Annotated in this window: 49 protein-coding genes, 3 tRNA genes and 2 pseudogenes (2 of these 54 cut by a window edge); 15 read left to right on the top strand and 39 right to left on the bottom strand. The window is 64.0% G+C overall.

Annotated features, from left to right (window positions below):
* Positions 1 to 187: the 5' portion of a DUF2264 domain-containing protein gene (locus JS541_RS06295; RefSeq protein ID WP_214373608.1), read on the bottom strand. It extends 1,676 nt beyond the left edge of the window; 187 of the gene's 1,863 nt are visible here — the first part of the coding sequence; the start codon lies at positions 185 to 187; the stop codon falls past the left edge of the window.
* A 270-nt stretch (positions 188 to 457) separates the two neighbouring features.
* Here JS541_RS06295 and JS541_RS06290 point away from each other — a divergent pair, with 270 nt between their 5' ends.
* Positions 458 to 1,810 (top strand): substrate-binding domain-containing protein, encoded by a 1,353-nt coding sequence (locus JS541_RS06290; RefSeq protein ID WP_214373607.1) that lies wholly within the window; start codon positions 458 to 460, stop codon positions 1,808 to 1,810.
* A gap of 156 nt (positions 1,811 to 1,966) precedes the next feature.
* Here JS541_RS06290 and JS541_RS06285 read toward each other — a convergent pair whose 3' ends face one another.
* From JS541_RS06285 to JS541_RS06275, 3 genes are all read right to left on the bottom strand, one after another.
* A complete protein-coding gene (locus tag JS541_RS06285; RefSeq protein WP_214373606.1) occupies positions 1,967 to 3,469 on the bottom strand; it encodes a Maf family protein in 1,503 nt (500 codons plus the stop codon).
* Positions 3,470 to 3,707: 238 nt separating this feature from the next.
* Complete coding sequence (gene thrB / locus JS541_RS06280) at positions 3,708 to 4,706, bottom strand: homoserine kinase (RefSeq protein WP_214373605.1); 999 nt, start codon at positions 4,704 to 4,706, stop codon at positions 3,708 to 3,710.
* A 30-nt stretch (positions 4,707 to 4,736) separates the two neighbouring features.
* On the bottom strand, positions 4,737 to 6,050 hold the full coding sequence (locus tag JS541_RS06275; protein ID WP_214373604.1) for a homoserine dehydrogenase: 1,314 nt from the start codon (positions 6,048 to 6,050) through the stop codon (positions 4,737 to 4,739).
* A gap of 395 nt (positions 6,051 to 6,445) precedes the next feature.
* Between JS541_RS06275 and nagE the strand changes: the two genes are divergently transcribed.
* A complete protein-coding gene (gene nagE, locus JS541_RS06270; protein WP_214373603.1) occupies positions 6,446 to 7,939 on the top strand; it encodes an N-acetylglucosamine-specific PTS transporter subunit IIBC in 1,494 nt (497 codons plus the stop codon).
* A gap of 131 nt (positions 7,940 to 8,070) precedes the next feature.
* Here the strand turns inward: nagE and JS541_RS06265 are convergent, their stop codons facing one another.
* The 5 genes from JS541_RS06265 to JS541_RS06245 all read right to left on the bottom strand — a co-directional run bounded on the left by JS541_RS06265 (position 8,071) and on the right by JS541_RS06245 (position 14,607).
* Positions 8,071 to 9,687, bottom strand: a complete 1,617-nt coding sequence (locus JS541_RS06265; RefSeq protein WP_214373602.1) for a diaminopimelate decarboxylase — start codon at positions 9,685 to 9,687, stop codon at positions 8,071 to 8,073.
* A gap of 5 nt (positions 9,688 to 9,692) precedes the next feature.
* Positions 9,693 to 11,501, bottom strand: a complete 1,809-nt coding sequence (gene argS, locus JS541_RS06260) for an arginine--tRNA ligase (RefSeq protein ID WP_214373601.1) — start codon at positions 11,499 to 11,501, stop codon at positions 9,693 to 9,695.
* On the bottom strand, positions 11,498 to 12,931 hold the full coding sequence (locus JS541_RS06255) for an amino acid permease (protein ID WP_214373600.1): 1,434 nt from the start codon (positions 12,929 to 12,931) through the stop codon (positions 11,498 to 11,500). Before JS541_RS06255 ends, argS begins: the two co-directional genes overlap by 4 nt.
* Before the next feature lie 420 nt (positions 12,932 to 13,351).
* Positions 13,352 to 13,741: a Rid family detoxifying hydrolase gene (locus tag JS541_RS06250; RefSeq protein WP_214373599.1), complete on the bottom strand. Its 390-nt coding sequence runs from the start codon at positions 13,739 to 13,741 to the stop codon at positions 13,352 to 13,354.
* 239 nt (positions 13,742 to 13,980) lie between these two features.
* On the bottom strand, positions 13,981 to 14,607 hold the full coding sequence (locus JS541_RS06245; protein ID WP_214373598.1) for a CYTH domain-containing protein: 627 nt from the start codon (positions 14,605 to 14,607) through the stop codon (positions 13,981 to 13,983).
* 104 nt (positions 14,608 to 14,711) lie between these two features.
* Here JS541_RS06245 and JS541_RS06240 point away from each other — a divergent pair.
* Positions 14,712 to 14,787, top strand: a tRNA-Arg gene (locus JS541_RS06240).
* A 687-nt stretch (positions 14,788 to 15,474) separates the two neighbouring features.
* A complete protein-coding gene (locus JS541_RS06235) occupies positions 15,475 to 16,386 on the top strand; it encodes a glycerophosphodiester phosphodiesterase family protein (RefSeq protein WP_214373597.1) in 912 nt (303 codons plus the stop codon).
* Positions 16,387 to 16,509: 123 nt separating this feature from the next.
* Here the strand turns inward: JS541_RS06235 and JS541_RS06230 are convergent, their stop codons facing one another.
* From JS541_RS06230 to JS541_RS06220, 3 genes and pseudogenes are all read right to left on the bottom strand, one after another.
* Positions 16,510 to 17,481, bottom strand: a complete 972-nt coding sequence (locus tag JS541_RS06230; RefSeq protein ID WP_214373596.1) for a tetratricopeptide repeat protein — start codon at positions 17,479 to 17,481, stop codon at positions 16,510 to 16,512.
* A 346-nt stretch (positions 17,482 to 17,827) separates the two neighbouring features.
* Positions 17,828 to 18,853, bottom strand: a complete 1,026-nt coding sequence (locus JS541_RS06225) for a hypothetical protein (protein ID WP_214373595.1) — start codon at positions 18,851 to 18,853, stop codon at positions 17,828 to 17,830.
* A gap of 245 nt (positions 18,854 to 19,098) precedes the next feature.
* A pseudogene (locus JS541_RS06220) lies at positions 19,099 to 20,244 on the bottom strand (hypothetical protein); the annotation flags it as partial.
* 239 nt (positions 20,245 to 20,483) lie between these two features.
* Between JS541_RS06220 and JS541_RS06215 the strand changes: the two are divergent.
* Positions 20,484 to 21,488 (top strand): FKBP-type peptidyl-prolyl cis-trans isomerase, encoded by a 1,005-nt coding sequence (locus tag JS541_RS06215; protein ID WP_214373594.1) that lies wholly within the window; start codon positions 20,484 to 20,486, stop codon positions 21,486 to 21,488.
* 59 nt (positions 21,489 to 21,547) lie between these two features.
* Here JS541_RS06215 and nucS read toward each other — a convergent pair whose 3' ends face one another.
* From nucS to metA, 10 genes are all read right to left on the bottom strand, one after another.
* Positions 21,548 to 22,321 carry an endonuclease NucS gene (gene nucS / locus JS541_RS06210; protein WP_214373593.1) on the bottom strand — a complete coding sequence of 258 codons (774 nt, stop codon included), beginning with the start codon at positions 22,319 to 22,321 and terminating at the stop codon, positions 21,548 to 21,550.
* A 196-nt stretch (positions 22,322 to 22,517) separates the two neighbouring features.
* A complete protein-coding gene (locus tag JS541_RS06205; protein WP_214373592.1) occupies positions 22,518 to 22,826 on the bottom strand; it encodes a F0F1 ATP synthase subunit epsilon in 309 nt (102 codons plus the stop codon).
* Positions 22,826 to 24,313, bottom strand: coding sequence for a F0F1 ATP synthase subunit beta (atpD, locus tag JS541_RS06200; RefSeq protein ID WP_214373591.1), 1,488 nt, complete (start codon positions 24,311 to 24,313; stop codon positions 22,826 to 22,828). The genes JS541_RS06205 and atpD overlap by 1 nt, the downstream gene beginning before the upstream one ends.
* Before the next feature lie 4 nt (positions 24,314 to 24,317).
* Positions 24,318 to 25,244 carry a F0F1 ATP synthase subunit gamma gene (locus JS541_RS06195; RefSeq protein WP_152358857.1) on the bottom strand — a complete coding sequence of 309 codons (927 nt, stop codon included), beginning with the start codon at positions 25,242 to 25,244 and terminating at the stop codon, positions 24,318 to 24,320.
* Positions 25,245 to 25,247: 3 nt separating this feature from the next.
* Entirely contained in the window at positions 25,248 to 26,927 is a 1,680-nt protein-coding gene (gene atpA / locus JS541_RS06190; RefSeq protein ID WP_152358858.1) for a F0F1 ATP synthase subunit alpha, read from the bottom strand.
* Positions 26,928 to 27,027: 100 nt separating this feature from the next.
* On the bottom strand, positions 27,028 to 27,855 hold the full coding sequence (locus JS541_RS06185) for a F0F1 ATP synthase subunit delta (RefSeq protein ID WP_214373590.1): 828 nt from the start codon (positions 27,853 to 27,855) through the stop codon (positions 27,028 to 27,030).
* A 58-nt stretch (positions 27,856 to 27,913) separates the two neighbouring features.
* Positions 27,914 to 28,435 carry a F0F1 ATP synthase subunit B gene (locus JS541_RS06180; RefSeq protein WP_163146883.1) on the bottom strand — a complete coding sequence of 174 codons (522 nt, stop codon included), beginning with the start codon at positions 28,433 to 28,435 and terminating at the stop codon, positions 27,914 to 27,916.
* A gap of 59 nt (positions 28,436 to 28,494) precedes the next feature.
* Positions 28,495 to 28,725: an ATP synthase F0 subunit C gene (gene atpE / locus JS541_RS06175; RefSeq protein WP_033493409.1), complete on the bottom strand. Its 231-nt coding sequence runs from the start codon at positions 28,723 to 28,725 to the stop codon at positions 28,495 to 28,497.
* A 138-nt stretch (positions 28,726 to 28,863) separates the two neighbouring features.
* A complete protein-coding gene (gene atpB / locus JS541_RS06170) occupies positions 28,864 to 29,676 on the bottom strand; it encodes a F0F1 ATP synthase subunit A (protein ID WP_214373589.1) in 813 nt (270 codons plus the stop codon).
* Between the two features lie 507 nt (positions 29,677 to 30,183).
* Positions 30,184 to 31,218, bottom strand: coding sequence for a homoserine O-succinyltransferase (gene metA / locus JS541_RS06165; protein WP_214373588.1), 1,035 nt, complete (start codon positions 31,216 to 31,218; stop codon positions 30,184 to 30,186).
* A 169-nt stretch (positions 31,219 to 31,387) separates the two neighbouring features.
* On the opposite strand from metA, the gene JS541_RS06160 reads away from it, so the two are divergent.
* Positions 31,388 to 31,464: transfer RNA gene (locus JS541_RS06160), tRNA-Met, on the top strand.
* A gap of 623 nt (positions 31,465 to 32,087) precedes the next feature.
* Here the strand turns inward: JS541_RS06160 and JS541_RS06155 are convergent.
* The 6 genes from JS541_RS06155 to JS541_RS06130 all read right to left on the bottom strand — a co-directional run bounded on the left by JS541_RS06155 (position 32,088) and on the right by JS541_RS06130 (position 36,501).
* Positions 32,088 to 32,624, bottom strand: a complete 537-nt coding sequence (locus JS541_RS06155; protein WP_214373641.1) for a GtrA family protein — start codon at positions 32,622 to 32,624, stop codon at positions 32,088 to 32,090.
* Positions 32,625 to 32,740: 116 nt separating this feature from the next.
* Positions 32,741 to 33,301 carry a hypothetical protein gene (locus JS541_RS06150; protein ID WP_214373587.1) on the bottom strand — a complete coding sequence of 187 codons (561 nt, stop codon included), beginning with the start codon at positions 33,299 to 33,301 and terminating at the stop codon, positions 32,741 to 32,743.
* Entirely contained in the window at positions 33,298 to 34,056 is a 759-nt protein-coding gene (locus JS541_RS06145) for a hypothetical protein (RefSeq protein ID WP_214373586.1), read from the bottom strand. Before JS541_RS06145 ends, JS541_RS06150 begins: the two co-directional genes overlap by 4 nt.
* Positions 34,053 to 34,619: a hypothetical protein gene (locus JS541_RS06140; protein WP_214373585.1), complete on the bottom strand. Its 567-nt coding sequence runs from the start codon at positions 34,617 to 34,619 to the stop codon at positions 34,053 to 34,055. Before JS541_RS06140 ends, JS541_RS06145 begins: the two co-directional genes overlap by 4 nt.
* Positions 34,620 to 34,653: 34 nt before the next feature.
* Entirely contained in the window at positions 34,654 to 35,070 is a 417-nt protein-coding gene (locus JS541_RS06135; protein ID WP_214373584.1) for a hypothetical protein, read from the bottom strand.
* A gap of 81 nt (positions 35,071 to 35,151) precedes the next feature.
* Positions 35,152 to 36,501 (bottom strand): SPFH domain-containing protein, encoded by a 1,350-nt coding sequence (locus JS541_RS06130; protein ID WP_214373583.1) that lies wholly within the window; start codon positions 36,499 to 36,501, stop codon positions 35,152 to 35,154.
* A gap of 387 nt (positions 36,502 to 36,888) precedes the next feature.
* Between JS541_RS06130 and JS541_RS06125 the strand changes: the two genes are divergently transcribed.
* A tRNA-Lys gene (locus tag JS541_RS06125) sits at positions 36,889 to 36,961 on the top strand.
* A gap of 130 nt (positions 36,962 to 37,091) precedes the next feature.
* Here JS541_RS06125 and msrA read toward each other — a convergent pair.
* On the bottom strand, positions 37,092 to 38,039 hold the full coding sequence (msrA, locus tag JS541_RS06120) for a peptide-methionine (S)-S-oxide reductase MsrA (RefSeq protein ID WP_214373582.1): 948 nt from the start codon (positions 38,037 to 38,039) through the stop codon (positions 37,092 to 37,094).
* A gap of 329 nt (positions 38,040 to 38,368) precedes the next feature.
* Here msrA and JS541_RS06115 point away from each other — a divergent pair, with 329 nt between their 5' ends.
* From JS541_RS06115 to nrdF, 4 genes are all read left to right on the top strand, one after another.
* Positions 38,369 to 38,668: a glutaredoxin family protein gene (locus JS541_RS06115; protein ID WP_214373581.1), complete on the top strand. Its 300-nt coding sequence runs from the start codon at positions 38,369 to 38,371 to the stop codon at positions 38,666 to 38,668.
* Between the two features lie 229 nt (positions 38,669 to 38,897).
* The gene (nrdI, locus tag JS541_RS06110; RefSeq protein WP_214373580.1) at positions 38,898 to 39,380 is read left to right on the top strand and encodes a class Ib ribonucleoside-diphosphate reductase assembly flavoprotein NrdI; all 483 of its coding nucleotides are present in this window, start codon (positions 38,898 to 38,900) and stop codon (positions 39,378 to 39,380) included.
* 284 nt (positions 39,381 to 39,664) lie between these two features.
* On the top strand, positions 39,665 to 41,806 hold the full coding sequence (nrdE, locus tag JS541_RS06105; protein ID WP_214373579.1) for a class 1b ribonucleoside-diphosphate reductase subunit alpha: 2,142 nt from the start codon (positions 39,665 to 39,667) through the stop codon (positions 41,804 to 41,806).
* Positions 41,807 to 41,944: 138 nt separating this feature from the next.
* Complete coding sequence (nrdF, locus tag JS541_RS06100) at positions 41,945 to 42,937, top strand: class 1b ribonucleoside-diphosphate reductase subunit beta (protein ID WP_214373578.1); 993 nt, start codon at positions 41,945 to 41,947, stop codon at positions 42,935 to 42,937.
* A 114-nt stretch (positions 42,938 to 43,051) separates the two neighbouring features.
* Here the strand turns inward: nrdF and JS541_RS06095 are convergent, their stop codons facing one another.
* The 7 genes and pseudogenes from JS541_RS06095 to JS541_RS06065 all read right to left on the bottom strand — a co-directional run bounded on the left by JS541_RS06095 (position 43,052) and on the right by JS541_RS06065 (position 49,409).
* Complete coding sequence (locus tag JS541_RS06095; protein WP_214373577.1) at positions 43,052 to 43,711, bottom strand: hypothetical protein; 660 nt, start codon at positions 43,709 to 43,711, stop codon at positions 43,052 to 43,054.
* Between the two features lie 57 nt (positions 43,712 to 43,768).
* Positions 43,769 to 44,467: a hypothetical protein gene (locus JS541_RS06090; protein WP_214373576.1), complete on the bottom strand. Its 699-nt coding sequence runs from the start codon at positions 44,465 to 44,467 to the stop codon at positions 43,769 to 43,771.
* Positions 44,468 to 44,499: 32 nt separating this feature from the next.
* A pseudogene (locus JS541_RS06085) lies at positions 44,500 to 45,717 on the bottom strand (ATP-binding cassette domain-containing protein); the annotation flags it as partial.
* A gap of 15 nt (positions 45,718 to 45,732) precedes the next feature.
* A complete protein-coding gene (locus tag JS541_RS14995) occupies positions 45,733 to 46,281 on the bottom strand; it encodes an ATP-binding cassette domain-containing protein (protein WP_214373574.1) in 549 nt (182 codons plus the stop codon).
* The gene (locus tag JS541_RS06075; protein WP_214373573.1) at positions 46,278 to 47,078 is read right to left on the bottom strand and encodes an energy-coupling factor transporter transmembrane component T; all 801 of its coding nucleotides are present in this window, start codon (positions 47,076 to 47,078) and stop codon (positions 46,278 to 46,280) included. The genes JS541_RS14995 and JS541_RS06075 overlap by 4 nt, the downstream gene beginning before the upstream one ends.
* Positions 47,078 to 47,722 (bottom strand): MptD family putative ECF transporter S component, encoded by a 645-nt coding sequence (locus JS541_RS06070; RefSeq protein ID WP_214373572.1) that lies wholly within the window; start codon positions 47,720 to 47,722, stop codon positions 47,078 to 47,080. Before JS541_RS06070 ends, JS541_RS06075 begins: the two co-directional genes overlap by 1 nt.
* A gap of 271 nt (positions 47,723 to 47,993) precedes the next feature.
* Positions 47,994 to 49,409, bottom strand: coding sequence for a hypothetical protein (locus JS541_RS06065; protein WP_240539258.1), 1,416 nt, complete (start codon positions 49,407 to 49,409; stop codon positions 47,994 to 47,996).
* 139 nt (positions 49,410 to 49,548) lie between these two features.
* On the opposite strand from JS541_RS06065, the gene JS541_RS06060 reads away from it, so the two are divergent.
* From JS541_RS06060 to JS541_RS06045, 4 genes are all read left to right on the top strand, one after another.
* The gene (locus JS541_RS06060) at positions 49,549 to 52,161 is read left to right on the top strand and encodes a YhgE/Pip domain-containing protein (protein WP_214373571.1); all 2,613 of its coding nucleotides are present in this window, start codon (positions 49,549 to 49,551) and stop codon (positions 52,159 to 52,161) included.
* Entirely contained in the window at positions 52,158 to 54,356 is a 2,199-nt protein-coding gene (locus JS541_RS06055; protein WP_214373570.1) for a YhgE/Pip family protein, read from the top strand. The genes JS541_RS06060 and JS541_RS06055 overlap by 4 nt, the downstream gene beginning before the upstream one ends.
* A 55-nt stretch (positions 54,357 to 54,411) precedes the next feature.
* Complete coding sequence (locus tag JS541_RS06050) at positions 54,412 to 54,999, top strand: TetR family transcriptional regulator (RefSeq protein ID WP_214373569.1); 588 nt, start codon at positions 54,412 to 54,414, stop codon at positions 54,997 to 54,999.
* A gap of 288 nt (positions 55,000 to 55,287) precedes the next feature.
* Positions 55,288 to 55,656: an endonuclease domain-containing protein gene (locus tag JS541_RS06045; RefSeq protein WP_214373568.1), complete on the top strand. Its 369-nt coding sequence runs from the start codon at positions 55,288 to 55,290 to the stop codon at positions 55,654 to 55,656.
* A gap of 194 nt (positions 55,657 to 55,850) precedes the next feature.
* Here the strand turns inward: JS541_RS06045 and JS541_RS06040 are convergent, their stop codons facing one another.
* The 3 genes from JS541_RS06040 to JS541_RS06030 form a co-directional block, all read right to left on the bottom strand.
* On the bottom strand, positions 55,851 to 56,408 hold the full coding sequence (locus JS541_RS06040) for an FMN-binding protein (protein ID WP_214373567.1): 558 nt from the start codon (positions 56,406 to 56,408) through the stop codon (positions 55,851 to 55,853).
* Positions 56,409 to 56,572: 164 nt separating this feature from the next.
* On the bottom strand, positions 56,573 to 57,370 hold the full coding sequence (locus JS541_RS06035; RefSeq protein ID WP_214373639.1) for an ABC transporter ATP-binding protein: 798 nt from the start codon (positions 57,368 to 57,370) through the stop codon (positions 56,573 to 56,575).
* Positions 57,371 to 57,502: 132 nt separating this feature from the next.
* A protein-coding gene (locus JS541_RS06030; protein ID WP_214373566.1) for an FtsX-like permease family protein crosses the window boundary here: on the bottom strand, positions 57,503 to 57,671 show its 3' end. The gene runs 1,226 nt beyond the window's last position; the window shows 169 of its 1,395 coding nt (coding positions 1,227-1,395); the start codon falls outside the window, past its right edge; its stop codon occupies positions 57,503 to 57,505.

The following is a 57,671-nucleotide window of genomic DNA, read 5'->3' as shown; positions in this document are numbered from 1 at the left end:
CTTCGGACGAGGTGCGGTCCTGGCTGTAGACGGCGCCGGAGTCGCTCATGCGGAAGCGGCCGTAGCGTCCGTTCTTGATCATCAGTTCCATGCCCGGGGTGAGCAGATCGATGAGGGCCTGTTCGCACTGGGCCTTGGTACGAAGCGGGTTGCGCGCGACCTGCGCATTGAATGGAGCGACCGCCATTGCTTTCTCCTTGAGAATCTCGCGCCGTGCGACCGAACCACCGTCACACAACGCACTCTATTTTGATCAATTTTGATTATACACTCACTTTTAATCAGTTTCAATCAGTTTTGATAGATCGTGTCGTGTATTTCGATCGACGGCACTGTGATCAATCGCAATCATCGCGTACAATATATAAGCAAAAATGATCAGCACCGCTCAACGGAACCGTTCGCATACCGTCATGCGACCCGCCAGTCAGCCGGTGCCACCTCGGAAAGCGGAACGATGTCACAGCCACAGTCCAAGGAAGCCACTGCCGACGCGCAGGCCGGAACCGGCACCGGCGCAGCCGATCCGGTCTCACATGAGGCCGCGACGGCCAAACGCAGCTATCTGCCGGCCGAACGGCGCGACATGATCCTGAGCCTGCTCACACGGCAGAACGTGGCGACCGTGCCGGAACTCGCCAAACTACTCAACACCACGGAGATCACCATCCGTCGCGATCTGGGCGAACTGGCCGACGCCGGCCTGCTGCGCCGCATCCGAGGCGGCGCAATGTCCGTCGGCGACGGCACCGATCCGGCCGCACGACATGGCAGGACCACCGCCGCGGCAGCCGGCAATTCCACGAGCGTCGCGACCGTCTCACCGGCACCGTTCCAGCAAGCACCGGCTGGAACAGCCGCCCCCACATCGACCGGCGCCACATCATCCGGCGACCGATCCGCATTCGGGCACGTCGCGACCGGCAACCATGCCGCAACACCGCCCGCCGCTGTCGCATACGGCAAGGGGCAGCCCGCGATCGGCGTCATGCTGCCGGAACCGAGCTTCTTCTGGCCAGGCGTCATCGGCCATATGCGGACGATCGCCGGAGAACTCGGACTGCGCCTGATCGTGCGCGAATCCTCCTACGACGAAGGCTCGCCGGACGACGAGATCATGGCCGGCATCGCTACGGACCCGGACATCTGCGGCCTGATCGTCGCTCCCAACTCGCATCCTCAGTCCAGCGAACGCGCGTGGCAATGGATCGAACATGCGCAAATCCCTACGGTAGTGATCGAACGTGATCAACCGCCGCTCGGCACCTGCTACGTCGACTCGGTGCGCACCAACCATCCCTACGGCGTGCGCAAGGCCGCCGTACACTTCCTGCAGCACGGCCATACACGCATCGGCGCGGCGTTCAGCGAGACGCCGACCTCGTCCATGATCCAGAAAAGCTGGCGAGAGCTGGTCGCCGGCAGCGAGGGACGCATCGACTGCCCGTTCATCTGCGACGGCATTCAGCCGTACGACGCGCACGGCGTGGACGAGATCGTGGACCGGATCATCGACACCGGCACGACCGCCATGCTGGTGCATTCGGATTATCTGGCGATCGCGATCGCGCAGGTGCTGGAACGCCGCGGCAAACGTGTGCCGGACGATGTGTCGCTGATCTCGATCGACGGGTTCGCCACGCCAAGTTCACGCCCGCTTACGGTGTTGCGATCCTCGGCACAGGATCTGGCCGAGGCGGCGATCGACACGCTGATCGCGCGCATCCAGCATCCCGACGCGGCCACGCGGCACATCTTCGTCGATCCCACGCTCATCGATCGTGGTTCCGTCGTGGACGCGGCTCGCTGAATCTCGGCCCCGTCAAACGCAACGTGGCGGTTTTCTTCCACTGGGCTTGCGCCGGTGAGAGAAAACCGCCACGCATGAGATGGACGATGGCCGGTGTGACGGGTCCGGGGCCCGTCAACGGTGCGAAACCGGCCGTACGTCGCTACTGGTCGACGCTCACTCCCCGTGATGCGCGGCGGCGATCGCGTCAAGCCGTGCGCGGAACCGCGGCCAGTCGGTCTTCATCGCGGTGAGCAACTTGCGGTTCGGCACCTCGTCGATCGGAATCCACTCGATCTCCATGCTTTCGTCGTCGTTCGCGCGCAGCTCCACCGTATGCCCCGGCTTCTCGAACGCGAACACGGTGGTGTACGCCCAGTTGCCGTGGTCCTCGCGCCACGAGCCGACCACCTCGATGTCTTCGGGCGTGATGTTCGCCTCCTCGTAGGACTCGCGCAGCGCGCCCTCGATCGGCGATTCGCCGTCCGCGGTCGCGCCGCCCGGAATGCCCCACGTGCCGCCTTCCGCGCTCCACACCGCGCGATGCTGCATCACGACGTGCGTCACGGCCCCGGTCACCGCATCCCGCCGCGCCAATAGCACGCCGGACGCCCCGTTCAGCCCCCAATGACGCCGCCCGCACATGCAGTCGACCCAGCCGTCGCCCGGCTGATGCACGTTCTCCGCCGGCGGCACCAGACTCGACGGATCGGACTTGCCGTTCGGGAACAGTTCGCCGCGCTCCACGTTCCACAGGTCGGTCCATTCGATGCCGAGTTGGCCGACCAGCTCGCGCAGCAGCGGCAGGCTGATGCCGATCACGCCGTGCGGATCGCCTTCGATGCTGTCGATGAACGCGCCGCCGAAGCCCTCGAGCGTGAACGAGCCGGCGACTTCGAGCGGTTCGCCGGTGGCCAGATACCGTTCGATGTCGTGGTCGGAGTAGTTGCAGAAGTGGATCTTCGCGTAGCTCACGCCGCGCACGACGCGGCCGGTCGCGAAGTCGATCAGGCAGTGACCGGTCCACAATTCGCCGGTATGCCCGCGCATCGCCTTGAGCCGTTCGCGCGCGACCTCGACGCTGTGCGGCTTGCCGTAGCATTCGCCGTCGAACAGGAACATCGAGTCACAGCCGACGATGAGCGGGCCGACCTGCGCGTGCGTGAGCCCCGGCTGCATGGCGACGATGTTGGAGATCGGTTCGGTCTGAGTCGGCACGTCGACGCCGGAGAAGTCGCGGGTCGTCGCGTTGATGTCGGCGTCGTGCGCGTTCGGCTGGTCGTTGGTGAGTTTGGCGATGAGGATGTCGCGCGGGGATTCGCCGCCAGTCGCAGTCGCGTCGGCAACAGTTCCTTCGTCAGCGGATTCGGACGGCTGGTCAGCAGCAGGCTCGGCGGTCTGCAGCGGGTATGCGATGACCCGTTCGCCGGTCGCCGCCGCGGCCGTGTCGGCGACGTTGCGGTACGCCTGATGGACGGCCTGCGCCTTGGCTTCGGCGAGGATCGCGACGCGCTTGTCGACGGTCAGATCGTCCACATCGCATCCGGCGGCCGCAGCGGCGCGTTCGAGTGCGGCCGGCTCGTCAACGTGCGAGACGCGGATGGTCGGGCAGATGCCGGCCGAATACAGCACGTCGCGGCGCGGCTTCGACTTCGATGCCAGAATCAGCGGAATGGACATGACGATCTCCTTCTTCGATCTCGGCTCCCTCGGCTGAGGGAGCTGTCGAGCGCAGTGAGACTGAGGGAGCGTCTGAACCACAACACATATAGCTTCCGACGGCCTTATCGTGTACGCTCCCTCAGTCAGCCTTCGGCTGCCAGCTCCCTCAGCCGAGGGAGCCAAGAACACAGATTGCCCGTTTTCTGACCAGTGGGTCTCAGTTCTCCCGACCGAGGGAGCCGAGACCGCGTTTGCGTTACTTGCGAATGATTTCGACGCCCTTGGTGTTGACGGCCGGGTGCAGCACGCGCCAATGGCCGTCCGCGAGACGGTCGCCGGCCACCTCGTCGATGGCCTCGGCCGCGTCGCCGTAGTGCAGCACGAGCACGCACGGGCCAGCGCCAGACACCATCGCCGCGTAGCCGCGAGCGCGCAGGTCCTCGATGAGCTGCCACGAGGGTGCCATGAGATCCTTGCGGTACGGCTGGTGCAGCTTGTCCTGCGTGGCCGCGAACAGCAGCGCGTTCGGGTCGGACGACTTGGCGAGCGCGGCCGGGTTCATCGCGGCGGCCAGCAGCGCCACGCGCGAGACGTTGAACACGCCGTCGCGGCGGGCGATCTGGTCAGGCAACGCCTGGCGCGCCTTTTCGGTGGACAGCTCGTAGTCCGGCACGAACACGGAGGTCTTGATGTTCGGATCGACCTTGTACTTGATCGTGTGGAAGCCGCCGTGCAGGGGTTCGCCGCCCGGGATCGGCACGGAGCCGACGCCTTCGGCCGTGTCGAAGTTCCACGACGCGGTCATGCCGCCGTAGACGGCCGGCGCGACGTTGTCGGGGTGGCCTTCGATCGCGGCGGCCAGTTCGAACACGGAGTCGCGGTTGAGGTCGTCGTCGTGCGCGAATGCGGCGGCCGCAGCGATGCCGGCGACGATTGCCTCGGCGGACGAGCCCATGCCGCGCGCCTGCGGGATGTTGTTGTGCGCCTCGAGGATGAATCCGATGCGTCCCAGGCCGAATGTCTGGCATGCGCGGCGGAAGGTCGAGACGACCAGATGCGTCTCGTCGCGCGGCAGCGTGTCCTCGCCCTCGCCGTAGATGAGCACCTGCGCGGCGCGGTTCGACGGGTCGGCGCACAGCGTGAACGTGAGCTCGTCGTGGTATTCCAGCGCGAGGCCGACCGCGTCGAATCCGGACCCCAGATTCGCGCTGGTGGCCGGCACGCTGACCTTGACCTGTTTACAGATCGGTTCCATTCCTATCCTTCCTTGGCTCCCCTGCGACCGTCAGTCCAGCACGCGCAGGATGGACGGCTCGCCGGCGACGCAGTCGAGCTTGCAGACGGCATCCACGGTGCGACGCAGCGTGACCTCGTCGGTCAGGTGTGTCACGATGCGCAGCTGCTGCAGCTCACCGTCGTAGCCCGGCTCCTTCATGGTGGGCTTCAGATCCTGGTTCACGCCGTTGATCGAGACGCCGTTGTCGGCGAATTCCTTGGCGATCGCGGCGAGCACGCCCGGCTTGTCGTGGATGAGGAAGCGCACGGCGAACGCGGCGCGGCTCGCCTCGATCGGGGCCTTGGGCAGGTTGTTGTACATCGGGATGGTCGGGCCGGTGCAGCCCTGCGCGATGTGGCGCGCCTCGGTGACCACGTCGCCGACGACGGCGGAGGCGGTCGGTGCGCCGCCCGCGCCGCGGCCGTAGAACATGAGGTCGTCGGCGGCTTCGGCCTTGACGAAGATCGCGTTGAACGAGCCGTGCACGGAGGCCAGCGGATGCGTTTCGGGGATGAGCGCCGGGTAGACGCGCGCGGAGACGCCGGCCTCGCCGTTCTCGACGACGGCGAGCAGCTTGATGACCTTGTGCTCGGCGGTCGCCGCGGCGATGTCGTCGGCAGTGATCTTGGTGATACCTTCGACCGAGACGTCGTCGATCGTCACGTTGGTGTGGAAGCCGAGCGTGGCCATGATGGCGGCCTTGTTCGCCGCGTCGTGGCCTTCGATGTCGCCGGTCGGATCGGCTTCGGCGTACCCCTTGGCCTGCGCTTCCTTGAGGACGTCGTCGAACTGGAGGCCCTTGGTGGTCATCTCGTCGAGGATGTAGTTGGTGGTGCCGTTGACGATGCCGAGCATGCTCGTCACCTTGTCGCCGGCCAGCGATTCGCGCAGCGGCAGCAGGAACGGGATCGCACCGCCCACGGCCGCCTCGAAGTAGATGTCAACGCCCTTGGCGGCGGCCGCGTTGTAGATCTCCGGGCCGTACTTGGCGAGCAGGGCCTTGTTCGCGGTCACGACGGACGCGCCGGACTCGATCGCGGCCATCACGAACGTGCGGGCCACGCCGGTGCCACCGATCAGTTCGATCACGATGTCCGCGTTCGTCGCGACCTTCATCGTGTCGGTCGTCAGCAGCGACTTGTCGATCCACGGATAGTTCACCTCGTCCGGATCAAGGCAGGCCACGCCGACCAGTTCGATCGGCCGGCCGATGCGCGCGGCCAGCTCGTCCTTCTGCTCGACCAGCAGACGCGCGGTCTGCGATCCAACGGTTCCCGCGCCCAGAAGTCCCACGCGGATCGGGGTTTCGTTCGGCTGTGCCACAGGCGTCCTTTCTCGAACACGTAACTCATGCCGCCGCAACGGACGGCGATCACAATTCCTCCACTATCCTACGGTTCGAATCCGACACGCCGGGACGAAAGTTTCTTAACAAACATGCAGTGACATGCCGTCAATCGTTGCCGTCAATCGCCAGTAGCGCTCAGCGATGACGGCAAACGTTGCTGCAAGTCACTTGCAGTAAAGAAACTTAACAAAATGTTCGACAACAGTGTCGCGGGTGCCGTAAACTATCCCGTAGAGCGATACAGCCGCCCGGATTACCGGGGTCCGCCAAGGATGGTGGAGCGCGATCGATGACGAAAGCCGGCGATCACAGAAAGCAGTACCCGTCGCTCACATGACCCTGCATCGTTGCAGAGGGAGGATGGAAAGAAATGAAGGACTATATCCAGCGCATGGGCCGTTCGCTCATGCTGCCCGTCGCCTGCTTGCCGGCGGCGGCGCTGTTTGTGGGCGTCGGCAACTGGATCGCCAGCTTTACCGGCGGCGACGTCGTCTCCACGTTCCTGACGACCGCCGGCGGCGCGGTGCTCAACAATCTGGGCATCCTGTTCGCGATCGGCCTTGCGTTCGGCATGTCGCGCGACCAGCACGGCGCGGCGGCCCTCGCCGGCCTCGTCGGCTTCCTCACGCCGATGACCCTGCTCGTGCCCGACGCGGCCTCGAAGTTCCTCGGCTACGCCGACGCCGCGGCCATGCAGGAGTCCGCGGTCAACACCTACAACGCGTTCTCCAAGATGAACAACGGCAACGTGTTCATCGGCATCCTCGCCGGTCTGATCGCGGCGGCGATGTACAACCGCTTCCATCAGGTCAAGCTGCCCGCGGCGCTGAGCTTCTTCAGCGGCAAGCGCCTCGTGCCGATCGTCACGGTCGCGCTCATGTCGGTCGTCTCGCTGATCCTGCTGTTCATCTGGCCGCTCGTCTTCGGCTGGCTCACCGCGTTCGGCGAGGCCATCATGTCGCTCGGCGCGGTCGGCGCGGGTATCTATGGCTTCGCAAATCGTCTGCTCATCCCGACCGGTCTGCACCACGCGCTCAACAACGTGTTCTGGTTCAACATCGCCGGCATCGACGACATCGCCCGCTTCTGGCAGGGTGCCGCATACCAGGGTGACCCGGTGTCCATCGCCGGCTACCATGCGGGCATGTACCAGGCTGGCTTCTTCCCGATCATGATGTTCGGCCTGCCGGCCGGCGCATTCGCGATCTACAAGAACGCCCGCCCGGAGCGCAAGAAGGCCATCGGTTCGCTCATGCTGGCCGCCGGCGTGGCCGCGTTCTTCACGGGCGTGACCGAACCGCTCGAGTTCTCGTTCATGTTCGTCGCGTTCCCGCTGTACGTCGTGCACGCGGTGCTCACCGGCATCTCCGTGGCGATCGCCGCCGCGATGGACTGGATGGCCGGCTTCAACTTCTCCGCCGGTTTCGTGGACTTCATCCTCAGCTGGCCGCTCGGCACGAAGCCGTACATGCTGATCGTGCAGGGCCTCGTGTTCGCGGTGGTCTACTACTTCGTGTTCGATTTCGCGATCAAGAAGTTCAACCTGATGACCCCGGGCCGCGAGCCTGACGACGAGGCCGCGGACGACGCGGTGGTCGGCGCCGCCTCCGGCGACAAGTACACGATGCTGGCCGAGCGCATCTACGCGGCGCTGGGTGGCAAGGCGAATGTCCAGGAGATCGACAACTGCGCGACCCGTCTGCGTCTGGTCGTCAAGGACACCGGCGCGGTCGATCAGGACGCCATCAAGAAGACCGGCGTTCCGGGCCAGCGCGTGATGGACAAGACGCACATTCAGGTGATCGTCGGCACGGACGTCGAGTTCGTCGCCGAGGAGATGAAGAAGATCGCCGCCAAGGCGTGACGACTCGCTTCCACGAGTAGTGTGAAGTAGCCAGTGGGGGCTTCCTCTCGATCGAGAGGAAGCCCCCACTTACGTGTACCGTCAATCGGCCTATCGATCTCCGGCCAGCCGGACCAGCCGACTTGGCCGACTCAGCCCAGATCGAGATCGAGCAGGTCGTCGATGGTCTGGCGGCGCAGCATCACGTGCGCGCCTTCCTCGCTCACGGCCACGACGGCCGGGATCAACGCCTGGTTGTAGTTGCTCGCCATCGTGCGGCCGTACGCGCCGGTCACCGGCACTGCAAGCACGTCGCCGCGCTTCAGGTCGGCCGGCAGACGATCCTCGTGGATGATGATGTCGCCGGACTCGCAGTGCATGCCGACCACGCGCACCAGCATCGATTCGTCCGAACCGCGACGGTTCGCGAGCCGCACCGTGTAGTCCGCGCCGTACAGGGCCGGGCGGATGTTGTCGCTCATGCCGCCGTCCACCGACACGTACACGCGCTCGCTGATCGGATTGCCGGCCTTGTCGGTCGGCTGCCGGCCTTCCGCGTCCGCACTGAGCAGCACATGCTTGATCGTGCCGACGCGATACAGCGTGACGCCGGCGGGCGCGACGATCCAACGGCCCGGCTCAAACGAGATCGCGGGCGCGGGCATGCCGAGCGCGCGGTTGATCGCCGTGACCGCATCGGCCAGACGGCCCAGCTCCACGTCGATGTCCATCGAATCCTCGCCGTCCGTGTACGCCACGGAATAGCCGCCGCCGAGGTCGACCTCGGGCAGCGTGTAGGCGTCGGTCGCGTAGAAGGTCTTGCGCAGGAGCATCATGCGCTTGGCGGCCTGGATGAACGCGTCCGCGTCGTGGATGTTCGAGCCGATGTGCGAGTGCACGCCGACGAGCTCGAGCACGTCCTCGTGGCGGCGGATCTCCTTGAGCACGGCGAGCGCCGGGCCGTTCGCCACGGCCGTCATCGCCTCGGCGAGCTTGCGGTCGGGTTCGGACAGCTCCTCGCCGCTCAGATCGTACGGGTACTTGACGTCGTAGCGCAGCTTGCGTTCCGGCTTGGCGGCGGGCTCGGTCGCGGCCGGTTCCGCACCGTCGTACCGCTCCCCCACACGCGCGTTCGTCGCGGCCGGGGTCACGTCGGTCAGGTCGTCGAGGATCGACAGCACGGACGTGTCCGCGCCGGCCGGCAGCAGCGGCACGCCGAACTTCTGGTCCTCGTGCGCGGTCGAGATGTACTCGTGGCCGCCGGCGTGGATGCCGGACGTGACGCGCAGCATCACGCGGGCACGTTTGCCGAGGCGATGCGCGATCTCAGCGATGCGGGCCGGTTCGTCGGGAGAGTCGATCACGATCTTTGCGAAGCCCTGTTCGATCGCCAGTTCGATCTCCGCGTCAGACTTGTTGTTGCCGTGCAGCACGAGCCGACGACCGGGCGCACCGGCGGCGAGCGCGATCCTCATCTCGCCCATCGTGCAGGTATCGACGTACATGCCGGCCGCGAGCACGAGGCGCACGATCTCCTTGGAGAGGAACGCCTTGCCGGCGAAGCTCACGTGCGTGGTCGAGTTGTTGAACGCGGTGGCGGCGGCCTTCACGAAATGCTTGGCGCGGACGGCGACCTCGTCGGTGTCGATCAGGTAGAGCGGTGAGCCGAACTCGTCGAGCAGCGACTCGGCGGTGCGGCCGTGGAACGTGATCGCGCCGCTCGCCGGGTCAATGGCCGTGGCGGCCGGCCAAATTGGGGTGATTGCCATATCGATCACATTTTCTCCGGAGCGGTGACGCCGAGCAGGTCGAGGCCTTCGGCGATCACGGTGCGCACGGCGTCGTTGAGCTTGAGTCGCGCGGCGGCACGGGCCGGTTCCGGGGCCTTGGCGATGCGCAGCGCCTCCGCCTCGTCGCCACGGGCCTCCGGATCGGTTAGCTCCATCGGCACGACGCGCTCCACGTTGTACCACTTGTGGTACGCGGCGGCCAGATCCTCGAGGTAGTGCGCCACGCGGTGCGGCGCACGCGCGTCACCCGCGAGCGTGAGCAGCGCCGGCCACTGGGCGAGCGCGGCGAGCACCTCGCCGTCCGCCTCGGTGTCGAGCAGGGCGAGGTCCGCGCCCTCGTAGGTGATGCCGGCGGCGGCCGCATTGCGGTCCACGTTGCAGGAACGGGCGTGCGCGTACTGCACGTAGTACACCGGGTTGTCGTTGGAGTGCGACGCGAGCAGGTTCAGGTCGATGTCGACCGGCGAGTTGTAGTCGGTGCGCGCGAGCGAATAACGCGACGCGTCCACGCCGATCGCCTCGGTCAGGTCGTCGATCGTGACGACGTTGCCGGCGCGCTTCGACATGCGCACGGCCTTGCCGTCCTTCAACACGTTGACGAGCTGGCCGATCAGGATCTGCATGTTCTCACCCGGCTGGTCGCCGAACGCGGCGCACATGGCCATCATGCGGCCGATGTAGCCGTGGTGGTCGGCACCGAGCATGTAGATCGCGATGTCGGCCGGATCGGTCGCGCGGTGGCGCTTGTTCCAGTAGTACGCGATGTCGGCCGCGAAATACGCGAACTCGCCGTTCGACTTGATGATCACGCGGTCCTTGTCGTCGCCGTGCTTGGTCGACTCGAACCAGGTCGCGCCGTCCTTCTCGTAGATGTCGCCGCGCTCGCGCAGCACCTCGATCGCGCGCTTGACCTCGCCGTCGGTGTACAGGCTGTTCTCGTGGAACCACACGTCGAAGTGGACGCGGAAGTCCTTCATCGACTTGCGGATCTCGTCGAACATCATCGGCACGGCGCGCTTGCGGAACTCCTCGCGCTGTTCGGAATCGCCTTCGCCGAGCGGGTTGCCGTCCTTGTCGAGGCCGCCGTCGACGCGCGGCAGGGCGAGCACGTCCACGCCGTCGGCCTCGGCCTCGGCGATCACGCGGTCGGCGATCTCGTTGATGTACGCGCCCTTGTAGCCGTCGATCGGGGTCTCCTCGCCGTGGGCGGCGGCGACGAGCGACTTGGCGAAGCGGTTGATCTGCTCGCCGTGGTCGTTGAAGTAGTATTCGCGCACGACCTTCGCGCCGTTCGCCTCGAGCACGCGGGCCATCGAGTCGCCGACGGCCGCCCAGCGGGTGCCGCCGATGTGGATCGGGCCGGTCGGATTCGCGGAGACGAACTCGAGGTTCAGGGTCTTGCCGGCGAGGTGCGCGTTCTTGCCGAACGTAGAGATGCCGTTGGCATCGGCCGGGGAGGCGAGCACCTGGTCGACCACCGCCGCGGCGGACGCGGAGTCGAGGGTGATGTTGATGAAGCCGGGGCCGGCCACCTCGACGGACTTGATGCCGTCGGCGGCGGTCAGGCCGGCCGCGAACAGCTCGGCCAGATCGTGGGGCTTCATGCCGGCCTTCTTGGCCAGCTGCATGGCCGCGTTCGAGGCCCAGTCGCCGTGCGCGCGATCCTTCGGGCGCATGACGGCGAGCTTGTCGACGGGCGGGATCAGATCATCGGTGAGGTTGCCGGCCTTGCCGGACGCAACCAGTTCATGGGCAATACGCGAAATCAGTTCGCTCAGGGCTTCAGGACTCATTCTTCCAAGGATACCGGCGAGTCTGACTTCCGGCGCGCGCGTTCGATCACCCAGTAGCCGCCGTAGCACAGCGCCACGAACGGCACCATGTAATACAGCGTCGAACGCTGCGTGTCGTCCAGCGCCACCAGCACCAGCGCCCCGAGGCACATCACGATCGCCAGCCACGGCAACACCGGGTATCCGGGCGCGCGATACCCGAGTTCGGCCACGTCATGCCCGCTGCGCACCCATTCGCGCCGGAACCGGATGTGGCACACCGCCACCGAGAACCACACCACGAGCGTCGCCAGGCCCGACACCGCCACCAGCACGAGGTACACGGTCGAGGCCGCCACCACGCTGGAGAGCAGCGCCAGGAGAGAACCGCACATCGAGAACAGCACCGCCCACACCGGCACGCCGCGGAAGTTCGTCTTGGCGAACCGCGCCGGGATCAGTCGTTCCTTGGCGAGCGACCACACCATGCGCGAACACACGTACAGTCCGGAGTTCGCGGCCGACAGCACAGCCGTCAGTACCACGAAGTTCATGATGTCGCCAGCGAACGGCATGCCGATCGACTGGAACACGAGCACGAACGGACTGGTGTCCACGCCCGCCTGCTGCCACGGGATGAGCGCGGCCATCACCGCGATCGAGCCGATGAAGAACATGGCGAGACGGAATACGGTGGTGTGCACGGCCTTCGGTATGGCCTTGCCCGGGTCGCGTATCTCGCCGGCCGCCACGCCCACGACTTCGGTGCCGGAGAACGCGAACACGACGGTGAGCAGCGTGGAGAAGACCGGCGCGATGCCGCGCGGGAACCAGCCGTCCGCGACGAAATTGCCGAACAGCGGCGCGCCGGCGTCGGCCGGGCGGCCCGAGATCGGGATCGCACCGAAGATCGCGAGCAGCCCGATCACGATGAACGCGACGATCGCGAACACCTTGATCGACGCGAACCAGAATTCGGCCTCGCCGTAGAGCCGCACCGACATGATGTTGAGCGCGAACACCGCCGCGATGAACACCGCCGACCACACCCACGCCGGGCTGCTCGGGAACCAGCGCTGCATGAGCAGCCCGGCCGCGGTGAACTCGCTGGCGAGCGCCACCGCCCAGTTGAGCCAGTACAGCACGGCGATCACGAACGCGGTGGCCGGGCCGATGAAACGTTTGGCGTACAGGTGGAAGCTGCCCGCGTACGGCATGGCGACCGACAGCTCGCCGAGGGAGACCATGACGCAGTAGACAAGCAGGGAGCCGATCGCGTAGGCGAGGATCGCGCCGAGCGGGCCGGCTTGGTTGATGGTGTAGCCGGAGCTGACGAACAGGCCGGTGCCGATCACGCCGCCGAGGGAGATCATGGTCAGGTGGCGCGATTCCATGCGCCGTTCGAGATCGGTGTCGGTAGCATGCGCATCGCTGGTGCCGCGGTCGGCCATATCGGCTCCTTCGGTTCGTGGTTCGGATCGGTGGTCCGTCGCGCGCGTCATCGCGCGGGCGACTTACGTATGATAGCCGCGATGGGAGAACAGCCACAGATCGTATGGCGGTCCGATCGGATATCGCCAATGCGCATCCCCACGCAATACGTAACCCTCCGCGATGTCAGGCCACCATCGGCATCGATTTGCGCAGTCCCCGCAGCATGTAACCCTCCGCGGGGGTAAGAGCGCCGTCGACATCGATTCGTGCCCATCCCCGCAACACGTAACCGCATACGCCATTGCGAATGAATACGGCCGTATTCATCGGCAGCAGACAGTCACGCGCGAAGCGGCACAACCGCCATCAACGAAAACGGTGCGTGGCCCATCCGTTCCCGGACAGGCCACGCACCGTTCGTCATGCGTACGTATGCGTCACAGCGCGGCGATCGCGTCGATCTCGACGAGCGCGCCCTTCGGGATGTCGTTGCCGCCGAACGCGACGCGGGCCGGCTTGACGGAGCCGATGAACACCTCGGCGTAGCGGGCGTCGACCTCCTTGAAGTCCTCGACGTTCTTCAGGTAGATGGTCGCGCGCACGACGTGCTCGATGCCGGTGCCGGCCGTGTCAAGAATGCACTTGATGTTCTTGAGCGCCTGCGCGGCCTGCTCGCCCGCCGTCTCGCCGGCCAGTTCGCCGGTGGCCGGGTCGATGCCCAGCTGGCCGGAGACGAACACGAAGCCGTTGGCCTTGACGGCCTGGCTGTACGCGCCCAGTGCGGCCGGGGCCTGCGAGGTCGCCACTTCTTCCATCTTTTCGCTCATAGTCGATACTCCTTTGCGGTTCGCTCGAACGTCACATCACCGATGTTTCACACGCGGTTTCACGGCCTTCCGTAGTCCACCGCACGCGGCATCATGCCCGCCATTGTATGCGCGCCGGCCATGCGCGAGACGAATCGTTCCGCGCCTTGGAACGTCACGCGCCACGTGTCCGTCAGTCATATGTCGCGCATTGCGCACGCATCGGCGATCCGGATCCAGCCGCACGACCGGCGCCCCGCTCAGTTCCGCCGGTTCTTGCCGAAGAACTGCATGAACTGCGGCCCGTCCTCCGCCAGCTCGCGCTCGAAATCATCCCGCCATTCGCGATATGGCCGGCCGGCGAGACCGTCGTTGCTGAACCGTTCCTGATCGGTGATCTCGGTAACGCAGAATTTCGGGATGATCAGATTCGTGACCGGGCTGCTGCGCTCCGCCTCCGCGACGATGAGCGGCGCGTTCGCCCCGCCGAACACGTCGATGCTCCAGCCGTCCTCGTCCAGCCAGACCGAATACCGGTTCTTGATGATCGGCGCGCCGCCGCGCAACGCCAGTTCGGCCGCGATGCGCGAATCGATCTCACGTTCGGCCTCGTAGCGCGTGCCGCCCACGGACGGCCCCTTGACCGTAACGTACGCCTCGCCGAACAGGTCACGGTATTCGCGCAGCACCTCGATCGGGTCGAGGTCGGGCGTCATGTCGAGCCGCATCGCGCGTGTCGTGAGCCGCACGCGCAGCGCGTAGTTGCCGTCGTGCACGTAGTAGCTTTGCACGATGAGAGCCGGCGCGTCCCCGTCGTCGAGCTCTGCCGGCATATGACGGCAGAAGAACCGACGCTCAAATTCGAAATCGTTCAGGTTATCGGCCATAAAACCAGTGTAGACGCGATTGCACGTGTCGCGGCGGTTTTTGGAAGCCTTGCACCGCATGATTCGCGTTCGGTCCGCCCAACGTGTAAAGTAGTGCGTTGCTTGGGTCCGTAGCTCAGTGGATAGAGCGTCTGTCTCCGGAACAGAAGGTCGAGGGTTCGATCCCCTTTGGGCCCACCAGAATGGCGGAATTCCAAGGTTTTCATAACCTTGATTCCGCCATCTTCTTTGTATCGGGTACATATCGGGTACATTGCTCCCCCTATCCTCGCAGGCTTGCGGGCCGCGATCCGATCCATTCATCATGGTCTTGTCATGGTCTTGCCGGCATGCGATCCATCGCTCTTCCCCCGGGCATACGGCCGGTTCAGAGGCCGGAAACGACCGTAAGCCCGGGAAGAGGCAAACAACAGTCACCCCCAACCCGGGCATGCGGCCGGTTCGCGGCGCAAAAACGACCGTAAGCCCGGGAACAAACCACCAACAATCCCACAGACCAGCCCACAGACCAACCCCCAACCCGGGCATGCGGCCGGTTCGCGGCGCAAAAACGACCGTAAGCCCGGGAACAAACCACCAACAACCCCACAGACCAACAACAACCGCCCCCCAACCCGGGCTTACGGCCAGTTCAGAAGCCCAAAACGACCGTAAGCCCGGGAACAAACCAACAACACCCCCAGCCCCCCAACCCGGGCATACGGCCGGTTCAGAGGCCCAAAACGACCGTAAGCCCGGGAAGAGTAACGCCCGCAAGGCGACGGCGCGCACCGGAACCGTGATTCGTTCTGCGGGATGATGCCGTTCCCACGCATTCGCGCACATAATGAAGGCATATGGTTGGTTCGACCTTGCAGGAGGTGCGCGATGGACGATTACAACAGCCTCATTCGTACGGATACGCGCACGACCACGTTCCGCCGCATGTTCCGCTGGGTGGCGCCGCTGCTGTGTTTGACGCTGGTGCTGACCGGGGTTGCGGCCGCGCGTCTGCGCCGCCGCGAACACGCCGATCAATGGGAGATCCGACCGGTCTCGATCGCGCACCGCGGGGACGATTCCGCGCCGGAAAACTCGCTGAATGCGATCGCGAACGCCGCCACGGACGGTGCCGATTACGCGGAGATCGATGTGCGGCTGACCGCCGACGGCACGCCGGTCGTCTTCCATGACGAACGCACCGGTCGACTTGCTGCGAACGGTCACGACCTGCGCGTCGCGAAGCTCGCCGACCGCGAACTCGAGCATATGACGATGCGCGATCGCGGCACGGACTATCACGTGCCGACGTTGGCACAGGCGATCGAGACCGCGCAGCGATCGTCCGATCACTTAAGCCTGCTGCTCGATCTGAAAACCGGACCGAAAGGCGCACCGAAGCTGACCCGCGCGGTGGCCGACGTGATCGAACGGCATGATTTCGCGGATCGCGTGATGCTGATGTCGGTGACCGACGAAGCGGTGCGACTGCTGCTGCGCAACCATCCGGACTGGACGATCGGCAAGTGCGTCAGCCCGAAGGGCGATCCGGCGATCATGTGGCCGAAAGGCGTGGATTTCGTGGTGATGCGCGGCAACCGGCTCACGCGCGAGGTCGTGGAGCGCGCGCGTCGCGACAACGTGCCGATCTACGCGGGAGTCGGCAGCGACTACCGCGAGGCGAACCGGTGCCTGATGATGGGCGCGGACGGCATTCTGGGCGACAACACGTACCGCGTGAACAAGGTGACCCGCTCGCACGCGGTCTACGTCGCCGCCGGTGACATGACCGGCGAGTGAAGCAACCGCATCATACGTGGCGTTTGACCACGGGAACAGCAAGTGGGCGTTGACATACCACGACAAGACCGGAATCCCGGTCGTTGCGGTATGTCAACGCCCACTTGTCAAGCCCACGGCGACTCAGAACATCAGCGTGGCGAGGCGACGACGGGCACGCTTAAGCCGCTCGTCGGTCGGCTCGGGGATCGCAAAGTATTCGAGCAGACGCTTGCGCACCGGCTCAAGATCGGCCTTGTGGCCGGCCGCAAGGAAGTCCAGCAAACGGTCGAACGCGTCCTGGATCTGACCGCCGATCATGTCCACGTCGGCGACAGCCAGCTGAGCGTCCACGTCGTCCGGATGCGCGGCCGCGGCGGCGCGTACCTCGCGCACGTCGGCGGCCGCGGAACGGGCCAGCAGCAGCGCTTTGGAACGTTCACGCGCGGCGAGCGCATCGGCCGGATTCGCCTCGAGCACCTTCGCGTATGCGGCGGCAGCGCCGGAGTAATCGCCCGATTGGGCCAGACGATGCGCCTCCTCATGTTCCGGCGGCACCTGTTCGGCCGCTTCCTCGGCGGCCTTCTTGTCGGCCTCGGGGTCGCCTGAATATGGCGCGGTGCCGGTCACGCCATGCTGCTGGGCGAGTTTGACGATCTGCGGGATGACCGCGTCGGTGACCTGCTGCAGTTCGTCGTCGGTGAGCACGCCGGGCTGTGCGACCATCATCGGCTGGCCGTTGATCAGCGCAAACAGCGCGGGCACGGCGGTGACGCGGAACGCTTGCGCGATCTGCGGGTTGTCGTTGACGTCGACGCGCGCGAGCTGGATCTGGCCTTCGAGCTTGTTGACCGCGTCGCCGAGCGCACGGGCCATGTCGAACAGGCGATCGTCCTTCGCGGACCATAGGAACAGCAGGATCGGGAACGTGGCGGAGGTCTGCACGGTCGCTTGGAACGTGGATTCGGTGACGTCGATCACGTACGCGCCGGCCGCGGGGGCGCCGCCAGGCTGACCCGGTTCGGCCTTGGTCTGGTGCTTGAGTTCGTTGAGATCGCCGCTTGCGGCAGCGTTGTTGCCCTGACCGACAAGCCAGGAATCATACTGATCTACCATGATGCCTCCGTTAGTGCGTATTGCAGTCCGCAATAACTATAGACACGTTCCCCGGATTGCGTGGCAATCGAATAACGCGTGCGGAGACAGCCGTCCGAGGCCGAAGGCGCTGAGCCGTCAAACGGATAGTCCAGTGGACTATCCGTAGGCGAAGTGAGCGGCTATGCCGCGAAGGTCGCGTGCAACGCGACATAAGCACGTCGAGCGCTGAGGTAAGGTCGTATACGCTCCGTTATTCGATTGCTAGACGACAGGCAACGCGTGCGGTCTCAAGGCGCACCGAGGGAAGGCGTGCTTCAGCACGTCGACCGAGGAGCAACGCAGAGGACGCTCCGTTGCCCGTCATCTAGAGGGCTTCGACTTTGACGACTTGCCTATCCGCTCCCACCGCGGTGATCTGCTTGCCGGAGTCCTTGGCCGGCACGTAGAGGGCGATGGTGTTAACATACGAGACCTTCATGGTGCTGGTGGCCGTGCCGTCGCCGAAGAGGGCGCGCTCGTCGTTGGAGGCGGGCTGCGATTCGCGGCCTTCGCCGGCTTGGCGGGTCCATTCGGAGTTGATCTGCGCGACGACGAGGTCGCCGCCGTCGACCGAACGCATGACGTAGATCGCACCGTCGACGGGGGTGAAGGTCTGCTGTTGGGTGCCGTTGTTGCGGGCCATGCCGTCGGCCACCTGCTTGGTGGTGGTGGCGAGGTTCTGGCGCAACTCGTCATCGGCCACGTTGGCCGCGTACTGGCTGTTCGAGCCGTTGGCGAGCACGTCGGCGTACTGTTTGACCGCATCCTGCGGGGTGGTCACGAGTCCGGAGTCGGTGGCGGTGCCCATCGACGCGCCGATCTTCGGCACGGCGAAGCTGGGTAGCGTGGTGCCTTGGAATAGTCGTGCCATGCCCCACAGCTTGTAGTTCGACTGCGCGGATTCCTGCACCATGACGAGCAGTCGCTTGGACTGCTGGTCCTCGGTGGTGGTGGTGATGCTGAACACGGTACGCGGCCAGCCGGAGTCGGTGGGGATGACGGTCTGCGCGATCTCGGACGGAATGGTCGCATACTTGTCGACGGCGCTGTTGGACGCCTTGGCGATGGCGATGCGGCTCGAGTAGATGTCGAGCGCGGGGCCGGTGACGCGCGCGTCGAGCCCGTCGGTACTCTTGGAGTCGCCCGCGGACTGGTAGGCGTCAAGGATGGCCTTACGGATGGCCTTCTCCTGCGCTTCGGTCAGGTCGGGCGTCGCCTTGACTCCGGCGGACGATTCGTCGGTCGTGCTACTGGCGGCCGGCTGCGGGATTTGGCCTTCGCATCCAGCAAGGGATATGGCCATGACTGCGGACAGCGTCGCCGCGGCGAACGTTCTCAGCATCTTGCTCATTGTCGATCCACCTCCTCGCCGTCGTCGGCATCATCATTCGTCTCGTCGTGCGCATCATCGTCGGCGTTGCCATCGTTCGCGACAGCGTTCGCATCGTCATCATCAGCCGGATCGTCACCGGTGCCATCGTTCGCGGTACTTGCTGCATCATCCTGCGCAACGCCAGCGTTCTCATTCGCATCGGAGCCCGTCTCGGCCGAGGCTCCGGCGGCAGTATCCGCACCGCCCACGTTCGCAGCGGCGCCCGACTCCTGCGCGAACCGTGCGAAGTATGCCTGCAGTTCCTCCGGCGTGATCACCGAGGTCGCGGCATCGTCGTCGGGTTGCGGAGTATCAGCCGTATCGTCGGTATCAACAGGAGCATCCGACTTGGTCGCGGCATCGTCGACCATGGCGTTCCCATCATCGGCCGACGCCGGCTCCACATCCGACTCATGCGGCTCGAGATCGGACTTGGCAGCATCCGCACCGTGGGTCTGCGCGACCTCCGCCACAAGATTGCGCGACGACGGATCAACGATCGTCGGCTGGGACACGACCGTTTCGGAAGTCTCAGCCGTCTCGGCCGACGCGGACTCGACAACCGGCGCGATCGAACCGGTCTCCCCCGACCGATGCGACGCATGACGACGACGCCCATGCCGCGAACGGCCGGACGACGGCGACTTCGGCTTGATCTTCGACCAGCTGCCGGCGATGGCCTCGCCGATGCTGACCTCCTCGGACTCGATCGCGGCGGCCGCACTGGCAACCACCCGCTTGCGACGCTTGTGCGGCGGCATGGCAAACAGCGACGCGGTCAGCACCGCCATCACGGCCAACAGACCGCCCGCGAAATACAACGGAACCGCGAAATCAGGCAACGTCTGACGCACCCAATGCAATGACACGGAAGCGCTGCCGGACTTCCCCAGATCGATCAGCGCCATCGTGGACGACGCACTGTCCACATCGGTTTTCATCGTCGCCGTGCCCTTGCCGCACTCGACCTGAGTCCACATGTCGGAGTCCTTGAACGCCACCTTGGCCGCATCCGACTGCCCCGACGCCTTGCCGGAGGACTTGGCCGACATAGCCTGCGTCGACAATCCGCTCCAGCTGCTCAAGCCGGTCACACGCACATACGGAGAACCCGACACCCAACCGTTGATGTCCTTGCCCGAGCCAAGCGCGATGCAGACCTCGTCACTCGCCGACGACGTGACCGTCAGCGTCGCCTGCCGGTCGACCAGAGGCAGCACGCCCGGATCGGTCACGACATACTGCGAGCCGCCCGTCGACGCCGTGGCCGTAATCTGCCGGCTCGGCTTCCAGATCGTGGCATTCAGCAGTCCAAGCGCAAAACAGGTAACGGCCAGCAACCCGAGAAACGGCGTGACCAGGCCGCGCATGATCCACACGCGACGGGCCTCGGCCTTGGCACGATCCCGCTCGGACGCGTCGGAAGCGCCGGCTTTGCCACCCGCACCCTTCAGCTTAGATTCATGGTTGTTCACAGTCATAGCCATCCCATTCTACAATCCCCCGCCTAATCCGCCCACAACGTATACGGAAACGCACACGACGGACGCACAGCGCAGACAGGCGGTGGGAACGCGCATGATCAAGGATTGACGCTAGTGTTGAATCCATGCTCAACAAGACCATTTCCCAGTACCTGCGCACCGCGCTCGCCGGCGCGTGCGCGTTCGGTCTGTGCCTGACGCTCGCCGCATGCGGCGGCTCGTCGAACTCAAACGACACGAACGCGGGCAAGTCCACCGATTCGTCGTCCAAGTCCACCGACTCGTCCTCGTCATCCGACGACAAGTCCGCACTGAAGAAACTCAACCAACTTTCCGGCATCACGGCGACCGGCGAACTCGGCAAAAAACCGACGATCGCGCTGGCGAAGACGCCGATGACCGTGGAGGACGGCGCGTACGCCATCCTGCAGAAGGGCGACGGCAAGGCTGTCGAGGCCGGCGACCGCGTGTGCGTGCAGGGCATCGCGATCAACGCCAAGGACGGCTCCGAACTGATGGACACGTGGACGAAGAACACGCCGGACTGCTCGTGGGATCTGACTAGCAGCCAACTCAACGAGGCGTACAAGGAACTGTTCATCGGCCAGCAGATCAACGGCACGGTGGCGATCGGCGTGAACGATTCCAACTCGTCGGGCACCTCGTACATCATGGCGCTCACGATCGTCTCGTCCGCGCCCGATCCGACCAAGGCGACCGGTGAGGAGGTCAAGGACGTGCCGTCCGACCTGCCGAAGGTGACGCGCGCCAAGGACGGCAAGCCGTCGATCGACATGAACGGCTACAAGGGTAGCGACAAGCTCGTCGTGCAGCCGCTGATCAAGGGCACCGGCGCGAAGGTCGAGGAGAGCGGTTCGGTGAAGGTGCAGTACACCGGCTGGCTGCTCAACGGCAAGCAGTTCGATTCCTCGTGGGACAAGGGTGCGGCGGTCGACTTCGCGCTCAGCAACGTGATCAAGGGTTGGACGCAGGGCCTGGCCGGCCAGACCGTCGGCTCTCAGGTACTGCTCGTGGTGCCGCCGGATCTCGGCTACGGCTCGAGCGCGACCGGCTCGATTCCGGCGAACTCGACGCTGGTGTTCGTGGTCGACATCCTCGCCACGTACTGATCGCGCGGAGCGACGCGAACAATTGACGGGTATCGGCTGTTAAATGCCGGTACCCGTTTTTAGAACAAACGCAGCGAATCGTCCTCGACGCCGCGCATCTCGTCGTAGTCGAGGATGAGGCATTCGAAACCACGGTCCTGCGCGAGGACGCGGGCCTGCGGAGTGATGGTCTGCGCGGCGAAGATGCCGCGCACCGGGGACAGCAGCGGGTCGCGGTTGAGCAGTTCGCAGTAGCGTGTGAGCTGTTCGACGCCGTCGATGCCGCCGTGGCGCTTGATCTCGATCGCCACATGCATGCCGTTTGCGTCGGTGGCCATGATGTCGACCGGTCCTATCGCGGTCGGATACTCGCGGCGCACGAGCTTCGCGCCCTCGCCGATGCGCGTGATCTGCTGCGCAAGGTAGCGCTGCAGATGGTCTTCCACGCCGTCCTTGATCAGTCCCGGATCCTCACCCAGATCGTATGATTCGTCGGAGTAGACGCGGTACAGCGCGACTTCGAGAATGTCGCTGGACTTGTCAGCGGAGACACGCAACGTCTTGATCGGCGTCAGTTCGGACGGGTCCTTGCCGACGACCGAATCGTCAGTAGTCGCTGCTGCGTCCGACACGGTCCCGGCAACGTCATCATCGTCGGTCGTGCTTCCCTGCGGCACGATCTCCTTGATCGTGCACGGCGCGGCCATCCAGTTGAGCGGTTTATACGAGCCCAGTTCGGAGAATATCAACAGACTGTTGTCGGCTTTGATCAGCAGCACGCGCTTGGCCGGCGGCAGCGAGGCCGTCAGACGGCCGGAGTATTCAGCGGAGCAGTCAGCAACAATAATTCGCACGTCGCAACACTGTAGCATGACGCGCGGGATGGCAACATCGGCCCGTTATGGTGCACGGCGCGATGGCCCTCGGACGAATGCCGCAACAACAGCGATGATTCCGCGGCAAAAACCGGAGGAGACAGTCCCACGTAAAGCAGAAGGCCTCCCGCACAGCGCAGTGTGCGGGAGGCCAAAAGCGCGAGCCGAGCGAAACTTACTCGGCGTCGGCGTTCGCACCGGAGGTGCGAACCACGTCGCGGCCACGTTCGACCGCAACGGTGAGCTTGTTCGAGTCGAAGGAGATGAATCCGTCAGCGACCTCGAACACGTGGCGCTCGCCGGCCGGGTCGACCACGGTGAGCGAACCGCCCTTGATGACGGTCAGCACCGGCTCGTGGTCGGCCAGAATGCCCATCTCGCCTTCGGAGGCGGGGATGGTCACCGACTTCGCCTCGCCGTGCCACACCGGGTGGTCAGCGGCGACGATATTCACCTGCATCAAGGTCTTTGAGGATCCAGCCATCACTCACCAAGCTCCTTCTGCATGTCGTGCCACTTCTTCTCGAGATCGTCGATGCCGCCGATGCCGGAGAACGCCTGCTCCGGAACATCGTCGTACACGCCATCGCAGATGCGCGTGAAGGCTTCGATGGTCTCGTCGGCCGGCACGTACGAGCCCGGGCGACCGGTGAACTTCTCGGCCACGTAGAAGTTCTGGCCGAGGAACTGCTCGATGCGGCGGGCGCGGTTGACGGTGGTCTTGTCCTCTTCCGAAAGCTCGTCGATACCGATCAGGGCGATGATGTCCTGCAGCTCCTTGTTACGCTGCAGAATCGCCTTGACGCGGTTGGCGCACTCGTAGTGGGCCTGGCCGACGTAACGCGGATCAAGGATTCGCGAGGTCGACGACAGCGGATCCACGGCCGGGTAGATGCCCTTCGAGGCGATGTCACGAGACAGCTCGGTGGTCGCGTCGAGGTGGGCGAAGGTCGTGGCCGGAGCCGGGTCGGTGTAATCATCGGCCGGCACGTAGATGGCCTGCAGCGAGGTGATCGAGTGGCCACGCGTCGAGGTGATGCGCTCCTGCAGAGCACCCATCTCGTCGGCCAGGTTCGGCTGGTAACCCACGGCGGAAGGCATACGGCCCAGCAGCGTGGACACCTCGGAACCGGCCTGCGTGAAGCGGAAGATGTTGTCGATGAACAGCAGCACGTCCTGGTTCTGCACGTCGCGGAAGTACTCGGCCATCGTCAGTGCGGTCAGCGGGACACGCAGACGGGTACCCGGCTGCTCATCCATCTGGCCGAAGACCAGTGCGGTCTTCTCGAGCACGCCGGCCTCGCCCATCTCGCCGATCAGATCGTTACCCTCACGGGTACGTTCGCCGACGCCGGCGAACACGGACACACCACCGTGGTTCTGCGCGACTCGCTGAATCATTTCCTGAATCAGCACGGTCTTGCCGACGCCAGCACCACCGAACAGACCGATCTTGCCGCCCTGCACGTACGGGGTGAGCAGATCGATGACCTTGATGCCGGTCTCGAACATCTGGGTCTTGGACTCCAGCTGGTCGAATGCCGGCGGCTTGCGGTGAATGGGCCAACGCTCGGTGACCTTGATGGTCTCGTCGGGCTTCTTGTTGAGCACGTGGCCGGTCACGTCGAACACGTGGCCGAGGGTCACGTCGCCGACCGGCACGGAGATCGGGCCACCGGTGTCGGTCACGACCGCGCCGCGAACCAGACCATCGGTCGGCTTGAGCGCGACGCAACGCACGGTCGAATCGCCGAGGTGCTGCTCGACCTCCATCGTGATCGTGTGCGCGGTCTCGCCTTCCTCGTGCTTGCCCTCAGCATGGAGCTGCACGGTCAGCGCATTGTAGATGTCAGGCAGGTGGCCCACCGGGAATTCGACGTCGATAACCGAACCCTGGATACGCGTGACGCGACCATTGATCGGCTCTGCGGCCGTCTCGGCAGGTGCTGTGGTCTGAAGATTCTCAGCCATGTTCCTACTCTTCCTTGTTGTTCAGCGCGTCGGCGCTGCCGATGATTTCGGTAAGTTCCTGGGTGATCGAAGCCTGACGCGAGGCGTTGAGCTTGCGGGTCAGGTCGTCGATCAGGTTACGGGCGTTCTCCGTGGCCGTATGCATGGCGTTCTGCCGGCTCGCGGTCTCGGATGCGGCCGCCTCCAGCAGGCACTCGTGGATACGCGACTGGATGTACTTCGGCAGCACCGCGTCGAGCACCTCTTCGAGGCTCGGCTCGAAGGAGTACAGCGGCGTGGCCTTGCTGGCATCGCTCGGCGCGTCCAGACCGGGGTCGGCCTGCTCGCGTTCGGGTTCGATGACCTCGACCGGAAGCATCCGCAGCACGCGCACCTTCTGAACCACCATGTTGATGAACTCGGTGTAGACGATGTAGAGCTCTGAGACTCCACCTTCGGCGGCCGGCTTCATGTAGGCGTTCATCAGTGCCGTGGAGATCGCCTCGGCGACTTCGACGCCAGGCTTGTCGGTATCGCCCTCCCACGTATCGACCACGTCGCGGTTGCGGTACTTGTAGTACGTCACACCGCGGCGACCGTATACGTACAGCTCCGGCTGCTTGCCGTCCGATTCGAGACGGTTGAGCAGATCCTCCGTCTCACGGATGATCGACGACGTGTACGCGCCGGCCATACCACGATCCGACGTGAGAGCAAGCACGGCAACCTTCGGGTTGTCCTCTTCCTTCTTCACGATCGGATGCGTGATATGCGAATGGGCCACCACAGCCTGTACGGCATCGAAAATCGCATCGGCATAGGGCTTCGCGTTCAGGGCAACGTCACGTGCCTTGGCAATGTGCGAAGACGCGATCATCTCCTGGGCGTTGAAGATCTTCTCCAACGAACCCGTGGAGGCGATCCTGCTCTTCAATGCGAGTTGCGATCCCATGAATTACTTCTTTTCTCCGGCCATCGGGTGCTTGTTCGGGTCGTGTTCCGGCTTCTCGGCCTTCGACACGATCTTCTCCTGCTCGATCGGGGTCGGGTTCTTGGAGACCTTCTTCTTCTCGACCAACGGCTTGCCGGCCTTGGTCACGTAGGTCTCGCGGAACTCGTCCACGGCCTTGTCGAGGGCCGCTTCGGTGTCGGGCGTGAAGTTCTCGGTGTCACGGATGGTGGTGAGGATGTCGGTGTTGTGGTCGAGCCAGTCGAGCAGCGCATGCTCGAACGGCAGCACGTCGCCCAGCGGCAGATCGTCCATCTTGCCGTGGGTGCCGGCCCACACGGACACGACTTCCTGTTCCATCGAGTACGGCGAGAACTGCGGCTGCTTGAGGAGCTCGGTCAGGTGCGCACCGCGGTTCAGCTGGGCCTTGGACGCGGCGTCCAGATCGGACGCGAACATCGCGAAGGATTCCAGCGAACGGTACTGCGCCAGCGAGATCTTCAGCGTGCCGGAGACCTTCTTCAGGGCCTTGGTCTGCGCCGCGCCACCGACTCGGGACACGGAGATGCCGACGTCCACGGCAGGACGCTGGTTCGCGTTGAACAGGTCGGACTGCAGGAAGATCTGACCGTCGGTGATGGAGATCACGTTGGTCGGAATATAGGCGGACACGTCGTTCGCCTTGGTCTCGACGATCGGCAGGCCGGTCATCGAGCCGCCGCCGAGGTCATCGGAAACCTTCGCGCAGCGTTCGAGCAGACGGGAGTGCAGGTAGAACACATCGCCCGGGTAAGCCTCACGCCCCGGCGGACGACGCAGCAGCAGCGAGATCGAGCGGTACGCCTCGGCCTGCTTCGACAGATCGTCGAAGACGATGAGGACGTGCTTGCCGTGGTACATCCAGTGCTGTCCGATGGCGGAACCGGTGTAGGGGGCAATGTACTTGAAACCGGCGGAATCGGAAGCCGGGGAGGCAACGATGGTGGTGTACTCCATCGCGCCGGCCTCTTCGAGGCTCTGACGCACCGAGGCGATGGTCGAGCCCTTCTGGCCGATGGCGACGTAGATGCAGCGGACCTGCTTCTTCGGATCGCCGGATTCCCAGTTCTTCTTCTGGTTGATGATGGTGTCGATCGCGATGGCCGTCTTGCCGGTCTGACGATCGCCGATGATGAGCTGGCGCTGGCCGCGACCGATCGGCGTCATTGCGTCGATGGCCTTGAGACCGGTGGACATAGGCTCGTCGACCGGATGGCGGTGCATCACATCGGGGGCCTGGGCCTCGAGGATACGACGATCCTCGATGTCCGTGATCTCGCCCAGACCGTCGATCGGGTTGCCCAGCGGGTCCACGGTGCGGCCGAGGTAGCCGTCACCAACAGGCACGGAGAGCACTTCGCCGGTGCGACGGACCTCCTGGCCTTCCTCGATGCCTGCGAAGTCGCCGAGGATAACCACGCCGATCTCACGGGCGTCAAGGTTGAACGCCAGGCCGAGCGTGCCGTCCTCGAAGGTCAGCAGCTCATTGGCCATGCAACCAGGCAGTCCCGTCACGTGCGCAATGCCGTCGCCGGCCGTGGCCACGTAGCCCACTTCCTGGGTGGGCGTGTCCGACGGCTTGTACGACTCGACGAAATCATCGAGCGCCTTGCGTATCGTGGTGGGATCAATGGTAAGTTCTGCCATGATCACTCCTTGTTGTTATTGGTAAATCTTGGGATCCCGTGCCGTCGCGGCGTGCCGGTTGGCTTGCCGTCCGCTGCGTGCGGGCGCGGGATATATGCCGTCAGGCGCTGGCCTGAACAGTGCGGTTCAAATGCTGGAGCTGCGCGACCACCGTGTTGTCGGTGACCTCGTCGCCCACCTGGATGCGCATGCCGCCGATCACGGACGGATCCACGACCGAGTTGATGTGCACCGGGCGGCCGACCTTCTTCGTGTAGATCGCGACCAGCTTCTTGACCTGTTCGATCTTGAGCGGCGTGGCGGTGGTCACGGTGACCATCGACTCGCCCATGTGGCGCGAGAACTTGTTGATCAGCCACTGCACGGTCTGCAGGTAGCGGCGGTTGCGCAGGTTGCAGGTCGCGTGTTCCGCGAGACGCTTGGTGACCTTGTTGAGATCGCTGGATCCGATCAGGCTGTTGAGCAGCTTGGTGCGGGCCTCGGCCGGGGCGCTGTCGTCCGACAGCTCGGATCGCAGAACCGGCATACCGAGCAGCGCCGAATGCAGTTCGGCCAGCTCGACCGACACCTGCAGGGTGGCACCAGTGGCGTCCGCGTAGTACATCATGCCATCCACGCCGAAGTCCTCTACGGCGTTGGCGATGTCGGACACGCGGCTCCAACGGCGACCGACCAGATCGGTCATGATCTCCATCGTCATCGGGTGCGCCTGACCACCGATCAGGGTGTTCAGTACGGCGACCTTGTCCGCCACCGGGCGCGACGGGTCGGTGAGCGCGCGTTCAAGCTGGACGTTGTGATCGAGCACGTTGGTGATCGAGAACAGCTCGTTCCCGATGCGCCATGCGTCCTCGCCGGAGTCGCGCAGCTTGGGTGCCAGCGAGTCACGAGAGACGCGATCGGCGATGCGCGATGCTTCTCCTCGCATTGGTCACCTCCCTTTCCTTGACGTTTGCGTTGTAGTCTTGACAGTCACTGCCAGACGGTCACTTCTTGTCGGAGTCCATCTCGTCGAGCATGTTGTCGATCATGCTCGACTGCACGTCCGCGTCCTCGAGCTTGGAGCCGAGGATCTTGCCCGCGAGGGCAGCGGCGAGCGTGCCGACTTCGCCCTTGAGGCTGACCATCGCCTGACGGTGCTGCGACTCGATGGAGCGCTGCGCGTTGGCGGTGATCTGCGCCGCGTCGGATTCGGCGCGGGAGCGGGCGTCTGCGATGATGTGCGAGGCTTCGGCGCGGGCGTCGTCGCGGATCTTGGAGGCTTCCACGCGGGCGTTGCTCAGCTGGGCCTCATACTTGGCCTTCGCCTCGTCAGCGTCCTTCTTGGCCTGTTCGGCCTTGGCGATGTTGCCTTCGATCTTTGCCGCACGCTCGTCGAAGATCGCATTGAACTTCGGCAGGAAGAACTTGTAGAAGAACAGCGCAACGATGACAAGGATGATCAGGGACCACACAATGTCATAGGTCTCGGGGATGAACAGATCGATTCCGCCTTCTGCCAGTGTCATCATGAAGCCCTCCTTTCATTGTTGGACATGAAATCGTTGTTTCGTGCGTCGGACGATCGTTACTTGATGATCAGGGCGGCGACGAAGCCGATCAGGGCCAGCACCTCGACCAGAGCCAGGCCGATGAACATGATGGTCTGGATCTTGCCGGACATCTCGGGCTGACGAGCGGTGGATTCCATGGCCTTACCGAAGAGGATGCCCAGACCGATGCCAGGGCCCAGAGTACCGATGCCGTAGCCGATGACGGACAGGTTGCCGGCGACCTCAGCGAGGGTGATGATATCCATTTCTGTTTCCTTTCTAACGTACGAGGTGACGTTATAAATCTTGGGGTTCCGCTTGCGTTCCGCTGGTTTGGTTGATGGTTGTTACGTTGCGGAACGTGCGGGGACGGGGAGTTGCGCCGTGCGCGGATGACCGCTGGCTCACTCCTCCGGGAAGCTCAGGTTGATGTACACGGTCGACAGGATCGCGAACACGTAGGCCTGCAGGAACGCGACGAACGCCTCGAAGCAGGTCATCGCGAAGCCGCCCGCGAACCACAGCGCGCCCACCGGGACGCCCTGCAGCTTGTTGACCGCGTCGACCATCCAGTACTGCGCGAACGCTAGGCAGGTGGCGACCATGAGGTGGCCGGAGACCATGTTCGCGAAAAGTCGGATCGTCAGCGAGGCCGGACGAATGACGAGCAGCTCAAGGATGTTGATCGGCGCGAGCAGGATGTAGACCGGCCACGGCACGCCCGGCGTGAACAGCTCATGGCGCAGGTAGTGGCCGAGGCCCTGCGATCGGGCGGCGGCGATCCAGTATTGGATCATCGTCCACAGTGCGAACACGAGCGGCATGACGACGGTCGCGGTGGCGGCCATGTTCATGCCCGGAATGATGCCGCACAGGTTGAACACGAAGATCGTGAAGAACAGCGTGGTGATCATCGGCACGTAGCGCTTGCCGCGGGTCTCGCCCATGATGTCGTAGACGATCTTGTCGCGCACGAAGTCGAGACCCATCTCGACGACGCCCTGCCAGCGGCCGGGGATCAGCTTGGCGCGGCTGGCGGTGACGCCCAGCACGAGCAGCAGCACGATCGTGGCGACGATGCGGATAAGAATGATGCGATTGATCGCGAACGGAGTGCCCTGGAACAGGATCTCCGGAGGAAGGAAGTCATCGACCGACGGAAGATGCGCGCCAGTCTCGGCTGCCAACAGCATGCCTGTGCCGAATGAACCGACCATAATCACGCCTCCTGCTTCTTGTTTCCGGTGTCAGTTTAGCCCAAGGGGTAGGGCGAATGTGACATGCCGGTTACTTCCGTCTCCCCGGTTCAGGGTCCGCGCGGCGTGGCTTGGAGTCGACGTCGTGCATTCGACTCCGAATGGCTGAGAAGTGATTATTAGCCCGCGTTCGGACAAAGTCAAGCAGCGGCGGAACCGCGCCGTTCCGTCGGCGTTTTGCATGATTCGCGCGTTTAGACGATCTGTCAACAATTGTTGTGTTATCGCTCACAGTCACATCCGCACTGTGACATTCTCGACGTTCGTTTTTCGGATATCGCTCCGTCCACGTTGTGGACATCCCGCCTCTGGCGACGCTGTCGAAACATCCTCTGCGGCAAAGCGATTCCGTCCCACTCAAACTCCGCCTCCCCTCTCAGGGGAGGGTGCCCGGCATAAGCCGGGCGGGTGGGGTACGCGGCCATCAGGCCGCCAATCAACAACGCGGTCGCAGACCGTCGTCCACCATCAGCCTTCGATCACGCCGTAGCCGTCGTGCGCGAACGGCGCGAAACCGTCCCGGCGCGGACTCCCCGGCTCGTGACGAATCGAACGGTCCGTACCCAGCCGCTTCTCCTTGCGCAACTGCGGCACCTCGGTCAGATCGTACGGCGTCGTCTGATACACCCAGTTCAGCCAATTGCGCCACAGCAGGTTGCCGTGCGCGCGCCAGCTGAACAGGGGCTCCAGCTGCGGATCGTCATGCGGGAAGTAGTTCTTCGGGAACGGCACGTTCGTCAGGCCCTTGGCCATGTCGCGCTCATACTCCTCCGCGAGCGTGTACTTGCCGTACTCCCAATGGCCGAGCGCGAACACCTCCGAGAAATCGCGCGTAGCGATCAGCCCCGGACCGGACTGCGGCCCCCACGTGAGCACCTGCAGGTCGTGGTTCGCGGCCACATCGTCCTCGTTCACGCCGGCGAGTCGCGAGTGCGGCTGCAGCGCGATCTCGTCGAATCCGTTCGTCAGGAAGCAGTACTCGTCCTGCAGATACTGCGGAAACACGCCGAAGATCTTCTCGGGATAGTCGACCTTGCGCACGCCGTAGCGGTAATTGAGCGCGCCCATCGCGCCCCAGCACAGGTACATGGTCGAGAACACGTGCGTCGAGGCCCAGTCGAGGATCGACTTGAACTCGTCCCAGTAATCGACCTGCTCGAACGGCATATGTTCGACCGGCGCGCCGGTGACGACGAAACCGTCGTAATAGTTGTCCTTGAACGCATCGAGCGTCTCGTAGAACTTGAGCAGGTGGTCGGCGGAGACGTGCGTGGCCTCGTGCGTGGAGGTCTTCATAAAGTCGATCTCCACCTGCAGCGGGGATTTCGAGATGAGGCGCAGCAACTGTGTCTCCGTCTCGATCTTCTTGGGCATGAGGTTCAGGATCACCAGTTTGAGCGGACGCACGCGCTGGCGCTCCGCTTCGGGCTTCTCGAGCGCGAAGATGCGTTCCGAATCGAGGATGGCACGGGCCGGCAGGCCACTGGGGATCTTGATAGGCATGGCATCTATTATGGCAACATGCCGACGACGGGACGCCACGTGGGTTATCGGTTGCGCTTATGGCGGGCTATCGGGGCGCGGGTTCCTCTGCGGTTTCTGGCGCGACACGCCGATTTGACATCTGACCGGTTGCCGGTATCTTAGATAGAGCTGTCGCAAGACAAGCCGACGCGGGGTGGAGCAGCTCGGTAGCTCGCTGGGCTCATAACCCAGAGGTCCATGGTTCAAATCCATGCCCCGCTACCAACACGAAGCTAGGAATCACAACGATTCCTAGCTTTTTTTCGTTTCTCAGTCATATGGATGCGCATTCCGTCAATGTTCCTGGGCATACGGCCGAATACGGTCTTCAAACCGGCCGCAAGCCCGGGAGAAGCCACCGATCCACCGCCCACTCCCGGGCATACGGCCGGCTCCTACCCGTAAAACGGGCGTATGCCCGGGAGATGCGAGGCTCATCAGCACGACGAGACGCTCATTCCCGGGCATACGGCCGGTTGCGGGTTGTTAACAGGCCGTAAGCCCGGGAGGGTGGTTCATTGCGACGCATGTTCCCGGGCATACTGCCGGTTTGAGGGACCGTGACGGCCGTAAGCCCGGGAGATTCCGGAACATCAGGAAGGATCCGCGGGAATCCGCCATCGTTCCGGTTGATGGCGCCCGGCTGAATCCGTAAGCGGGTATTTTCGGAATCGATAAGTGGGTACTTCCGGACTCTGAAATCAGTAAGTGGGTAAAGTCGTACCAGATAGACCCCATTTCGAAGGCCAAGTAACAGATATTTACCCACCTATGACTTCTTAAGTCCGATTCTGCCCACTTACGACATACACCCGGCTGAACCGGACCATCAATGATGGTCCACTTTCCTACTTCGGCCAGCCCTTGGGGGTGTGCTCGAGAGACCATACGCCGAGCTTGTGCGAGAAGCTGTTGAGCCACTTGGCCTCGAGCTCCTCGGCGCTCAGGCGGTTGTCGGCGGAACGCAGACGGTTCATGGCGTTCGTATGCGTGTCGTCCAGCAGCCACTTGCGGATCAGGAAGTTCCAGACCATCACCACGGCGGTGGCGATCAGCTTGCCCACGTTCGTGCGCAGCAGGTACTCCGCATGCTGCGACACGTACGCGTCATGGTTCATGCCGTACGTCGAGATCCAGATGATCGCGTCATTCATGAACAGACCGACCACCGCGCCGGCCACGAAGATCACGATTTCCATCCACCGCGCCATGTCGTCGCGGTGCTTGAACACAAACTTCATGCTCGCCAGATAGTTGAAGATCAGCGAGATGATGAAGGAGATGGTGGCGGCGAGCACGTTATGCATATGGAACACGCCGACCAGGATGTTCAGGATGCCCCAGTCGATGATAAAGGCGATCACACCGACGATGCCGAATTTCATAAGCTGCGCAATCAGTTTCTTCACGTCAGTCATTTAACACGGCACGGTTGACCCGCCGGCCCGGTCGCAGCGGATCACTACGGCCGGGCACCGCCATCGGTCAGCAGGCAGCGCGCTCACACCCTGCGCGCGCAGCTCGGGCATTCCACCGTGCCCTCGGCCGGGGTCCAGAGCCAGCGCCCGCAGTTCGGGCACTTGCGGTTCACGTACATGAGCTCCTTGGTGATGCGGCCGATCGTCTCCCTGGTCGCCGCGTCGGCCTGTCCGTCGACCAGCGACTGCAGGTATGCCGGCGACGAGCAGTACACGTACCTCCGCCAGCGCCGCAGTCGCGTGACGAAGTTGACGATCGCGACGATCATCGGCACGACGATCATCACCACGAAGAAGACGATCTGGACCCAGAAAATGACACTGATGAACTGGTCGAGACCGTCGATGTTCAGTCCGCTCGTAACAGCGGCGGCACGCACCTGGGGCTCCAGGAACGTCGTCAGGAACGACGAGACCTGCAGCACCGCCACGACCGCCAGCACGATATAGACCACCGATCCGATGCCGTACATCCACATCAGTCTCACGTCGCGCCGCCGCGCGTCGCGTTGGATCTGGTCGTCCGGCAACACCGGATTGCCGGTCGGCCGAGCGGGACCGGCCTGTCGCATGGTACTGGTCATGAGAGGTCTCCTTCCTGCCGTCCGGCACGTCCGGCATCGCGATTGGGCCTGGCGGACGGCGCCGGAGCCGCGAAAGGCGCGCCTACTGGCATGGGAGCAGGGTATGCGACACCACTGGGCGGAGGCAGGTTCGGCGAGGATTGCGGACGCGTACCGGCAGGGGCCGTCCGTGACCGCATATGCGCGGCGGACGTGTTGTCGGTGTACCGCCGCGCGGTCAGCGACAGTTCGTTGCCGCAGGCCGCGCACAGGATCGCATGTCCCATCGGCAGGATGCATTCGCATCCGCACGACGGGCAGCGCAGCACCTTGCCGGCCGACGACGTGATGCCCGCGGCGACGTGCAGCCCGACGGACGCATCCGTTTCCTGGTCGATGTGCCGTTGCACCCGCACATACGTGTCGTGGCGCAGGGCGTACAGCCGCCGCGAGGCGTTCCACTCGTCACGGACGGTGAGCACTAGCAGCCAGATGCCGACGCCGGTGAGCGCCGCCCCGTACGCCAGAGCGCCAAGCGCGCCGATCATCCCGTCCGATTCATACAGCATCTCCTCCACACCGGCAAGCAACTGTCCCAGTCCGGTGCCCAGGCACAGCAGAAACGCCATGGGCAGCATGAAGTACTTCACGGCGCTCTGCGTGCCGGACAGACGCTTGCACATCGCGATCAGCAGCCAGATGACCAGCACCGGCAGGCCGATCAACAGCACGATGATCACCAAGACGAACAGCAGTATCAACAACCCGTCCATCATCTGGCCTCCTTGCCGCTTTCTTCGGCTCCGACGGAGGGGGTGCCGAAGCTATACGACGTGTTGGTGACCGGCGAGACGGGCGGCTCGGAGGGCGGAGCATATCCGGGTGCGCTCTCGGGCCGCGCCGCCGGCGATCCGTAAGCGTCGTCAAGACGCCGTCCGGTGCGCCGCATGGTCGGGTCATAGCCCATTTGGCTGGCGATACGGCCGGAAGCCCGACTGAAGGTCTTCGCGTTGACCATGTCGACCATGTCCTGCGACATGGTCATCAGCAGAACCGCGCCGGCGACGATCGCCAACGTGAGGACGGCGACCGGGCCGACCAGCATGTGCGCCCCTTCGGCCCACGTATGGATCGCACGGATCATGCTGTCCGCCTGATCCCTATTCGAGGCGGATAATCCTTTGATGACCTCGGCGCGGTTTCGCTCATCGGAGACATACGCATCGATGCCGATGAGCGCGGCCACCCACAGCATCCCCGCCCCGACGGCGAGGAACACGAACGCCCATATGCAGACCATGAACCGCGCGAACAGGCGCTTGACGAAGAGCATCCTCATCGCGCACCTCCTCCGTTTCGAGCCGCCGGCTGCATCAGAAGCCGCCCTTCGTGGGCGTGAACCGGGTCTCCTCCTGCTGCGCGAGACGCGCGGCGGACTCATCGCTCGCCTGTTCGGACCGGGAGGTGGCCAGCGCCACCGCGGCGAGCGCAAGGAACAGCACGAGGGCGATGCCCACGGTCACGCGCCACACGCCGGTGTTCGCGATGAACGTGAGCACGATCTGCGCCACGTAGTTCACGCCGAGCGCGGCGATCACCGGGATCCGTGTGGTGTAGTCGGAGGGCGAGCCGACGGAGAACGGCACAAGGAACAGCAATCCGCTCAGCGTGAGCAGCGCCAGTGCGATCCAGAACGCCACCGCGTTCGTGTGCGGGATCAACAGCATGATGATGTCGACGACGACGGTCGCCAGCACGATGAAAATGGGGGCTTGCTTGCCTTGGATCATGGATTCTTCCTTCTTTGTTTGCTTCACGAGATATGACCGTTGATGATATGACCGTTGATGATTGCGGCCGATCGGCTGCGCTCACAGGCGGGAGAGGATCTCCTGCTGCTTGGCGGCGAACTGGTCGTCGGAGATCAGCTTGAGATCATGCAGCTGCTTGAGCTTGGTGAGCGCCTCGACCGGGTCGGCGGGGGCCGCGGCCTGGGTGGGCGCGGCGGCCGGCTCCGCGGCAGGTGCCGGTTCGGGCTGCGACTGCGCGGCACCGGCCGCCGCGACCTGTTGCGCCGCCTGCGCGGCCGCGACCTGCACCGCCTGTTCCGCCGAAGGCTGTGCCGGAGCCACGGGCGAGCCGGATGCCGCGAAATCAGTGTCGCTCATCGACTCTCTGATCGCCTTGCCGAGGCTGCGCGCGATCGTGCCGGCCGCGTGCACGCCCACGCCGACACCGATGCCGCCGCTGAGCAGGTCGGAGCCGGTGCCCTTGTTGTCGGCGGCCGTATGCAGCACGTCCATCGTCCGCTTCTGCTGGTAGGTGTAGGCGCGCTGCTGCTGGTCATACGCCATCGCATCGGTGTGCGCCATCGACGAGCGGGAGTCCAGGTTTGCCTGGTACAGGCCGCTTTCCGCGTTCGAGGCCTTGTCCTCGTATGCCTGCGCCCGACGGTTGTATACCCGGTATTCCTCGCTGCCCTTATCGACGACGATCGCGTCGGTGACGAAATCGAGGATGCGCAGGCCGTACCGCTGCTCGAACTCGCCGAACACGTTCGCAGCCGCCAGCTGGCGCAGGATCTCGTCGTTGATCTGCGCGGTGTGGCTGTCGATCTGGTTGATCGGAAGGTTGAGCACGGTGAATGCCTTGCTGATCTGGTCGCGAATGATCATGTTCACTCGTTGACGGACGAGATCGGCCACTTTCGATCGCGTGACCTCATCGTGACCGGACACGAACTGCTCGAAGAACGCCTGCAGGTGATCGCCGTTGCGCTGCTGCGTCTGCGGATCGTCGCCATGGTCATACGCCAGCGCGATCAAATATCGCCCGTGCGCGCCGGCCGGGATCGACAGGCCGGTCGAACGGGCGCTCACCGTGCCCGGCACCGGGATCTGGATCGGGTCGGACGTGCCCCACTGCATGCCGGTCTGGTCGAACACATTGATGAAATACAGCATGGACGAGTACGGATCGACGCCGCCGGTGAACATCTTGGTCACGCCGGTGAGGAACGGCGTGCTCTGTCCGGCCACCGTATGGCGGCCTTCGGCGTAGGTCTGCGCGATGCGCCCCGACCGGACGAACACCGCGAGCTGATGCGGCATCACGTCAAGCTTGGTGCCGGGCTTGAGCGCGGTGTTCGGATGCTTCCAGGCGAAGACCTTGTTCTGATCGCCGCCTTCGTAACGCACGATATCGATCAGGTGTAACGGCATGTGTCGATCCCCCTTTGGTGACTCTTCTCCACTAGACACGATCATCGTACGTCGGCCGCGTAACGACCGGCCGCTCCCCATCGCAATATGAATCGGCGCACGCTCGCGGAATTCGCAGCACCGACGTTCACAGAACCGGCACGGGTTTCCCACAACGTTCCCAGCCAAACGGCACGTTCCGCCGAGATTCGCGTTGTTATATGTAACCACGACCGCAAGGTCGTATATAACTGAAAACCTTCTTCTTCTCTTCCTCTCTCACAAAAGCCCGGTTCCCCTACCGGGCTTTTTCCTTTATGCGCCGCGCACGGGCCGACGGGCACGGGCAAAAGCACCCGCCACGCCGATTTGGGATTGTCTGGCGGAAGTGTGTATCTTAGTGCTGTTGCCCCTCTAGCTCAACGGTTAGAGCAGCGTCCTTTTAAGTCGTGGGTTGTGGGTTCGAATCCCACGGGGGGCACAGTAAGACCCTTGGAATCATTGAGATTCCAAGGGTCTTGTCATTTCGTGGCAGCCGGATTGTCCCGATGGATCGCTTGGACTGTCTCAGCTCTGCCACGTTCCGGTGAGGATGCTTCCCAACTTCGGCGTCACTCGCCGTCGACGAACGGAATCCAGTCGGCATACCCCTCTTCGGCCATGCGCGAGCGCGGGACGAACCGCAGTGCGGCGGAGTTCATGCAGTAGCGCAGACCGCCGCGGTCGGCCGGGCCGTCGGTGAATACGTGGCCGAGATGGAGCTGCGTTTCGGCGGTGCGCACCTCGATACGATCGCGCCCCGGGATGCGATGGTCCTCGTGCTCGGTCAGCGAGTCCGCATCGATCGGCTTGCTAAACGCGGGCCAGCCGCAGCCGGAATCGAACTTGTCGCGCGACGAGAACAGCGGCTTGCCGCTGACGATGTCCACGTAGATACCCGGCTCGAATTCGTGATCATATTCGTTCACAAACGGTCGTTCGGTGGCGGCAAGCTGAGTGACCGCAAACTGTTCGAGCGTCAGATCCCAGATTTTCTCGACGTATTTTTGCCGGTTCTTCACATTCGCGATCGCAGCGATCGGAATGTGACAGTAACCGCCGGGATTGTTGATCAGATAGTCCTGATGACGATCCTCGGCTGGATAAAAGTTGCGCAACGGCTCGATCAGCACGGCCGGACGCTGCGGCTGACGGTCGACCAGCTGTTCAAGCGCGGCGATATATACCGCACGCTGCGAGTCGTCCGTGTAGAACATGCCGGTGCGGTACTGGCGACCGCGGTCCTCGCCCTGCTGATCGACGGAGAACGGGTCGATGATCTCGAGGAACAGCAGCGACAACGTACGCAGGGTAACTCGCTCGGGATCAAAAACAACTTTGACGGTTTCGACCGCATCAGTATCGCCTGAGCACACTTGCTCATAGGTGGGCGATTCCGTTCGCGACTGAGCATAACCGACCGTTGTGTCGATCACGCCATCCACATTCTGGAAGTACCGTTCCAATCCCCAGAAACATCCGCCTGCAAAATATGCCGTCTGCGTATTGCTCTCGCTCATGCGGCTTACGTTACCCCACGCTCCGTATCGCCGCGCGGCAGAAACCGCTCGCCGAGCACACGTTCAGCGAGCGGTTTTCACCACGAAAAGACAATGTGATTTATCTGACAATGACGAGTTCCAGCCGACCGGACAGCCGCCGTCTGCATGCGACACGCTTACTGCCGACACGATTCCAACCACTACATCTAGTGCCGACACGCTCGACACGCCACAAGAACTAGTGGTTACGAAGGAAACATCGAGTTGTACTATTGGTCAACTGTCACCGACCGCGTAACGAACCACAGGGGTACACGGGACTCACTCGATACGAAATGGAGGCAACCATGACCGTCACCGTCTTCACCAAGCCGCGCTGCCCGCAGTGCGATGCCACCAAGCGCCAGCTCACCAAGCTCGGCATCCCGTTCGAGACCGTCGACCTGTCCGAAAACCCCTCCACGCTCGAGCAACTGCAGCGTGCGGGCTTCAAGCAGGCCCCGGTCGTGATCGCCCCGGATCATTCCTGGACCGGATATCGTCCGGATCTGATCCGCGCGCTGGCGAAGTCGATCGCCGCCCAATCCGTCGCCGAGCATGACATCATTTCGGCGTCGACCGCCGATCAGCGCGTGCTGGCCGCATAACCGGCCGCAAGCGAAACATACAGCTCGTCATCGTCGCGTCATACCCCGCCGATGACGAACACCGGATACACGGCAACGCATCCCTGTCCCGCGCCACCGGCCCGCCATCCGTCGCACGACGCAATCATCAATAACTGATCACCAATCACCGAGTGATCACACATCATCCCGACGATCACGATCCGCACACCAACTCGCTACGACCATCACCGACCCATCAACTCATCACATGAGCAGCACAGCATCATCACAGAGCAATCAACTTCGATCAGATGAACGCCATGCCGGCGCGGTCGTCTACTTCTCCTCCGCATCCGAGAACACCACCCGGTTCGTGGAAAGCTGCCGGTTCGACGAACTGGACATCGCGACCTACCGCATCCCACTGCGCCCCGGCGACGAGCCGCTCGCCGTACGCCAGCCGTACGTGCTGATCGTGCCGACCTACGGCGGAGGGGTCGTCGCGAAGGCAGTACCGCCGCAGGTCAAACGGTTCCTCAACGATCCGGACAACCGTGCATGGATCCGCGGCGTGATCGCCTCCGGCAACACGAACTTCGGCGAAGCGTACGGCGCGGCAGGCCGCATCGTCTCCGCAAAATGCAAGGTGCCGCTGCTGTTCACGTTCGAGCTCATGGGAACCCCCGAGGACGTGCGCAAGACGCGAGACGGACTCTCCCGGTTCTTCTCGACCCTCGGCGAGCTCGGCTAGCCGGATCCGCGTCCGTTTCCCGCTGAGAGGTACGCGTCCTAGTGAAAAACGGACGCAAACGCGTCATCCGGCGTCCGGTTTCCGCCAGGAACCGCCCATCCTTGAAGCAAACGGACGCAAACACATCGCCGAACGTCCGTTTCCGGCGAGAAGGCGCACAATCCTAACGAAAACCGAACACCGTCATCAGCCGCCAGACACCGAACGCCCGCCGACAACCAAGACCGCCGCCTCCGACTCCCCCCCCCCCATCCATCCCATCCACGACCCACGAAAGATCATCCATGACCACCTACGACCCGTCCACCGACTACCACGCGCTCAACGCGATGCTCAACCTGTACGACGAGCACCACCGCATCCAGTTCGGCAAGGACAAAGAAGCCGAACGCGCGTACGTCGCCAGCGAGATCGAGCCGAACACACGCCGCTTCGACTCCACGGCCGAGCGCCTCGCCTACCTGATCGACAACCAGTACTACGAGGCGCACGTCTTCGAGCAGTACTCCCCCGAGTTCCTCGACGCGTTCTACGCCCGTGCGGCCGCCAGCGGATACGAGTTCGAAACGTTCCTCGGCGCGTTCAAGTTCTTCCGCTCCTACGCGCTCAAATCGTTCGACGGCAAGCAGTACCTCGAGGACTTCCCGCAGCGTTGCGCCGCGGTCGCGCTCGCGCTGGCCGCCGGCGACGAGCACGCAGCGATCAGCTACCTCGACGAGATGATCGCCGGCCGCTTCCAGCCGGCCACCCCGACGTTCCTCAACCTCGGCAAGGCGCAGCGCGGCGAGGCGGTCAGCTGCTTCCTCGTGCGCATCGAAGACAACATGGAGTCGATCTCGCGCGGCATCAACGCGGCCCTGCAACTGTCGAAGCGCGGCGGCGGCGTGGCCCTGCTGCTGAGCAACCTGCGCGAGCTCGGCGCACCGATCAAGCACATCGAGAACCAGTCGAGCGGCGTCGTGCCGGTCATGAAACTGCTCGAGGACTCGTTCTCGTACGCGAACCAGCTCGGCGCCCGACAGGGCGCGGGCGCGGTCTACCTGAGTGCGCACCACCCCGACATCATGCGTTTCCTCGACACCAAGCGCGAGAACGCGGACGAGAAGATCCGCATCAAGTCGCTCGCGCTCGGCGTGGTCGTGCCCGACATCACGTTCGAGCTGGCCAAGCGCAAGGAGCAGATGGCGCTGTTCAGCCCGTACGACGTCGAACGCGTGTACGGCAAGCCGTTCGCCGACGTGCCGATCAGCGAGAACTACGAGAAGATGGTCGCGGACGACCGCATCAAGAAGACCTACATCGACGCGCGCAAGTTCTTCACAACCCTCGCCGAGCTGCAGTTCGAGTCCGGCTACCCGTACATCGTGTTCGAGGACACCGTCAACCGCGCCAACCCGATCGACGGCCGCGTGACCATGTCGAACCTGTGTTCCGAGATCCTGCAGGTGCAGGAGCCGAGCGCGTTCAACGAGGATCTGAGCTACGCGCACGTCGGCCGCGATATCTCGTGCAACCTCGGCTCGCTCAACATCGCCAAGGCGATGGACGGCGGTCTTGCGGGCACGGTCGAGACGGCGATCCGCGCGCTCACGTCCGTCGCCGAGCAGACCAGCATCAACGCGGTGCCGTCGATCCGCCGCGCCAACGAGGAGGGCCACGCGATCGGCCTCGGCCAGATGAACCTGCACGGCTTCCTCGCGCTCGAAGGCATCCAGTACGGTTCCGACGAGGCGCTCGACTTCACCGACATGTACTTCATGACCGTCGCCTACCATGCCTACCGTGCGTCGCACGACCTCGCGGTGAGCCGCGGCCGCGCGTTCGTCGGCTTCGAGCGTTCCGCGTACGCGAAGCCGGCCGGTCAGGGCAACTATTTCGACAAGTACACCGATGGACGTCGCTCGCTAGAGCCGCGCACCGCGCGCGTGCGCGACCTGTTCGCGAAGTACGGCGTCGCGATCCCGACCGTCGCCGACTGGGCCGCGCTGCGCGACGCGATCCTCGCCGACGGCATCTACAACCAGAACCTGCAGGCCGTGCCGCCGACCGGATCGATCTCGTACATCAACCACAGCACGTCGTCGATCCACCCGATCGTCTCCAAGATCGAGATCCGCAAGGAAGGCAAGATCGGCCGCATGTACTACCCCGCGCCGTACATGACGAACGAGAACCTCGAGTATTTCAAGGACGCGTACGAGATCGGCTGGAAGGCGATCGTCGACACGTACGCGGAGGCGACGCAGCACGTCGACCAGGGGCTCTCGCTCACGCTGTTCTTCCCCGACACGGCCACCACGCGTGACGTGAACAAGGCGCAGATCTACGCGTGGCGCAAGGGCATCAAGACCCTGTACTACATCCGCATCCGCCAGCAGGCGCTGGAAGGCACCGAGGTCCAGGGCTGCGTCTCCTGCATGCTCTGATGGTGCGTTATCCGCGTTGCTCCTCAGTCGCGGTACTGAGTACCGCTTCCCTCGGTGCGCCTTGATACCGCACGCATCAGAGCGCACATGCCCAATCATGATCATCATCGGAAACAAGAATGACAAAGGAATCCAAACATGGCACCGATTTCCGTTCCGCGTAAGCCGCTTAAGCTCATCGACCGCGTTTCCGCGATCAACTGGAACAAGCTCGAGGACGACAAGGACCTCGAGGTCTGGGATCGTCTCACCGGCAACTTCTGGCTGCCCGAGAAAGTCCCCGTCTCCAACGACATCCCCAGCTGGCAGTCGATGAGCGAGGAGGAACACACGCTCACCATGCGCGTGTTCACCGGACTCACGCTGCTCGACACGATCCAAGGCACGGTCGGCGCGGTTTCGCTGATCCCGGACGCGCTCACCCCGCACGAGGAGGCCGTGTACACGAACATCGCGTTCATGGAGTCCGTGCACGCGAAGTCGTATTCGAGCATCTTCTCGACGCTGTGCTCGAGCGAACAGATCGACGCGGCGTTCGCGTGGAGCGAGGAGAACGAGTACCTGCAGAAGAAGGCGCAGATCGTGCTCGACTACTACGAAGGCGATAGCCCGCTCAAGCGCAAGGTCGCCTCGACGCTGCTCGAATCGTTCCTGTTCTACTCGGGCTTCTACCTGCCGATGTACTTCTCGAGCCACGCGAAGCTCACGAACACGGCCGATGTGATCCGCCTGATCATCCGCGACGAGGCCGTGCACGGCTACTACATCGGCTACAAGTACCAGCGCGGGCTGGAGCTGGTGGGCGACGCGAAGCGCGAGGAGCTGCGCGAGTACACGTACGACCTGCTCAACGAGCTGTACGACAACGAGGTGGAGTACACCGAGTCGCTGTACGACGGCGTGGGACTGACGGAGGACGTGGAGAAGTTCCTGCGTTACAACGGCAACAAGGCGCTCATGAACCTCGGCTATCCGGCGCTGTTCCCGGCGGAGATCTGCGACGTGAATCCGGCGATCATCGCATCGCTGTCGCCGAACGCGGACGAGAACCACGACTTCTTCTCCGGTTCCGGCTCGTCGTATGTGATGGGCAAGGCCGAGGAGACGGACGACGAGGATTGGGATTTCTAGTCGTTTCAGGCTCGCAGGGATTCTCCTGCGAGCCTTTTCTGTGGACTTTACGGCATAGGGGTATGGCTAGGAGCGGTCTTGCAGCCAACGGTACGCCGACATGCTGCATACAGGTCAGCACACGATGAGCACGCTGTTGCGCTGGTCGTAGGTGCAATGCTCGTCGAGCGGGACGCCGTCGAGATCGTCGGTCGCGTATTGCCGGGCGCAGGCAAGACGCGTGCCCGGGTCGACGGCATCGCGGCCGACGACTCGTAAACGACCGTCGTTCACCTGCATGATCGTCCAACATACGTCGGCCTCACCGTCAACCCACTCCAGCACGGTGAACACCCGCGTAAGATCGGCAGGAAACACGATCATCGACACCCGGAAATCCGGCTCCCCCAGTTCAAGATCGCTGTTGTCGTGCGGCTTGCGGACCAAACGCAACGGGAAATCCTCGCCGGTACGCACACCTAATGCGGCGCGTGGCAACAAGGCCGACGCGGAACGCCACGCCGCATACCATGCCACAGCCAACGCGATGCAACCGATCGCAGCACCCCCGTATTCCCACAGCACGATGTCGCCGAGGAACGACGCGACTGCGGCGGTGCGCGCCGACCACAGATAGGCGACGCACGCCAGGCCGATCGTCATCACCACGAGCAATGGCCCGAACGTTCGCCATAATCTCCGGCGGATCAGCCTGCGCACGAGTTGGCGGCTCCCCTGCCATTCCCTGAGCGCGGCTGTGGCCTGCGACTCCCGATGCACGACAGCGTTTCCCATGCTTTTACTATAGGCGCGGATTGTGCGGCAGACCCGGTAACGCTCCGTCGGGAACGCTCATGCCGATTCGGGCAACTGCTCCCATGCCGGCAGATGGTGCAGCGCACGGACGATGTTGCACTGGGCGAGCAGGTCGCCTTCGGCGGCGCACATGGTGGGGTACCACATGCGATGGCGCAGTGCGGCGGCCGCGTTTCCGGCCGCACGCCCAGCATCCGCTCCCCCGCGCAGCAATACCGTCTCGCTGCTGCCGTACTGGAAATGCAGGTGACTGAGCAGCCCGCCGTTCGCGAGCGCGGCGCGTTCCGGCATCGGGTCCATCGCGATGAGCACGCGGAACGGGCTTGCGGCCGGCGCGGAGTCGGCGTGGAAGACGTAGCATGGCTTGCCTTCGAGTCCACGGTCGATCATGTGGTCGAATTGGTAGGCGTAACGGCCGATCACCGTGGATTCGTCGCTGCGCCATTCGAGCGCGAACCCGTTGCCCGCGTTCTCGCCGTATTCCAGCGGTTCGATATGCCATCCGGCGATGGGCACATGGCGGTTTTCGCGGCAGGTGGTGCGGCACGCCCAGCGCCAGAACCGGCGGATGCTGCCACCGAAGAACGGGAGCATGAGCGAGAATCCGGATCGCCGGCCGCGCATCGCCGCTTCGGATTCCGCCCACGCGCGTTCGATGGCGGGGTCGTGGCTGTCGATGAGCTGCTCGAAGCTGATCCAGTCGCCGATCCATTCGGTCGGGTCAAAAGTGGTCATGATGCCTCCTTGCTCAAGTTGTCGTCCAGGTCGATGATCCGGTCGCACCATAGTGCGGCGAGTTCCTCGTCGTGCGTGACGACGAGTACGGCCTTGCCCCGGTCGGCCAATCCCCGCAGCAGCGCGCCGACCTGCATCATGTGTGCCCGGTCGAGTCCGCTGGTCGGCTCGTCGAGCACGATGAGTTCCTTGCCGCACATGATCGCCGACGCGATCGCCAGCCGCTGTTTCTGTCCGCCCGACAGGCTCATCGGATGTCGGTCCGCGAACGGCAGCAGATCAAGCGATTCCAGCACCCGGTCGGCTTGCTCACCGAGCGTTGCAGCGGGACGGTATGACGGAGGGGATGCAGTCGCGTTCGGTTGACTGGTGTGCTGGCCGACCGGTTGATTAGTCGACAGATTGTTCGGCAGATCGACCGGCTGGCGGATCGCATCATCCGCGTCGCCGAGGCCGAGCAGCAGTTCCTCACGCGCGCTGTCGGCGAAGAGCTGATAGTTGACGTCCTGCATGACAAGGAATCCGGCGCGAGTGAGCGCGGCCGGTCGCGCCGGAGCGTCATGCAGCAGTACCCGTCCGGAGAGCGGTTTCTGCAAGCCGCACAGCGTGCGTACGAGCGTGCTTTTGCCGGCTCCGTTGCGCCCCATCAGTCCGACGATCTCACCGCCGCATAGCGCAAGATCAGCGATATCGCGACGAAACGCACGACGATAGCCGACGACGAGATCGTGCGTAGCAATGATGGGGACGTTGCTGACGAGAGGATCGACCGATGATGCGACCGACGCGTCAGCAGGCTCGCCCGACTGCGTCGCGCTGGATTGCGGACCATCGCCTGGCGCATCGCCGGTCACCCCGATTTTCGCCCGCAACGCCGCGCGGTACGGCGCGAGGTCGAGTGCGCGCAATCCCCATGATTCGAGCCGTTCCACCGGGAGCGCCTCGAACTCGGCGGCCGTGTATTCGCCCGCCACCGAGCCGTGCTCGAACCGCACATACCGGTCGACGAGGTCGGCGCACCACGCAAGCCGGTGCTCGGCGATCACGACCGTCACGCCGTCGCGTTTGAGCGCGGCGACCATGTCGTGCAGGTCGCGCATCGCGGCCGCGTCGAGGTTGCTGGTCGGCTCGTCCATCACGATGATCCGCGGGTGCAGCATGGTCGCCGCGGCGACCGCGAGCCGCTGTTTTTCGCCGCCGGACAGCTTGAAGACACTGCGGCCGAGCAGATGCTCGATGCCGAACCGATGCGCGACCTCGGCGACTCACGCACGGATCTCGGCGGACGGCATGCCAACGTTCTCGCAGGGGAACGCAAGTTCGCTGGTCGTGTCGGCGTTGAAATACTGCGTTTTCGGGTTCTGGAAGACGCTGCCGACGAGCGGCACGAGCGTTTCGATCGGCACGGGAGCGGTAACGTTTGCAGCGTTTGCACCGCCCGTCGTGTCACCGGCGCCGCCCAGACCGCAGATGGTCTGCGTCCCGGTCAACGGACCGTGGAAGAAGTTCGGGATAAGACCGTTGATGAGCCGCGTGACGGTGGTTTTGCCGCAGCCGGACTGCCCGCACAGCATGACGGTTTCGCCGGGACGAATGGCGAGATCGACGTGGGAGAGGGCGAGATCGGCGGGAACCGTCGCGTTGACTGGTGAGGGGACTTCGGCGGCCGGATTGGCAGCCGCAGCGCCGGTATCGTCGTGCGCGTATTGGAACGACGTGTCGACGATCGCGATGATGGGCGCGGATGCGGCGCGGAATAAGATTTCTCCGCTCGCTTCGCTCGGTCGAAATGACACAGTAGGTGATTCGCTCACAGCACGCCTCCGATCGCGAGCGCCAGCGGCACGGTGCACACGGCCATGAACGTCCAGTCGAACCAGCGCATGCGGATGACGGTCATGCAGGTGTGCTCGCCGGCGACGCCGAGTCCTTTGGTGAGCGCGGCCACGGACAGGTCGCGCGACACGAACGTCGCGTTCATGAGCAGCGGCACGATGATGAACTCCAACGACTGCACCGGGTGGCGCATCAGCGCGAACCGTCCGGCCGCGATGCCGCGCAGGGCCATCGCATTGCGGATCTGTCGGTAGTCGTACGCGATGGTCGGGAAGAACCGGATGACAACCACGCATGGAATGACGATCGCCTCGGGCACGCGCATGCGCCGCATCGCGCATACGAATTCGCTGATCGAGGTCGTAGTGAACGTGTACGCGCCGGTGATCAGGCACGGCATCATCATGCGGATGCCGACCGACAGCAGTCCGGCGACGTGGCCGGTCGTCACTGCGAACGATGTCGCACCGCCATCGTTTGCACTGCCGTTCATCATGCCGATCAGCGATCCTCCGGAACCGCCGCCCGTGCCGTCCAACGTCACCGTATCCGACCACAGTCCCAGCGCGAGCAGCGCGAAGTACAGCACGGCCAAGCGCAGCCCGTTGCGCCACCGTCCGGCCACGAACAGCGGCAGCAGGAACAGCGCGACCATGATCGCCTCGCCGCGCGTGTCCACGTGGAAGAACAGCAGCAGGTTCGCGAGCAGCAACAGGTACAGTTTCGTGCGCGGGTCGAGCCGCACGCCGGAACGGCCGGCGGAGGGAAAGGTCATCAGGCGATGCCGGCCTTGACGAAGTGCTTCTTCAGGATGCGCTGGCCGAACCAGCCGCCGATCAGGCCGCACACGAGGATCGCGGCCATCGCCACGAAGAACGAGCCGACGCTGATCTGCGAGAACAGGTCGTTGATGTATGCCACGCTTTTGCCGCGCGCCTCAAGCGAGGCGACGTACGCGTCCTTCATGAACCACAGCGGCAGGATCGGGCCGGTCAGGCCGTAGCAGAACACAACATAGCCGATGAGGATGGTGACGCGGTTCTTGTAGTTGCCGATGCGGGCGATGAGGTCACCGGCGAGCGGGAAGACGACGCTGGCGACGAACGAGAGCGCGAAGTGGCCGGAAACGAAGAGGAACAGGCCGATCACGACGCCCATGACGGTGATGCCGCCGAACTTGCCGACACGCGCGACCGAGAGCATGAACACCGGGCCACAGATAAGCGCGGCGACGGCGGGCAGGAAGATCGTGCCGGCGCCGGCGATGAGGGTGGAGACGAGCGTGGCGACGCACACGCACACGAAGTAGAGGGCGGTGAAGATGCCGATCGAGATGAGGTCGGGAACGGCGAGACGGCCGGACTTGACGGCCGGCGCGGGCTGGATGGGCTGGGTGGTCGATGAGTTGGGCTGGGTCATGCGATCTCCGATACGAGGCATACGGTCGTGGCGTCCGATATCAGCGGAACGTGCGGGATGAACAAACTCCACCCAATCTATCGGGCTTCCGCGCGCAACACAATACCCCCGTTCTTCGTCGGCGCCGCCTCCTCTCGCCCTCCCGCACTCGCGCGGCGGCAAACAGCCGCGAAGCACCGCGAGAGCGGGCTCCAATCGAAGTCCGAACATCACGCAGAAATCCCATGCCGGCGCGCAGCAGCCCGGCCGCACCGGGCCCCGCCCCCGCCCCTTACGCACGCCCGGCCTTGGACGGGTCGAGGCTCATGGTCTGGAATCGGTTCGCCATGAACTCGTCGCCGAAATGCCGCGCGAAGAAGTCCGAGACCGGCGAGTCGACCGCGATGCCGGCCATCCGCGAATACCACGCGTCCAACGCCATCAGGGTCATCGTCGCGTCGACCACCATGAACACGAGGCACACGAGCGTCAACGTGTACCGCCATCCCCACGGGATGCGCTGGATTAGCGCGAGCAGCCGAGGCAGGATCAGCTTGACCCACGCCAGTCCGAGCAGCCCCCAGAAGAACATGTACTTGCCCGACGTGCGCCCGTCGATCGATAGCCACTGGCCGGTATAGTCCCACGCGGTGATGCCGAACGCGACCTCCATGAACCAGCTCGTCAGGTATTCGAACGTGCCGCCGATCACCGCGCTCGCGCAGAAGATCAACAGCCAGTTGGCGCGCCACAGACGGTTGAGCAGCACAGTCAGCAGCACCGCGCCGCAGCCGTAGATCGGCGAGAACGGGCCCCACAACAGGCCCGCGCGATCCTGCCATTCGCCGCCGTACAGTGCGAAGTGGTAGATCGTCTCGATCGCGAGGCCGAACACGCAGCCGACCATGAACAGCCAGAAGATGTTGAAGAAGTCGAGCGAGATGTAGCCTTTGCCGCTCAGGTCGCGTCCGGGCATGCCTTGGGCCAGCGCACGTTCATATTCCGAACGCCTGTCCATGTGCCACAGCGCGGTTTTGAGGCGGCGTTCCTCACGCAGCGCCGGGTCGACGCTGACGGACAGCACGATCAGGATGACGAGCTGGATGATCGGCAGGAGAAGCGGCAGCCGCAGACCGTCGAGCGCGACCGTGAACAGACCTTCGGCGATGGTGAGCGGGATGAGGGCTTCGATCCAGCGTGCCGCGTGCTTGCGCCGGTTGCGTAGCAGCAGAATGCTGAAGATCATGAGGATGACGGTGGTGACGGAGTTCGTGCCGGCCGACAGCCAGCTGAGGATGGCGGTGAGGTCGGGCTGGGTGACAATGACCTGTCCGGCGGCGAGCGCACGGATGACGCGGATGACGGAGAGCACGATGGCCGGGATGGTGGTGATGCCGTAGACGACGAGCACGATGCCGTAGATGCGGGCGACGAGCGGGAGACGTTCGTCGTCGATGTCGACGACGCCGTCGCCGTTGACATCGCCGGGGATCGAGGTACCGACGGCTGGAGACGGATTCGGCTTCTCCGCTGACGTCAGCCCCACGGATGCCGGCTCAGGTTCCGATGGCTCAGGTTCCGGCGCAACCTCTCCGGGAATGCCGATGACCGGCCCAATATCCATGGATTCAAACTGTTCGGGCGCCTCCGCCGTCGCGGCACCCTCGATCCGCGCGGTTTCCTCGTTCTGGTCTGCTGCTTCACTCATGCCGTCCACGCTATCAGCGCCGCCCAACCGACGACCGTCATCCACGGGAGGGATTACACTACGTGTTGCGTAGCGCTACGCTATACGTAGCGTTACACAACGAGCACTCGCCGACCCCGGAAGGACGATAAAGGACGATATGAGCAATGTGCTGAAGATCCTGCGCCGCGACGCCCTGCGTCTGCTGCGTGTGCCGACCGCATGGGTCATCATCGTCGGCATCACCGTGATTCCCGCGCTCTACGCCTGGTTCAACATCGTCGGCTTCTGGGATCCGTACAGCAACACCAAGGGCGTGCAGGTCGCCGTCGCCAACAACGACGAAGGCACCAGCAACGCGCTGCTCGGCGATCTCAACCTCGGCGACCAACTCGTCGACCAACTCAAGGCGAACCACGACCTCGGCTGGCGGTTCGTGAGCAAATCCGAGGCAATCGCACAGGTGGAATCCGGCGAAAGCTACGCTGCGATCGTCATTCCGGAAACATTCAGCGAGGATATGGCCGGGGTGATCACGGACGGCAAGAACCGCCCGGCGCTCGAGTATTACGTGAACGAAAAGGCGAACGCGGTCGCGCCGAAGATCACCGACACCGGTGCGTCCACGGTCGACACGCAGGTCAACAACGCGTTCGTCTCGACCGCCAGCAAGGTCATCTCCGACGTGGTGAACAAGGCCGGAGACACGCTGTCGGCCCAAGCCGACGACGCCACGGCAAGCACCGTCGCGCAGCTCACCTCCGCACAGGCCAAGATCGCCAAGGCACGCACGTCGATCGACGATCTCAAGCAAGCCTTCTCGCAGATTCCCGACAAGACCAAGGAATCACGCGAACAGATCGCACAGATCACACTGGCCGCAGCGAACGCCGGCACCCTGCTCGACACCGCGTCACAGGCCATCGCCACCGCGCGCGACACGACGACCGCGTTCGCCAACAGTTCCTTCACCGCACTCGACCAAGGTTCGAATCTGCTCTCGCAGGCAAGCGCGAGCGCAAACCTTGGCATCGCGACGATCACCGGCGGCATGACCGGCGCGAACGCGGCGATCGGAGATGCGCTCACCGTCGCCAAGCAGGCGAACGAGACGACCAGCGACCTCATAGCACGACTGCGGCAATTGCCGGACTCATCCACGGCCGCAAACCTTATCAGCGAACTGCAGACGCGCAACGACAAGCTCGGCGATTCGATCAGCCGACTACAGACCCTCAACTCCGACACCAGCTCGCTCATCGACGACACCCGCAACGCCGCCGACACAATGAACACGGCCACGCAGTCCACACTGGACGCCACCGGCAAGGCGCGCTCCACGATCTCCGCCGACGCGCTGCCGAAGCTCAACGACGGGCTGACCACGTTGTCACAGACGACGGGCACCCTGTCCGCAATGACCGGCAGCCAAAGCACGCTCATCGCGCAGACCAAGGCCGTGCTCGACCAACTCGATCAGGCCGCGAACAACACGACCGAGGCGCTCACGCAAACCGACGCGGGCCTGTCCAGAATCGAGTCGAAACTCGCCTCCACTGCCACCGATCTGACAGCGTTAGCATCGACCGACATGCTCGGCCAGCTCCTCGGCTCCGACGGCAAGCTTAACGTTTCCGCGATCTCCGCATTCATGCTCTCCCCCACCGTGCTCACCACGAAAACCGTGTATCCGGTGGCCACGTACGGCTCCGGCATGGCGCCGCTGTTCACGAACATGGCGCTGTGGGTGGGCGCGTTCGCGCTCATGGTGATCGTCAGGCTCGAGGTCGACGACGAGGGACTCGACGAGGAGCCGACCGCGAGCGAGCGCTATCTCGCGCGCTTCCTGCTGCTCGCGGTGCCGGCCGCCGCGCAGGGGTTCGTCACCACCGCCGGCGACCTGATCCTCGGCGTGCAGACCGTGAACGCGCCGCTGTTCCTGCTCACCGGCGTCGTCACATCGCTCGCGTACCTGAGCTTGATCTACATGCTTTCGACCACGCTCATGCATGTGGGCAAGGGCCTGTGCGTGGCGCTCATCATCGTGCAGATCCCGGGCGCGTCTGGCCTGTATCCGATCGAGATGATGCCGGACTTCTACCGCAGGCTGTATCCGTTCTTCCCGTTCACGTATTCGATCGGCGCGTTCCGTGAGACGATCGGCGGGCTCTACGACGGCCATTGGACGCGCGACATCGCGATGCTGGCCGTGTTCGCGGCCGTCTCGTTCGCGGTCGGGCTGGCGGTGCGGCCGTGGCTGACGAATCTGAACCGTCTGTTCGCACGCCAGCTCGCGGACAGTGACATGTTCGTCGGCGAGGAGGTGCAGCTGCCCGACCGGCCGTTCAGCATGGCGCAGGCGATCCGCATGCTTGCGGACAAGGACGTGTACCGGGCGGGCGTCGAACGGCGTGCGGCCTCGTTCATGGCACGGTATCCGCGGCTCAAGCGCGGGGCGCTCGTGGCCGGTCTGGCCGTGCCCGCCGTGCTTGCGGTTACGTTCTCGTTCGTGGCCGGGGCGAACGACTCGAGCGCGATCGGCGTGAAACTCGCCGCGTTGGCGACGTGGATCGTGTGGATCCTGCTCATCATCGGGTTCCTCATGGCGATCGAGCTCGTGCGCGACAGCCTCGAGCGCCAGACCCGTCTCGGCACGCTGAGCGACGAGGCAATCCGCGCGGTGCTGTACCGAGGCAAACGTTCGCACGGCACGCATGCGCAGCAGCGCACCATCCAGCCCACCACGCACACGGAAGGCAGGCACGCGAAGTGAACGCGATCATCAAGCTGTTCGTCGGCGATCTCAAACGCATCACCGGCAACGTCGTCTCGATCATCATCGTGATCGGCCTGGTCACCATTCCCGGCCTGTTCTCGTGGTTCAACATCGCCGCGAGCTGGGATCCGTTCTCGAACACCGGCAACCTGAAATTCGCGGTCGCCAGCGTGGACGAGGGCTACCAGTCCGACCTCATCCCGGTCAAGATCACGGTCGGCGACTCGGTCGTCAACGCCCTACGCGCGAACAGTCAGCTCGACTGGACGTTCACGAGCGAAAGCGATGCGATCGATGGCACGAAATCCGGCGAATACTACGCGGCCGTCATCATTCCGAAGGACTTCTCCGAGAAAATGATGACGTTCTTCACGGCCGACACCGTGCATCACGCGAAGCTCACGTACTACACGAACGAGAAGATCAACGCGCTCGCGCCGAAAGTGACCGGTCAGGGCGCGGACCAGGTCGCCGCGCAGGTCAACGAGATGTTCGCGCAGACGATCACGAGCACGGCGCTGTCGATCGCGTCCGGGCTGCTCGACCAGCTCGACGACCCGCAGGCCACGCAAACGCTCGGCACGTTCAACGCGAAGGTCGGCGACGTCGCGAGCGCCTTGGACGACACGGCCGCGACGCTGACCATGTACGGCACGCTCACCGATTCGGCCGCCTCGCTGATGGCGAGTTCGATCGACCTGATCGACACCGCGTCGGGTTCGGCGCAGGACGCCAAGTCGCAGCTCGACTCGGCGAAGTCGGGCGCGGCGACGGTGTCCGACGCGCTGTCGTCGGCGACGAGCGCGATGGCGGACGCGCTGAAAACCAGCGCGGACAGTTTCGACGCGGTATCGGCCAACATCGATGAGGTGTATGCGAGCGCCGGCAAGTCGAGCGCGGATCTGGCGCAGTCGCTGCGCGCGCAGGCCGGGAACGTCGACAGCCAACGTGCGCAATACCAGTCGATCCGTGACACGGTCGCCGCGCTCGATCCGGCCACGACGATCGGTTCGGGCACGCAGGCCGCGCTGCTGGATGGGCTGGATCAGGTGATCGCACGGCAGACCACACTGCGCGATGCGTTGAATGACGCGGCCGGCGACCTGGAGACGAAGAACGCGGACGCGACGGACAAACGGCAGAAGGTCAAGGATCTCGCCGCGCAGGCAAAGTCGAGCGTCACGTCGGTTACGTCGGACTTCAGCGATTCGCTCACGCCGCAGATCGACTCGCTGTCGGCATCGGTCAACGATCTGACGCAAACGTTGTCGTCCGGCTCGTCATCGCTGTCCGCAACGATCGACGATCTGCACGGCACAGCCGATACAGCCAACGCCAAGCTCACGGACGTCAAGTCCACGCTCAACGAGACCGCCACGACGCTCACGTCCGCAAGCGCGAAGCTGAGCGACTTCAGCGAGAAGATGAAGGATGCGCTCAACAGCGGCGACATGGCGCAGGTCAAGGAGCTGCTCGGTTCGGACACGGACTCGCTGGCGGCCACGTTGGCCGCGCCGGTGCAGTTGAAGCGCAAGGCGCTGTTCCCGGTCGCGAACTTCGGCAGCTCGCTCGCGCCGCTGTACACGTTCCTGCCGCTGTGGGTCGGCTCGCTGCTCATGGCGGTGACGCTGAAAACGTCGGTGTCGCGGCGCGTGCGCGACGAATTGGAGGCCGCGATCGGGCGTCCGGCGCGACCGCATGAGCTGTATCTGGGCCATTACGGCGTGTTCGCGACGATCGCGCTGCTGCAGAGCACGGTCTCGTGCGGCGGCACGCTGCTGTTCATGCGCATCCAGGCCGTGCACCCGTGGCTGTTCATGCTCGACGGCTGGGTGAGCTCGCTCGTGTACTCGTTCTTCGCGTATACGATGGTGGTGAGTTTTGGCAACGTTGGCAAGGCGATCGGCGTGCTGTACCTGGTGGTGCAGATCTGCGGATCGGGCGCGGCGTACCCGTTGCAGATCCTGCCCGATTTCGTCTCGGCGTTAAGTCCGTGGCTGCCGATCACGCATTCGGTGACGATGGTGCGCGCGGCGATCGCCGGCATCTATGCGAACGATTACTGGATCGCGCTGGGACATTTGCTGCTCTTCGTGCCGCCGCTGCTGCTGCTCGGACTGCTGCTGCGCAAGCCTCTGGTCGGCTTCAACAAGTGGTATGTGGCGCAGGTCGAGAGCACGAAGCTGCTGTGATGCGTGTTCCGTGCCACCGCTCCCGTCATATCATGAACGTAACGAGGAAGGAATCATGACCGACTCATCAACGACTTCCGTTCCGCCGCGCGCCGCACGCACGCGTGAGGCCACGGACCGTAAGATCGCACAGGCGACGCTCGACATCCTCATCTCGGACGGCATCGGCGCGATGACCATCGAGGAGGTGTCGCGACGGTCCGGAGTGGCGAAGACCACGATCTATCGGCGATACCGCAACACGGACGACCTGTTGCGCCACCTGCAGATCGAGGCGGTGAGCTTGCCGGAGTTCGGGCATTTGGAGGCCACACGCGAGGGATTGCGGATCCTGCTGGAGCGTGTCGCGGCCAGTTTCAACGACGAGATCGGCCTGAAGGCGGTGGGCGTGGTGCTCTCGACCAGCAATCAGGCGGTGCATGGGCTGGCGAGGCAGATCATCGATCCGGCGCAGCAGCGGTTCGCGCAGTTCATCGCGCGCGGCGTGGAGGCCGGGGCGTTCCGTACGGATGTGGACGCGCATTTTCTGTTCGGCACCACACTCGGCTCGATGCTCGCCGCCAAGGCCCTTGCCCCGGACACGGCCGCCGACTGGCCCGAGCGCATGACCGCCCTCCTGTGGCCCGCCCTAGCCCGCGCCTAACGCAATACGACGCCGCTTCTCATACCCCATTCGCGATAGCGCTGGCGGAGCCCCGGCTCCCTCGGCTGAGGGACATTGCCGTTAAGCAAACAGCAGAGCTGTTTGTAGGCAATGTGCGAGCCGACAGGCGAGCCGGCAAACAGTCAGCCGTAGGCTGTCCGTAATTGCAGGACGCTGTCAGCCGTAGGCTGACTGAGGGAGCGTCGCGGCACGCCAGTGCCGCCAACAACACAGCATCGCGCAACGCGCGATTCCAATACCACACGCATCATCCGCTACGATCAACCCATGAGGGACTACAACCTAGCCAACACGCCACTCGCCAAACAACTCCGCCGCACCATGACCCCGTGGGAACGCAAGCTATGGCACCGGTTCCTCAAAACCCACACCCTACGCTGGCAACGCCAGAAACCCATCGGCGAACGCATCGCCGACTTCTACTGCACGAAGGCGCGGCTCGTGGTCGAGCTGGACGGCGGCGGACACTACACGACGGAACAGCAGGCCGAGGATCTGCAACGGACCCGGGAGATGGAAGCGACGGTGCCGGGGTTGTTGGTGGTCCGGTTCGCGAACAATCAGGTGGATCGCATGTTCGACGCGGTATGCGGGGAGATTGACCGGGTGGCGATGGGGCGGGTTGCTGAAGGGTGACCAATGGTTTTCGTATTGGGATCGCGCGTTGCGCGATGCTGTGTTTACTGGCGGCCGTTGGCCGCGACGCTCCCTCAGTCACGCTACGCGTGACAGCTCCCTCAGCCGAGGGAGCCGAGGCTCCGCCAGCAGCATACGCGGTCGCGGGTATGCGGAGATGACAGGCAAGCGATACCGATGTGGCGACGCGGACGCTACTGGATGGAGGCTTCTTGGCGGGCTACCTCGAGGGCGGCGTTGAAGGCGTCGGTGGTCCAGCTGGCGCCGGCGACCGTGTCGACCTTCAAGTCCTTGAGCGGCTTGCCGTCGACCACGCCGTTGATCGCCTCCGCGAAGTCGGTCTGATGCTTCTTCGAGATGCTCGTAAACGGGTGCCCGACGATCTCGACCTTTTCGACGTTCTGATCCTTGACGGTCACATGCACGTCGATCGTGTCCTCGCCGATCGGGCCGTACTGGCCGTTGACCGAATACGTGCCGTCCGCGTAGTTGCCGGTGTCCTTCTTGTCGGACTTCGTGCCGGTGTCGCGGCTGCCCGCGCCCGTCGAAGACGACGAGCCAGACGACGAGGAACCATCGCCCGAGTTCGACTGCTGCTCCTGCGACTGCTCGGTCTCGCCCGAATTGCCGGAATACTCGTCGTTCATCGGCGTGGCCTTCGGCTCGCCGCATCCGGCCAACATCGCGCCGGCCACCACCAGTCCGGCCGCCGCAACAACCGCGGACTTCTTCAACGTGTTCGTATCGCTCATATCACTCCACAGTAGTTGATCTCATGGCCCTCACTGTCATTTCGACCGAGCGCCAGCGAGCGGAGAAATCTCTACCATCCAGCGAGGTATTAAGATTTCTCGATTCGGCTTCGCCTCGCCCGAAATGACAAGAAGGAAGCGTCCAGATCGCAGGAACTATTCGCTCACTCTTCCCCGCCGGTTTTCGCGGCCTTGGTCGGGTCCGCGAATCCGATCGCGGTCTCGCCGGTCTGCGCGCCCTCGACGGCCGCGCCGGTGGACGCCGGATGCCCGCCCGCGGCCTCGTACGCCTTCCGTGCGGCCTCGTCGTTCCACTTCTCGCCCACGAGCACGCCGTGGTTGAGCATGATCTCGCGCTCCGCGCAGCTCGCCACCAAAGCATCATGGGTCACCACGATGATCGTCGTGCCCTGCTCGTGCAGCTGACGGAACAGGTCGAGCACGATCTTCTCGTTCTTCTCGTCGAGGTTGCCGGTCGGCTCGTCGGCGAGGATCAGCTTCGGATCGTTGATGAGCGCACGCGCGATGCACACGCGCTGCTGCTCGCCGCCGGACAGCTGGCTCGGCAGGTGGTGCGCGCGCTCCTTCAGTCCCACGCGGTCCAGCGCCTCGAGCGCCTGCTTCTCGTCCACGACCGAATGGTAGTACTGCGCGACCATCACGTTCTCCACGGCCGTCAGGTGCGGCACGAGGTAGAACTTTTGGAACACGAGGCCGATGAGGTTCTTGCGCACGTCCGCGAGCTGGCCGGCGTTGAGGTCCTCGAGTTTGCGCCCTTCGAGTTTGACGGAACCTTTGCTCGGCGTGTCCATGCAGCCGATCATGTTCATCAGCGTGGTCTTGCCGGAGCCGGACGAGCCGACGATCGCCAGCCACTGCCCGGCCGGCACGGTCAGGCTCAGGTCGTCCACGGCGTGCAGGTCGCCGTAGATCTTCGAGATATGGTCGAGTTCAAGCAGCATATCCATGATGTTTCCTTACTCACTCGGTGTCATTTCGAGCAGAGCGCAGCGGAGCCGAGAAATCTTGCGGAGCGGTTGTCGTGTAAGAGATTTCTCCACTCGCTTCGCTCGGTCGAAATGACATGATGACGATTATTCCTCGCGCAGTACGACGGCCGGGTCGATGCGCGTGGCGCGGTGGACGGGCGGGATGGAGGCGACGACCGCGACGATCGCCGCGAGCAGTACGGACGCGACGCCGAGCCACCAGTTGAAGCCGATCGAACGTTCGAACACGGCCACGCACAGCCATTGCGCGAGC

Origin of the sequence: Bifidobacterium sp. SO1 (assembly GCF_018555335.1) — a bacterium.
Classification (GTDB): Bacteria; Actinomycetota; Actinomycetes; order Actinomycetales; family Bifidobacteriaceae; genus Bifidobacterium; species Bifidobacterium simiiventris.
The sequence above is the reverse complement of the archived record's forward strand: the minus strand, read 5'-3'. Positions and strand labels throughout refer to the sequence as shown.

Bases quoted from the DNA above. Each gene is read 5' to 3' on its own strand.
- JS541_RS06290 (WP_214373607.1), top strand. From the start codon at position 458: ATGTCACAGCCACAGTCCAAGGAAGCCACTGCCGACGCGCAGGCCGGA.
- JS541_RS06285 (WP_214373606.1), bottom strand. From the start codon at position 3,469: ATGTCCATTCCGCTGATTCTGGCATCGAAGTCGAAGCCGCGCCGCGAC.
- thrB (WP_214373605.1), bottom strand. From the start codon at position 4,706: ATGGAACCGATCTGTAAACAGGTCAAGGTCAGCGTGCCGGCCACCAGC.
- nagE (WP_214373603.1), top strand. From the start codon at position 6,446: ATGAAGGACTATATCCAGCGCATGGGCCGTTCGCTCATGCTGCCCGTC.
- JS541_RS06265 (WP_214373602.1), bottom strand. From the start codon at position 9,687: ATGGCAATCACCCCAATTTGGCCGGCCGCCACGGCCATTGACCCGGCG.
- argS (WP_214373601.1), bottom strand. From the start codon at position 11,501: ATGAGTCCTGAAGCCCTGAGCGAACTGATTTCGCGTATTGCCCATGAA.
- JS541_RS06255 (WP_214373600.1), bottom strand. From the start codon at position 12,931: ATGGCCGACCGCGGCACCAGCGATGCGCATGCTACCGACACCGATCTC.
- JS541_RS06250 (WP_214373599.1), bottom strand. From the start codon at position 13,741: ATGAGCGAAAAGATGGAAGAAGTGGCGACCTCGCAGGCCCCGGCCGCA.
- JS541_RS06245 (WP_214373598.1), bottom strand. From the start codon at position 14,607: ATGGCCGATAACCTGAACGATTTCGAATTTGAGCGTCGGTTCTTCTGC.
- JS541_RS06235 (WP_214373597.1), top strand. From the start codon at position 15,475: ATGGACGATTACAACAGCCTCATTCGTACGGATACGCGCACGACCACG.
- JS541_RS06230 (WP_214373596.1), bottom strand. From the start codon at position 17,481: ATGGTAGATCAGTATGATTCCTGGCTTGTCGGTCAGGGCAACAACGCT.
- JS541_RS06225 (WP_214373595.1), bottom strand. From the start codon at position 18,853: ATGAGCAAGATGCTGAGAACGTTCGCCGCGGCGACGCTGTCCGCAGTC.
- JS541_RS06215 (WP_214373594.1), top strand. From the start codon at position 20,484: ATGCTCAACAAGACCATTTCCCAGTACCTGCGCACCGCGCTCGCCGGC.
- JS541_RS06205 (WP_214373592.1), bottom strand. From the start codon at position 22,826: ATGGCTGGATCCTCAAAGACCTTGATGCAGGTGAATATCGTCGCCGCT.
- atpD (WP_214373591.1), bottom strand. From the start codon at position 24,313: ATGGCTGAGAATCTTCAGACCACAGCACCTGCCGAGACGGCCGCAGAG.
- JS541_RS06195 (WP_152358857.1), bottom strand. From the start codon at position 25,244: ATGGGATCGCAACTCGCATTGAAGAGCAGGATCGCCTCCACGGGTTCG.
- atpA (WP_152358858.1), bottom strand. From the start codon at position 26,927: ATGGCAGAACTTACCATTGATCCCACCACGATACGCAAGGCGCTCGAT.
- JS541_RS06185 (WP_214373590.1), bottom strand. From the start codon at position 27,855: ATGCGAGGAGAAGCATCGCGCATCGCCGATCGCGTCTCTCGTGACTCG.
- JS541_RS06180 (WP_163146883.1), bottom strand. From the start codon at position 28,435: ATGACACTGGCAGAAGGCGGAATCGATCTGTTCATCCCCGAGACCTAT.
- atpE (WP_033493409.1), bottom strand. From the start codon at position 28,725: ATGGATATCATCACCCTCGCTGAGGTCGCCGGCAACCTGTCCGTCATC.
- atpB (WP_214373589.1), bottom strand. From the start codon at position 29,676: ATGGTCGGTTCATTCGGCACAGGCATGCTGTTGGCAGCCGAGACTGGC.
- metA (WP_214373588.1), bottom strand. From the start codon at position 31,218: ATGCCTATCAAGATCCCCAGTGGCCTGCCGGCCCGTGCCATCCTCGAT.
- JS541_RS06155 (WP_214373641.1), bottom strand. From the start codon at position 32,624: ATGAAATTCGGCATCGTCGGTGTGATCGCCTTTATCATCGACTGGGGC.
- JS541_RS06150 (WP_214373587.1), bottom strand. From the start codon at position 33,301: ATGACCAGTACCATGCGACAGGCCGGTCCCGCTCGGCCGACCGGCAAT.
- JS541_RS06145 (WP_214373586.1), bottom strand. From the start codon at position 34,056: ATGATGGACGGGTTGTTGATACTGCTGTTCGTCTTGGTGATCATCGTG.
- JS541_RS06140 (WP_214373585.1), bottom strand. From the start codon at position 34,619: ATGAGGATGCTCTTCGTCAAGCGCCTGTTCGCGCGGTTCATGGTCTGC.
- JS541_RS06135 (WP_214373584.1), bottom strand. From the start codon at position 35,070: ATGATCCAAGGCAAGCAAGCCCCCATTTTCATCGTGCTGGCGACCGTC.
- JS541_RS06130 (WP_214373583.1), bottom strand. From the start codon at position 36,501: ATGCCGTTACACCTGATCGATATCGTGCGTTACGAAGGCGGCGATCAG.
- msrA (WP_214373582.1), bottom strand. From the start codon at position 38,039: ATGAGCGAGAGCAATACGCAGACGGCATATTTTGCAGGCGGATGTTTC.
- JS541_RS06115 (WP_214373581.1), top strand. From the start codon at position 38,369: ATGACCGTCACCGTCTTCACCAAGCCGCGCTGCCCGCAGTGCGATGCC.
- nrdI (WP_214373580.1), top strand. From the start codon at position 38,898: ATGAGCAGCACAGCATCATCACAGAGCAATCAACTTCGATCAGATGAA.
- nrdE (WP_214373579.1), top strand. From the start codon at position 39,665: ATGACCACCTACGACCCGTCCACCGACTACCACGCGCTCAACGCGATG.
- nrdF (WP_214373578.1), top strand. From the start codon at position 41,945: ATGGCACCGATTTCCGTTCCGCGTAAGCCGCTTAAGCTCATCGACCGC.
- JS541_RS06095 (WP_214373577.1), bottom strand. From the start codon at position 43,711: ATGGGAAACGCTGTCGTGCATCGGGAGTCGCAGGCCACAGCCGCGCTC.
- JS541_RS06090 (WP_214373576.1), bottom strand. From the start codon at position 44,467: ATGACCACTTTTGACCCGACCGAATGGATCGGCGACTGGATCAGCTTC.
- JS541_RS06075 (WP_214373573.1), bottom strand. From the start codon at position 47,078: ATGACCTTTCCCTCCGCCGGCCGTTCCGGCGTGCGGCTCGACCCGCGC.
- JS541_RS06070 (WP_214373572.1), bottom strand. From the start codon at position 47,722: ATGACCCAGCCCAACTCATCGACCACCCAGCCCATCCAGCCCGCGCCG.
- JS541_RS06065 (WP_240539258.1), bottom strand. From the start codon at position 49,409: ATGAGTGAAGCAGCAGACCAGAACGAGGAAACCGCGCGGATCGAGGGT.
- JS541_RS06060 (WP_214373571.1), top strand. From the start codon at position 49,549: ATGAGCAATGTGCTGAAGATCCTGCGCCGCGACGCCCTGCGTCTGCTG.
- JS541_RS06050 (WP_214373569.1), top strand. From the start codon at position 54,412: ATGACCGACTCATCAACGACTTCCGTTCCGCCGCGCGCCGCACGCACG.
- JS541_RS06045 (WP_214373568.1), top strand. From the start codon at position 55,288: ATGAGGGACTACAACCTAGCCAACACGCCACTCGCCAAACAACTCCGC.
- JS541_RS06040 (WP_214373567.1), bottom strand. From the start codon at position 56,408: ATGAGCGATACGAACACGTTGAAGAAGTCCGCGGTTGTTGCGGCGGCC.
- JS541_RS06035 (WP_214373639.1), bottom strand. From the start codon at position 57,370: ATGCTGCTTGAACTCGACCATATCTCGAAGATCTACGGCGACCTGCAC.